Origin of the sequence: Weizmannia acidilactici (genome assembly GCF_008974185.1) — a bacterium.
Lineage (GTDB): Bacteria > Bacillota > Bacilli > Bacillales > Bacillaceae_C > Weizmannia > Weizmannia acidilactici.
This window is the reverse complement of sequence record NZ_BKZP01000017.1, coordinates 1-57,671: the sequence shown is the minus strand read 5'-3', so window position 1 is coordinate 57,671 and position 57,671 is coordinate 1. Positions and strand designations below refer to the sequence as shown.

Below are 57,671 nucleotides of genomic sequence, written 5' to 3'. Positions count from 1 at the left end.
TACGCCGATATTGACTACAACCATCCGGACGTCAAAAGGGAAATGATTGAATGGGGCAAATGGCTTGCCGATACGACCAGCTGCGACGGTTACCGGCTCGATGCCATTAAACATATCAATTTTGATTTTATCCGCGATTTTGCCTCCGAATTAATGGCGCACCGCGGGAAAAATTTTTATTTTGTCGGCGAGTTTTGGAACCCGCAGCTGGAAGCATGCCAAAAATATTTGGACCATGTAGAATTTAAAATCGACCTGTTCGATGTCGCGCTGCATTATAAATTGCGCGATGCTTCCATTAAGGGAAGGGATTTTGACTTAACAACCATTTTCGATGAAACACTCGTCCAAACACACCCGCTGAATGCCGTCACTTTTGTCGACAACCATGATTCGCAGCCGAGCGAATCCCTTGAATCATGGGTGGAAGACTGGTTTAAGCAGAGTGCTTATTCCCTGATTCTTCTCCGGAAAGACGGCTACCCGTGTGTATTTTACGGGGACTTTTACGGAATCGACGGAGACCATCCGATTCCGGGCAAGAAAGATGCTATTGCGCCGCTATTATATGTGCGCCTGGAAAAAGTTTACGGCGAACAGGATGACTATTTTGACCACCCAAATACGATTGGTTGGGTGCGCCGCGGCGTTTCGGAACTGCCGCATTCAGGCTGTGCTGTTGTCATTTCAAACGGTAACGGCGGGGAAAAAAGAATGTTTGTCGGAAAAGAACGCGCCGGGGAAATTTGGGTGGATGTAACAGGTGCAAGGAAGGAGAAAATTACGATCGAAGAAGAAGGCTTTGCCAGGTTCCCGGCCAACGGGGGCAGCGTTTCCGTATGGATCGAGGAAGAAAATAAATAGTCGGCGGCCGGCCAACAAAACATTGGCTGTTTCTTTTACATATTGTGGCCGTCCGCCGCCAGCAAATCATTCATATTGGCGACATCACGCAGAAGCCCGAAACCGTGATCCCCATGCCGAGGGGCACCATATTTTATGCCGTATGTGTAAAATATTTTTCGAGGGAAAAATAGGGATCGATCAGCCTGTATACAAGCACTTCATCGGCAATAGGGAATTTAAGCAAGATTTTTAGGTTGTCATATCTTCACCTGGATAAGGGGCAATTCCAACATCCTATAAAAAGCTGAGGATATATAATGATCGCTAATTTCTGAGACTCCTGCGGGAAAAGCGAGCAAGAAGAGACCCAGTGTGCTTGAGGGACGAGCGAGGAGGCTCGCGACGCTTGCGGAAAGCGAGTAAATTTCGCGATCATCAAAAAGAGGTGCCCATATTCCCGGTTTAAAGGCTTTTTGGATTGCCCTTATCCAGGGAAGCAAGCAAAGTGCGGTAGCCAAAAGCGTACAAAAAGAGTGGCTGGACATCACTGATTTTTAAACGATGTCGAGAAAAACTTGACACATACTGAAAAAATTTCTCCTTGCTATTTTGCCTGCATGCTGATAGGATAGAAGAGTATGATTTGGAAAGCGAATATTCAACGTCAAGAGTCTTTCCAAGCAGATAATTTTGACCAAGGAAGTTAAGGCCATACGGACAGCCGGGTCAAATGCCGAATCGGCAACTTTTGGTTGCCTTATTGATTGAGTTGGAAGCTCAAATTTTATAAGTTGGTTACTTTACAACCGGTGCGTGTGCACATCAACTTGTGAAACGATCAATAAGAGTGGTAAAAGTAATTATTTGCTATATAGACTCTGATCCGATTTGAATATTAAAAAGCTTTCTTCCATAATGTCCCAGGACTTTTATGGCAGATGGATATCCGTTTATCCCGGATATTCGTATGCTTTTTTAATATGATGATTTTTATGAAGCAAGTGTTGTGCGCGGGCCCGCGATCTGCACTTGCTTTTTTGTTTGCCTTTTTCCGGCATGCCACAAGTTTAAAATCTATTTTGAAGGAGATAAGAGAATGGGAAAAGCATTGATTATCGGTTGCGGCGGCGTGGCCTCGGTAGCTGCCTATAAATGTTGCCAAAACAGCGAAGTATTTGAAGAAATCTGCATTGCAAGCCGGACAAAATCGAAATGTGATGCGTTAAAAGTAAAACTGGACGGCGGCAAAACGAAAGTCACCACGGCGCAAGTGGATGCCAATCATGTGGAAGAGCTGATTGCTCTAATTGAAAAAGAAAAACCGGATGTTGTCATGAACTTGGCGTTGCCATACCAGGATTTAACCATCATGGAAGCTTGCCTCGCCACAAAAACAAACTATCTCGATACAGCCAACTACGAACCCGAGGATACGGCAAAGTTTGAATACAAATGGCAGTGGGCTTACCGCGAACGCTTTAAAGAAGCCGGCATTACCGCACTTTTGGGGAGCGGCTTTGACCCGGGCGTGACCGGCGTTTTTTCCGCCTATGCGTTGAAACACCATTTCGATGAAATTGAGTATATTGATATTTTGGACTGCAATGCCGGAGACCATGGCTACCCGTTCGCAACAAACTTCAATCCGGAAATCAACATCCGCGAAGTTTCTGCAAACGGCAGCTACTGGGAAAACGGCAAGTGGGTCGAAACGAAGCCGATGGAAATCAAGCGCGTTTACAACTTCCCTGAAATCGGCGAGCGGGATATGTATTTGTTGCACCATGAAGAAATTGAATCCCTCGCGCTGAACATCCCGGGCATCAAGCGGATCCGTTTCTTCATGACATTCAGCGAGAGCTACCTGACGCACCTGAAATGCCTCGAAAATGTCGGCATGACTTCCATTGAACCGATTGAATTCGAAGGCAAACAAATCGTGCCGCTCCAGTTCTTAAAAGCTGTGCTGCCGGATCCCGCTTCACTCGGCCCGCGCACAAAAGGCAAAACGAATATCGGCTGCATCTTCCGCGGAAAAAAAGATGGCAAAGACAAAACATACTATTTGTACAATGTGTGCGACCACGAAGCCTGCTACAAAGAAGTGGGTTCGCAGGCGGTTTCTTATACGACCGGCGTTCCGGCAATGATCGGCGCAATGATGCTGATGACCGGCACATGGGATTACAAAGGCGTCTACAACATCGAAGAGTTTGATCCGGACCCGTTCATGGAAGCCCTGAACAAATGGGGCCTGCCGTGGAAAGAAAGCTTTGATCCGGAGCTTGTGGACTGATGAAGATCGAACAACTGCCAACCCCGTGCTATGTCATTGATGAAAAGAAACTTGAAAACAACCTGAAAATTTTAAATGGCGTCATGAAACGGACCGGATGCAAAATTGTCTTGGCCCAGAAAGCTTTTTCGATGTATACGCTGTATCCGCTCATTGGGAAGTACTTAAGCGGCACAACGGCAAGTGGCCTGTATGAAGCCCGCCTCGGCTATGAGGAAATGGGTAAAGAAAACCATGTTTTTTCGGCTGCCTACCGTGATGATGAAATCGATGAAATTATCTCGATCTGTGACCATATTATTTTTAATTCCTTCTCGCAGCTCGAGAAATTTAAGGATAAAGTGCTGAAAGCCGGCAAAAAGATCGGCCTGCGCATCAATCCGGAATGTTCCACCCAGGTCGGCCACGCCATTTATGACCCGTGTTCCCCGGGATCCCGCTTCGGCGTGACAAAAGAACATTTCCGTCCCGAATTGCTGGACGGCGTTTCCGGGCTGCATTTCCACACCCTCTGCCAGCAAAACGCGGATGATTTGGAAACAACTTTGAATGCTGTTGAACAAAAGTTCGGCGAGTGGCTCCCGCAAATGGAATGGATCAATTTCGGCGGCGGCCACCATATTACAAGGGAAGATTACGATATCCCTTTGCTGGAAAAATGCATTCAACGGATGCAGGACCAATACGGCTTGGAAGTATATCTCGAACCTGGCGAAGCCGTTGCCTTGAATGCCGGCTATCTCGTCACGACAGTGCTCGATACGGTGAAAAACGGCATGGATATTGCCATTCTCGACACATCCGCTTCCTGCCATATGCCGGATGTGCTCGAAATGCCGTACCGCCCGCCGCTGTTCGGGTCCGGGGAACCAGGGGAAAAACCGTATACGTACCGTCTCGGCGGCCAGACCTGCCTCACCGGCGACACGATCGGGGATTATTCTTTCGACCGGCCGTTAAAAGAAGGCGACCGGCTTGTATTTGGCGACATGGCCATCTATACGATGGTGAAAAACACGACATTTAACGGCATGCCGCTCCCGGCCATCGCCATCCGGGACCGGAACGGGGACTGCAAGGTCGTCCGCGAATTCGGGTACGAAGATTTTAAAATGCGGTTGGCTTAATCCGTTAATAAGAGAATCGGGCTTCGGAATGAGGTCCGGTTCTTTTTTTAAATGAAAAATCACGCAGGCCTGCTCCTTAAGAGCATCTTGCTTCCCAACTTAAGTAATCGTAATTATAATTATATTTGCAAGCTTCCATCATCGTCTCCTGGTTTTGCAGGCCTGCCCATATAATATCACTTTCGAACAGCTATCTTCTTTAGTATTTTTACTATTTGAAGCCATTAGGTGTTCTTTTTTATGTTGCCTGAATTTCAATATATGGAGGGATGGCAATGAAAAAACGGGCAATTGTTTATTGCGAAAATCAATTTGGCACAACAGACGGAAAAACAGCGAACGGGCTGATCCGCGAACCCGGCAATTATATCATTACCGCCGTCATTGACAGCAGCAAACAGGGGCAGGATGCCGGGCGATATCTCGACAACAAGTTTAACAGCATCCCGATTTGCAAAGACCTGGAAGATGCACTTCTCCATTCAGGACAAACACCGGATGATTTCATTTTCGGCATTGCGCCGACAAACGCCTTTTTGAAACCGGAAGAAAGAGAAGTCATTATCGAGGCAATGAAAGCCGGATTAAACATCATCAACCCGCTTCAGGAATTTTTGACGGATGATGAAGAAATGATGGCCTGCGCACGGGAATGCGGGGTAACCATCCGGGACATCCGCAAACCGAGGCCGAAAAAAGAGTGGACCTTGTTTACGGGTGAAATATTAAACATCAATACGCCTGTTGTTGCGGTGCTGGGCACAGACGGCGCCTGCGGCAAGCGGACTACCGCGAAATTCCTTGAAAGGGGATTCAGAGAAAAAGGCTATAAACCGGCCTTTATTGCAACCGGCCAAACCGGCTTGATCCAGGGGGCCCAATACGGCTTCGCCATGGATGCTTTTCCGCTGCAGTTTTTGATTGGCGAGTTGGAGCGTGAAGTCCTAAGAGCCAATAAAAACGAGCATCCGGACATCATCATTGTGGAAGGGCAGGGGGCGCTCAGCCACCCCGCATATGCGAGCTCGGTCGGCATTTTAAAAGGTGCAAGGCCGCAAGCTGTTATTTTGCAGCATGCCCCAAAAAGGAAAATTTTGTCAGATTTCCCGTTTGCTGAAGTGCCGAAAGTAGAAGATGAAATCAGCTTGATTGAACACTTTGGAAAAACAAAAGTCATCGGGATTACTCTGAACCATGAAAGCATGACAGACGGCGAACTGGAAGAGACGATCCGTGAATATGAAGAAACATACCATCTTCCTGTTTCCGATGTGTTAAAAACCGGCACGGATAAAATGATTGATGCCATTATCGATTTCTTCCCTTCCCTGAAGAAGGCAGTGGTTTCCTGATGGTGCTTTTGCCGCGGGTAGAAATCAATCTTGAAAAAATCAAACACAATGCAAAAACATTAAAAAAAATATACGGAAGGAAAGGAATCGATGTTACAGGCGTTGTAAAAGGGGTTGCTGCCGACTTGAAGATTGCCGCTGCTTTGGTGGAATGCGGCATTACGAGCCTGGCAGACTCAAAAATTGCCAATATCATAAAATTGAAAAGAGCCGGCATCAAAGCGGACCTGATCTTATTGCGCTCCCCCGGCATCAGTGAAGTGGAAAAAACCGTTCAATACGCAGACACCAGCATGAATACGGAACTCGATGTCATCCGGGCGTTGTCGGCAGAAGCGGCAAGGCAGAAGAAAAAGCACAAAATCATTTTAATGGTGGAAATGGGGGATTTGAGGGAAGGCATTTTATTAAAAGATGCCCCTGCCATGATCCACGAAGTGCTGAAATATCCCGATATCGAAATAGCAGGGATCGGCACAAACTTCGCCTGCTTTGGAGGCGTGCTGCCGACAGAACAAAAAATGAGGGAGTTTTCCCGCTTTGTGCGTGCCATGCAGGAGCTGTTTTCCCTCAAACTTCCTTATGTTTCCGGAGGCAATTCCGCCAACTACAACTGGGTGATGAAAACGAAAGATGCCGGCGCCGTCAATAACATCCGGCTCGGGGAATCGATTTTACTGGGCCGGGAAACATCAGGTGGGCGTGCCATCCCGTCTTTATACCAGGATGCGTTTTGTTTCGTTGCAGAAGTCATTGAATCCAAAATCAAACCATCCGTGCCATACGGGATGATTGGAAAAAATGCGTTTGGGGAACGGGTTTCCTTCCAAGACAGGGGAAACAGGCGGAGGACGATTGTTGGGGCAGGGCGGCATGATGTGCTCGTGCCGGGCCTTACCCCTGTCCAACCGTTTGAAATCCTCGGATCCAGCAGCGACCATATCATCCTCGATACAAAAGATGCCATCCTTAAACCGGGGGATGAAGTAAGGTTTTACATGAACTACGGGGCAGTGCTGACGGCCATGACTTCCCCGTATGTCCATAAAACTTATGTATATCCAGACGCCAAGACCCGCGAATGGTACAAGCAGCAGTTTATCCTTTCCCGTGTCGCTAAGCAGGAAAAAACGGGCGCATGAATCATACGCCCGTTTTTTCTTATTTTGTGATAATAATATCTTCTGCTGTGATGTCGCTGCCGAAATACGGTTTCAAATTCTCGTTGTAATCCTTTTTAAAGAAGCCATTATGGTTTAATTTCGTAATTTCCTTATTGACCCATTTCAGAAGCGATTGATTTCCTTTCTTCACCGCAGGGGCAATATACTGGTTCGGCCCAAGCGTTTTAATCCCGACCGTATAGTCCGGATGATTTTTCACCCAAGCATACAGATAAGAGTTATCATCCGCCAATGCCGCTGCCCGGCCATTTTTCAGCGCATTGAACTGCTCTGTTTTTGAATCATATTTTTGCAAAGAGATATCTTTATATTTGCTGGTAAAATAGTTTTCCGCCGTTGTCCCTTTGTTTACAATCAAAGATTTGCCTTTCAATTGGTTCACATTGGTAATCGGATTTTTCTTAGGCGAAACAACGCCAATAGAGACTTTCATGTACGGATTGGCGAAGTCCACAACCTGCTTCCGTTCAGGCGTTACGGTGAAATTGGCCAATACAAGATCGACTTTGTTGGATTTCAATGCATCAACGCGGTTGTTGGCATTCACTTGCACAAATTTCACTTTCACGTTTAAATCTTTGGCAATTTGCCGGGCCAGTGCTACATCATAACCGGTCCGGTTCCCGTTTTTATCCACCCATCCGTAAGGCGGAAGATCACCGAAAACGGCAATCTTAATCGTGCCGTTTTTCTTAATGGCGGATACACTGGACGGGTTGCTGCTTGATGAACTGCCTGAACTGTTGCCGCAGCCTGCAAGCGCCAATACCAATATCAGTACAAAAGATGAGATTAAACCTGATACCAATGAACGATGCTTTTTCATAATCTTACCTCCTAGCTGAGATACAAATATTCTAGAAATCCATGCTTTCCAGGAATTTTTTCGCCCGGTCTGTCTGCGGTCTGGCAAAAAATTGGCTGCCCGGTGTTTGCTCGAGAATTTTTCCGTCCTCAAGAAACAGGATTTTATCACCAATTTGCCGGGCAAAATTCATTTCATGCGTGACGACGATCATCGTCATATTTTCTTTGGCTAAACGTAGAATGATTTCGAGAACGCCGCGGACCATCTCCGGGTCAAGCGATGCGGTGACCTCATCAAAGAGCATCAGTCTCGGATTCAGTTCAAGCGCGCGGACAATCGCCACCCGCTGTTTCTGCCCGCCGGACAATTCGCGCGGATAAGCCTCTGCATACTGTTCCATCCCAACTTCTTTCAACAGGCTTAATGCCTGCCGAGCGGCTTCGTCTTTCTTCCGCTTTTGGACCTTCATCGGGCCAAGGAGGATATTTTCCATCACCGTCATATTCGGAAATAAATCATAGCTTTGGAAAACCATCCCGATCTGCTGCCGCAGCCGGCGCCAGTTTTTCTGCGACGACTGAACGGTTTCCCCGTTGAAAACAATCGATCCGGATTGAAATACTTCAAGCCCGTTTAAGCATCGGATCAATGTGCTTTTTCCCGACCCGGACGGACCCAAAAGGACGACGACGCTGCCTTCATCGACTTCAAAACTGATGTCCTCCAGCACGCGTTTATTGCCGTAAGATTTCTGTAAATGTTCTACTTTCAGTAAAGGTTCAGCCATTTGCTCCTACCTTGCCCCTCCTCTCTAATCGCCTTGCCAGACGGGAAAGCGGATAGCATAAAATAAAATATAAAATAAAAATAAAACCGTAAACCCAGAAAGCGCCGTCCTGATAACGGTGGCTGTTGGCTTCAATAATCTGCTGCCCGACATTGATGACATCCACCACGCTGATCAACAGCAGCAGGGAGGTCGTTTTAATAATTCTGGTCATTAGATTAATGGTAGCCGGAATCATCAAGTGGACCGATTGCGGCAGAAGGATGTACCGGTAGAGCTGAAATGGATTTAAACCGATTGCTTTTCCGGCTTCAACTTGGTGCCGGGGAACGGAAATCAACGCACCGCGGACGATATCGCTCATTTCAGCAGCCATCCATAAACTGAATACGAGTGTCCCGACCGTATCTGCCTTGAAATTAATGTTAAAGCTTTGCGGCAGAATATAATAAAACAAAAACAGCAGTACAATGGTCGGCACAATGCGGAAAAATTCCAAATACAGCCGCAGAATCATCCTCAGCAGCGGATTATGCAATGTCCGCAAGACCCCTAAAACAATGCCAAGCACACCGCCAAAGAGAATGGCCAAAAGGGCAATTTTAGCCGAGACATATAATCCGCCCAATAACCGTATAAAGTTGGCTCCTTCAAAGAAGATATTAATTCCCGAATGTCCCATAACGCACCTTCTTTTCTAACCATGTCAGTATGATGGACAGCGGAATTAAAATGACAGCATACGCCAGCACGAGCAATGACAAGTACTCGTTTGTGTGGTAGTACATACCGATTAAGTCAAGTGCCGTATTGGTCAATTCCGGAATGGCAAGGACTGTAAAAATGGAAGTTTCCTTGATTAAAAAAATGACGTTTGCGGCAAACGCAGGGACGCTGAGCATCAATCCCTGGGGAAAAACGATATAGCGTGCCAGCTGAAACTGGTTCAGCCCAATCGCGAGCCCTGACTCAACCTGTGTTTTCGGCACGCCGTTCAGTCCGCCGGAAAACCCTTCAGCCATATAACTGCCCCCCAGAAAAATAAGGCCGATAATCCCGCAGATTTCAGCGGGAAATTTTATCCCGACCTGCGGCAGACCGTAATAAAGGAAAAATAACTGAATCAATAATGGCGTGTTCCGCGACAATTCTACATAAGCCGAAACGATCTGCCGCAATACCGGAACCTTAAAATACTGAACAAAACTGCACAACAAGCCTGCAACGGCCGCACCAAGAATGCCGAAAAACGAAAGCCGCAAAGTCAGCCAGAATCCCTTAATAAATATAGGCATGCTTTGCTGTATAACGGTCCAGTCCATCTCATCCCTCCTTTTGGCAAAATCCCATATAGCAGTTGAACAGCCTGGACTGCAAAATGCAGACACTAGGTGGAATCCGTGCTCATGCACTCAACAAACCAGATATGTAGAGATAAAAATGTTGCTTTGTCGAATATTCCGAATTTCACCTCCCTCCTTTCTTTTCCCATCCAGCAGACACAAAAAAGGCCGTTTCCCGCATAAGAAAACGACTTTACTCTTTTCGAGTATGTTGTTGTTTTCTTATCTTTACAGATGGATATCTGCTGGAATTAACACCATACATTTAAAAATGCTGGTTGTCGGGTTTCATTGGGCCAGTCCCTCCACCACTCTTGATAAGAAATATTCATTATTTTAGCAACATCTTTATTTTACTGAATCTGAATATAAAAATCAATATATTCCAATTGATTTTATCGGATTTGTCTCACACAGGAACAGCCGCCATGGTGATTGCAGCAAGGGTAAAAAAGAAATATGATCCCAATTACGAAAGTAAAAGTGTAATTTAAAATAAAAAAAGGGCCCCATTCTTTGGTATAATTGAGTTTAACCAAAACTAAAAAACCAAGAAAGGGGGCACCTTTTCTGAATGTAATGCCGTTGAAGGCAAATTTGGTGAAGGCAAGCGTAAATACGGGCTGGACCTTATTCGAGCACGCCTTCAGGAGACAAGTGAAACAGTTGTAGCTCTCCAATTTCTCATCATGAACCTGGAGCGAAAGCTCAGAGTTCTTTTTTTGAAGTTTTTACAAAACACTATTTTGTCTTTTGATAACCGAATTTTGGCTTGCATCTGATTCGTTCAGCAAGCCCTATTTACTTTAAACAATTTTACGGAAAAGCCAAAACATTTTTTAATTTATTGAAAAAACAGGCCAAACATACTATCGAAATGATACTTTCGTCAATGTCATTGCTTGGGCTTTGTACACTGACTTAAGAATAAGCTGCAGAGAGTAAATCCATTCGCCATTACATTTATTATATGATTCCGGAAGCCTCTCTAACTGCGAATATTGAAAAAAGAACCTTCAATCCAAAGATTGATCAATGGTTCTATGTTTTATTTTCAATGATGTTCTATTCCAATTCTTTAAGTAGAAACAATTGTCCATTGAAGAAAAATTGTTTAACTTTTTCGTTCAGTCCCTTTGTTCCGCATCCAAAGCATTAATGATAAACCGGTTCTTTTTCGCTCAGGCCAAGCGTCTGTGCTGTCGTAGTACGAATTTCTTGAAGAAGCTCCGGATTTTCCGCCAGTGACACGCCATAAGAAGGAATCATTTCTTTTATTTTCGGTTCCCACGCTTTCATATGTTGCGGGAAACATTTTTCGATTACCTCAAGCATCACGTGAACAGCAGTCGAAGCACCCGGAGAAGCACCAAGCAATGCAGCTACCGATCCATCAGCGGCAGTGACAACTTCCGTACCAAATTGTAGTGTTCCTTTACCGCCAGCCTCAGTATCTTTGATCACTTGTACTCGTTGGCCGGCTACCACGATATCCCAGTCCTCAAGTTTGGCGTTCGGGATAAACTCCCGTAACGTTTCCAGACGCTTTTCATTTGATAACAAAAGCTGCTGGATCAGGTATTTTATCAATGGGACGTTTTTTGCACCTGACGCTAACATCGTGAAAACATTATTCGGTTTTACAGAACCTAATAAATCAAAATTTGAACCTGTTTTTAAGAACTTTGGCGAGAAGCCGGCAAAAGGCCCAAACAGCAACGATTTTTTATGATCAATATATCTTGTATCAAGATGCGGAACCGACATTGGAGGAGCACCGACCTTCGCTTTACCGTATACTTTTGCATGATGCCGCGCTACAACTTCCGGATTTTTGCATACCATAAATAATCCGCTTACCGGGAACCCTCCAATATGTTTTGATTCAGGAATACCGGTTTTTTGCAGTAAAGGCAGACTTCCGCCCCCAGCACCGATAAAGACGAATTTTGCAGTGTGGTATTCGATTTTACCGTTTTTGATATCATGCACTTTCACTTCCCACAAGCCTTCGCGGGTACGCTTAATATCCTTCACGATGTGCTTGTAGTTGACCTCGACGTTTGTATTCTTTAAGTGGTCAAACAACATGCGTGTTAAAGCGCCAAAATTGACATCAGTCCCGAAATCGATTTTTGTTGCCGCTATCGGTTCATTCAATGTACGGCCTTCCATGATAAGCGGAATCCATTCCTTCAGTTTTTCCGGGTCATCTGAAAATTCCATCCCTTTAAACAGGGGATGGCTTGACAGCGCTTTAAAACGTTTTTTTAAAAAAGTAACATTTTTTTCCCCTTGAACTAAACTCATATGAGGAATTGGCCTGATAAAGTCCCGCGGATTACTGATCAGCTTGCTGTTTACAAGATAAGACCAAAACTGTCTTGAAAGCTGAAACTGTTCATTAATTTTTACAGCCTTGCGAATATCTACAGATCCGTCAGATTTCTCGGGTGTATAGTTGAGTTCGCACAGCGCAGAATGGCCCGTACCCGCATTATTCCATTCGTTTGAGCTTTCTTCCCCTGGGTTTGCGAGTTTCTCAAACACTGTGATTTCCCATTCCGGTGCTAACTCCTTCAACAATGTTCCTAAAGTCGCGCTCATGATTCCGGCACCAATTAAGATAGCGTCTGTTTTTTCCTGTCTGTTACTCATGATAACCTTCTCCTTATCCCCTGTATTTGCAATATGATCCAGGCGCTCCTTCCCGTTACACAAATGGCAGGTGCAACCCGGGAAAACGCTTTATGAGTCTTAATATAATAATATCATATTTTATTATAATTCTTTAGAATAATGATAAACAATTTGACAATGGAAATATGAGGAAGAAGTCTTTTGCAAAGACCGAGAAACACAAAAAACCAAAGCCTTAACTCAACTTCTTAAAATGGTTAAGGCTTTGGTTTACGCTACAACCTGCATCGTCCCATTATCGACGTTACTTATGGTACGGTTCATTCCTGATAATCCGGAACGCGCGGTAGATCTGTTCCAGTAAAATCAAGCGCATCAACTGGTGCGGGAAGGTCATTTTGGAAAAGGAGAGGCTTTCGTTGCCCCGCTGCATGACTTCACGGCTTAAGCCAAGGCTGCCGCCGATGACAAAAGTGATTTTGCTTTTGCCGTATGTCGCCAAATGATCAATCATATCCGCCAATTCTTCCGATGTTTTCATTTTACCCTCGATCGCAAGCGTGATCACATAGGTATCCGGGCTGATTTTGGCGAGAATCCTTTCGCCTTCTTTTTGTTTCACAATTTCCATCTCGGCTTCGCTCAACACTTCTGGCGCTTTTTCATCCGGAACTTCGATGATGTCCACTTTTGCATAAGCAGAAAGCCTTTTCAAATACTCTCCAATCCCTTGTTTTAAATATTTTTCTTTCAATTTTCCTACTGAAAGAATCGAGATATTCACAACTTACCCCCACCTTACCCACAAGCTATTGACATAAGTTATCCACATATTCACAAAAACTATCCACATTTTGTGTGGGAATACCCGTTCCATACAAGATATATTCCATCATTTTTCGCTGTTCACAGGCTGTTAATATTCTTTTTTTCGAGCAATTTCAACAAATATTATTATTTCCTTACCATTTTTCTTCAAAAATGGCCCCTTTATCCTGGCCTCATTGCCTTATTTTACTTATCCACACAGGAAACCCACTACATGATCCCAAAAAAGGAAGGAAAAGCATTTCGCCTTTCCTCCCCATTCTATTAGTTGGATCCTGAAGCTGTCGCTAACGTCAATGTAAATGTTTTCGATTGCCCGTTCCGGTACACGGTGACGCTCATCTTATCTCCAGGCTGTTTATGTTCATACAAGTATTTCCTCAATCCAATGATGTTGTCGATCTTATGGCCGTCCAATTTATAGATGACATCAAACTCTTTCAGGCCCGCTTTATCGGCTGGGGAGCCGTTCTGGACTGCTCCAATTACAACACCGGTTGTAACATTGCTCGGCAGTTTTAATGTTTCCTGCTGCTGGTAAGCCGAAATATCAGAGACATTTTCAATTCCAACTCCCAACGCCGGGCGGACAATTTTACCTTTTGTTTCCAATTGGTTGATGACCGTTTTCGCCGAATTGATCGGAATCGCAAAACCGATCCCTTCAACAGACTCATTCGAAATTTTCATTGAGTTGATGCCGACAACCTGGCCGGAAATATTGATTAAAGCACCACCGCTGTTCCCAGGGTTGATCGCGGCATCGGTTTGAATGACTTCTTCCTGCCAATCTTCCGTTCCGTCTTCATCTATATCAACTGGGACAGTGCGGTTAAGCCCGGATACGATTCCTTGCGTCACTGATCCAGCAAATTCTTCACCAAGCGGGTTCCCGATCGCGATGACCGTTTCCCCAAGTTTTAATGCATCCGAATCGCCGAATTGGGCAACCGTTGTCACGTTGCTGCCGTCAATTTCAAGCACAGCCAGGTCGGTCCATTTATCGCCGCCAACTAATTTGGCGGAAAGCTTTTTGCCGTTGTACAATGTTACCTCTAAAGAATTGGCCCCTTCAATGACGTGGTAATTCGTGACCACATATGCCTTATCCCCGGATTTTTTATAAATAATCCCTGAACCGGATCCTGCTTCTTGGGAAGAGGAAGAGGAAGAACTCGAATCCTGGCCGTAAAAATCCTGGTTTGACCAAATACTCTGTTTTTGGATATTCGTTACGCCGACAACAGCTTTTTCCGCGTTTGAGACAGCTTTCGTAATATCCGTTGTGACTTTCAGGGATACCGATTTTGAAGTGGTCGGCGTGGCAGTGCTTGTATTCGCTGCAGAATTTGATTCAACAGATGCGGAATCTGTTTCCGTCCCAGTTTTCCCTAAAATGCTCGGGAAAAGGAGCGCTACAATTAATGCCCCGACAATGACGCCGATTAAACTGGAGAGAAAATAGCCGAATTTGGCTCCGCGTCGCCCTCTCTCATTTGATCTCATTTGACCGTTTTGATCGTCATCATAATATCCCATTGCGCACCATCCTTTCTGTAAAGGTGAGAAAAATCTGAAAGGAAAGGGCAGCGCAAGCGTTTCTGTAAAACCACCCCGCTTTAGCCGCCGACTCTCCAATATTCTTGATTTCATTATAAGTGCCGATTATTAAAAATTACTAAAAAATCATTTGCTTTTTCGTCTAAATAAAAAGAAAACTTCCCTGACACGTATTGTATTTCCAAATCAGGCGATTTTCAAACTCTTTGCTTTTACACAGCAGTTAAATTTGTCGGGATTTTCGGGTCCGTATCGTATAACTCAAATGCTTCGCCGACTGCCAAGCCCTGCTGCTGGAGAGTTTGGGATACAGCCATACGCGCAAGTTCTTTCATGTTGTTATCTTTGCTTAAATGGGCCAGGTATATACGTTTTGTGCGGTCGCCGATTACTTCGCTCATTGCAAGGGCGGCATCCTCATTGGACACATGACCGACATCGCTCAAAATGCGCTGTTTGACGCTCCACGGGTACCGCCCCATCCTGAGCATTTCAACATCGTGGTTGCTTTCGAAAATAAAGACATCCGCATTTGCAATCGTGCCCTTCATGCGATCGCTGACATACCCGGTATCCGTGATAATGACTAATTTTTTTCCGTTTTCATGGAAAATATAAAACATCGGCTGGATGGCATCATGGGAAACGCCGAATGATTCAATCTGCAGGCTCCCGAACGATTGGACAGACTCCATGCCGAAAGAAAACTTCAGGTCGGTTGGAATCTCTCCAATCATGCCTTCCATGGCCGACCATGTTTTATCATTTGCATAAATCGGGAGCTGGTATTTCCGCGCCAGCACCCCGATTCCTTTAATATGGTCGCTGTGTTCGTGCGTGACAAGAATCCCGCTTAAATCCGCAATATTTCGGCCGATTTGCCGGAAAAGCTGCTCCATTTGCTTTCCGCTCAGGCCTGCGTCCACTAAAAAGGCATGCTGTTCTGTTTCTACATATACTGCATTGCCCGTACTTCCGCTTGCGAGTACGCTAAATTGCATTGACATGTTATCCTCCCCAATATTATTGATCATTCTCCAGCTGATTGACTTGTCCTTCAAAGGCATTGACAAACAGGTGCTCGGTTTCATTATCATGCTCTACAGTAAAATGCCATGTCGGCACCAGTACCTGCAGCTCGGGCACCCTTGTATAGTATCCGAGTTCCGCTTTCGTTACTTTGCTGTTCGGCTTCAGCATGCCTTTCTTGTACAGGGCTTCAAGTGCCTTTATCGCCGACAAAGTTTCTTCTTCTTCCCGATATTTTTTTATATTGGTTAAATACGTCTGGTCATAAGACACGATTTCATTCTGATCATCCAAATATACCGTCAATTGTGCGCTTTTATTGTTAAAAATCATTTTGCCGTTATACGTTTCATAAAAGACAGCCTGGTTCAGGTCTTGATCGTAATTCCAAAGTTTATAGCGGCTGCCGTAAAGCATATTTTCCTGCACAACCGCCTCCAATTGGTTCGCCTCCACTTTTTTTCCGAGCTTCACCGGTTTGTCAAAAGCAGCACTGATTTTATTCCGGCTGACAATTTTCGCCTGTTGGTTCTTCAATTTTTTAATGTCTTTCGTAGTAAAAACTTTTTCTTCGGCGCTGATATAAGGCCGCTTTTCTTTTCCTTTCGGCAGATCGACATATGTAATATTGGCAGCTTTCAAGCTTTGTTCACCGGTTGGGTCGATGACTTCCAACTGGTTTTTCACGTGTTTTTGATACAACTGGTAGGAAAGAAATAGATCGAGGATCAGGAAAACAAGGATAAAAATTGTTTTCGTCTTACTCCAATCCATCTTCATCCCCCCCTACCATTCTCCAAGTCCCATTATAGCAATAATACCAGGCAGGTTTTAATGAAACGATCCCTTCATTCCCCTCTTCTTTGATAAGACGGTAGCCGGCAGCAATATCCGTCACTTTATCCATTTGAATGGAAGGGTCTTTCTGTAATTGGGCGATCACATTCCTGGCCGAAGCAAGCTGGACAGCAGCGGATTTAATCGGCAGATTCAGCGATAGGGCGTAATATGGACGGACATATTTATAAATTTCATTTTTTCCCTGATATTCCTGGATCTCCGCCATGCCGTCATTGTTAAAAACGGGATACCCGTCTTTAAAGAGACGGAAAACGACTTTATTTTCCTTCTCGTTCATTTCGAAATATTGATATTGGTCCGTCCATCCGCTGTGCTGGTTGATAAAATCAATTGCCCGCGTTAAAAGATGGTTCGGATCCATACTGTACCCGATATTTTCCCCGGGGTTCACGTATGTTAAGACTTTATTCGATTCATCCGTCCTCAAAAGGCTGATCCCATTCGTATATTCACCCGCCACTCTTTTCACAAAATTCGGGTCCACAAACAGCGCTTTTTTAAATTTATCAATATCTATTTCCGTTGTTGCGTATTTATATTGGTTCATCACCGGGTTTCCGGCAGGCAAATACACTTTTCTCGAACCGGACAGGGAAAATTCTTCATAAGGCTTGTACAAATCATGATTCTCATTTAATTTGGCGATAAAAACTTGGATCGCTTTTTGGTCCGTACTGGCCTCATACACCTTATTCGATACCAGAGAAATAAAGTAAACATGGTTTAAATTTTTTGTTCCCTTGTTCAGTTCCACGACAATATGGTCAAAATTGCCATTCGGTATTTTTTTGTTGGCAAAATTCAACACGTTTTGGTACACGCTGAACGGGACGGGATTCGGAAAATCCAGTTCAATCCTGTTTTTGCCGGACATTAAGCCGTAAAGATCTTTTTTCGGCAGGAGGCGTGAACTGCTCATATCGAAAGTCCAGGTTTTGAGCAGATTCATGACCCGTGAAATCTCGCCGTCATGGACTGTCCCGGTTGTCAGGCTATTTTCATGGTAGAGGATCTTCACGGGGAGGACGACATCGGATACCTTTTTTTCTTTGGCAATCGCGATATTGTCCAAGTCCTTTAAATTCAGCCAATCATAATTCGGCTGATTGTTCCAAATCATCCACGTTAAAAAAACACTGAAGAGCACGAGCAACGTCAATATGAAGGTTTTTGCTTTTTCAAGATTCATAGCCACTCATCCTCTTGCGCAGGTTCATAAGGAAGGGTAAAGTAAATGGTTGTGCCTTTCCCTTCTTTGCTGCTTGCCCAAATGTTTCCCCCGTGCATTTTCACCATTTCTTTGGCGATCGCAAGCCCGAGCCCCGTTCCCCCAAGCTTGCGGCTGCGTGCTTTATCAACACGGTAAAAGCGTTCGAAGATTTTCTTCAAGTTTTCTTTCGGTATGCCTACACCCTGGTCGGAAATGCTGACTTCTATTTTTTCATTCAGCTCTTTTACCTTAAACGTAATTTGGCCGCCTTCAGGTGAATATTTCAATGCATTGGAAATGATGTTATACAAAACCTGCGTCATTTTATCTTCATCGATTTCCACAAAAATTTCCGCTTTCGGCAGTTTGCGTTTAAATGTGACGTTCTGCTGTTTTGCCATTTCAAACCGGTCGATAATATGGTGGAAAAATTCCACAAAATTGACCCATTCTTTATTTAAATGTTCGTCTTTGCTGTCCATTTTTGACAGTTTCAGTAAGTCGTTCACAAGCCGGATCATCCGCTCTGTCTCATTTTGCGTGACACTTAAAAACTGGGGTGCAATTTTTTCATCCTTCCAGGCCCCGTCCGCCAAAGCTTCCAAATAGCTTCTCATCGTCGTCAGCGGCGTCCTTAATTCATGCGAAACATTGGCCACAAATTCGCGTCGTTCCATGTCGATTTTCTCCTGTTCGGTTACATCGTGCAGAACCGTGATCAGACCGCTGACAAAACCGGCTTCATTTTGGATCACCGAAAAGTTTGCGCGCAAAATATACGGCTCTTCATCCGTACTGAAATCGAGAATCAAGGAATCATGCTCCGTTAATAAATCCTCAAACCGGTGTTCTTTTTCTATTTTCAACACGGAAATGAGCGGCTGGGAAAGCACCGTTTCACGTGAAACATCCAGCATCTCAGCAGCCGCCTCATTGATTAAAATGATCCGCCCTCTCCGGTCAGTCGCAATCACGCCGTCCGTCATGTGGGTGAGGATGGAATCAAGTTTTCTTCTTTCACCTTCTGTGCTCGCCTGGGCTTCCTGCAGCTTTTTCGTCATGTGGTTAAACGAATAGGCCAGTTGCCCGATTTCATCATTCCCTTTTACTTTAACTTTCCGGGCAAAATTCCCCCGCGCCATCGCCATTGCCTGCTTGCGGATATCACTAAGCGGCCTTGAAATGGTACGCGCAATAATAATCCCAAGAACTGCTGTAATCAGCATTGCAATTGCAGTCCCCGTCATAAAAATCTGGTTGATCGCCTGTACTTGGCGGTAGACCGTTTCAATTTTGGAGACAAGGTAAATAAACCCAATCACCTCACCGTTTGATTTAATCGGGGAAGCGAGCACCCACATCCTTTCGCCGGTCTGCTTGTCCATATAAATTTGGTCTTCCTGCTGGCCGGTTACACGGGCCCGTTTAACAATGTCCTCCGTTGTTTTTTGGCCGACAATGCTCTGGTTGTTGGAAGAAGTGCCTAAAATCACACCGCTGTGCGCATCAATCAGCCGGATTTCAGAAACATCCGTGCTTTTGAAATCACCCAAAACCTTTCTCACTTCCGAAGTGATGTCCGCGGCCTGGTTTTGCTTTTTCGTCAGCAAATCCTCAATACTGTATTCGAGCACATTGACCTGATCGTATATGGACTTTTTGAAGTTTGTTTCGAGCTGGTTTTCCAGCTTATTGATAAAATAGACACCGATGATCTCCATTGCCACAATAATCAGCAGCATATAAATCAAGACAAACTTAAAGTGGATAGATTGAAAAAATTTGACTTTCCTCATTTACTTACTCCTGTTCAGGGTTACGTAAATAATAGCCTACACCCCGCCTTGTTACAATCCATTCGGGGTGGCTCGGGTTATCCTCCACTTTTTCGCGGAGCCGCCTTACTGTTACGTCCACTGTACGGACATCGCCGTAATAATCATAGCCCCATACCGTTTCAAGTAGATGCTCGCGCGTCATAACCTGCCCGATATGTTTTGCCAAATAGTGGAGCAGTTCAAACTCGCGGTGCGTCAATTCAATGGTTTCCCCGCGCTTTGAGACAACATAAGCATCCGGTTGAATAACGAGCGAACCGACTGTAATTTCATTCGATTCCTCTTCTTCAGCCGGGGACTGCGGGGACTGCTGGTGCCGGCGCAAATTGGCTTTCACGCGTGCAATCAATTCGCGGGTGCTAAAAGGCTTCGTGACATAATCATCCGCGCCGAGCTCCAGGCCGAGCACTTTATCAATTTCCGAGTCTTTCGCCGTTACCATAATAATCGGCATTTCGTATTTCTTCCTGACTTCCCGGCAAACTTCCATACCGTCCCGCTTCGGAAGCATAATATCCAGCACGATTAAATCCGGCTGCACTTCTTCAACCTTTTCCAATGCTTCATCGCCATCATAGGCACAGTAAACCGTATAGCCTTCTTTCGTTAAATTGAACTGTAAAATATCCGCAATCGGCTTTTCATCATCAACGACCAAGATTTTTTTATCCATCGTCCTTACTCCTTTATGAAAATAACGTCGTTTCTCAGTAAGAAAAGAAAATATCTATCTACAATTGTCTATCATCTTTATGTTAAAAAATTACAATATCGTATGGCCACTCTGCCCGCGGCCATGTGAAGCGCGGGCTAACAGGAATGCCTCTAGACTTTCTAGAGGCATCAATGCTCTATATAAAAAATATTCATATCATAAACAGGACGGCTGTTTAAGCCATACTATTACAATTTTAACGTACTTCCACAAAAATTGTCCAATCGTATTGAAACTGCGCTGCATGGAAATCTTTAACAAAAGCGCCTGTAAATGCCCTTTGTCCTTTACTTTTGGATCGGATTGCAGACTTACCGCGCATTTAAAATAAGGAAAGCACCCGATACGGGCCGCATAAAAATGAAATTCATCGCCGCCAAACAGACGCCTATTCATTAAAAAAAGCACTACGAGAGTCTAAAGTCATCGCAGTGCTTTTTAGTAAATGGCTCGGGACGGAATCGAACCGCCGACACAAGGATTTTCAGTCCTTTGCTCTACCGACTGAGCTACCGAGCCGAAAACCGTGATCGATATGTAATGAAAAAATGGCGGTCCCGACGGGAATCGAACCCGCGATCTCCTGCGTGACAGGCAGGCGTGATAACCGCTACACTACGGGACCATTGATGTTTTTTTGTAACAACAAATGTAATATTACCATAACTTTATTTTACATTGCAACATATTTCTACAAATTTTTTAGATAAATGTAATTTAAATGCAACCAAACATTCACACCAATCTGTTCATCACCGATCAAAAAAGTGCTGCCGGTCCTAGCAGCACTTTTTGATTACCCACAATATTTAGTATGTGAAAGCTCCGATCCGCGGAGCTCCAAAAACAACGCCTTTCATTAAACGCGCCAAACACTTTGTACAACAATCGTTTGCAGGCGGTCCGGGCCGACTGAAAATATGGAGAGTGGAACACCAGTCAGCTGGGAAATGCGCTCCAGGTAGTGGCGGGCATTTTCAGGCAGTTCGTCCAGTGAACGGCAGCCGGTGATATCTTCCGTCCAACCTGGCAGTTCTTCGTAAACCGGTTCGCATTCGGACAGCACTTTTAAGCTTGCCGGGAACTCTTCAAGGATTTCCCCTTTATAACGGTAGGCGACACAAATTTTCAATGTTTCAATACCTGTCAGTACGTCGAGCAGGTTCACGGATAAGTCTGTCAGGCCGCTAACCCTTCTCGCATGGCGGACAACGACGCTGTCGAACCAGCCGACCCTGCGTGCTCTTCCGGTTGTGGTGCCGTATTCATGGCCGACCTCCCGGATCCTGTCCCCGGTCGCATCGAGCAGCTCTGTCGGGAATGGACCGTCTCCGACCCGGGTCGTATATGCTTTTGCAATCCCGACAACATGGTTGATTTTAGACGGGCCAACGCCGGAACCGATCGTCACCCCGCCGGCAATCGGATTGGAAGACGTTACAAACGGATAAGTCCCCTGGTCAATGTCGAGCATAACCCCCTGGGCGCCTTCAAAAAGCACACGTTTGCCGTCATCCAGGGCATCATTTAAGACTACGGATGTATCGCAGACATATTGTTTAAAATGCTGCCCATATTCGTAATAAGGCTCCAAAATTTCTTCCAAAGTGAAGCCTTCCGTTTCATAAATTTTTTCAAACAACCGGTTTTTTTCCTCCAGATTGCGGATTAATTTTTCTTTGAATTCATCGTAATCGAGCAAATCGGCAATCCGGATGCCGACCCTTGCCGCTTTATCCATATAAGCCGGACCAATCCCTTTTTTCGTTGTGCCGATTTTATTGCTGCCTTTCCGTTCTTCTTCGAGGCCGTCCAATTTGATATGGTACGGAAGAATCACATGCGCACGGTTGCTGATGCGCAGGTTATCCGTGGAAATCCCCTTCTCATGGAGATAATCAAGCTCTTCTACAAGCGCTTTCGGATCCACCACCACGCCGTTTCCGATTACACAAATTTTATCTTTATAAAAAATCCCGGACGGAATCAAATGTAATTTATACGTTTCGCCATTGAAATGGATCGTATGCCCCGCGTTATTTCCGCCTTGGTAACGGGAAACAACTTCCGCATTTTCGGAGAGAAAGTCGGTAATTTTCCCTTTTCCTTCGTCTCCCCATTGTGTTCCTACCACGACAACTGACGACATTGTGTGCACCTCCGCATTTTTTGCAAATTATGCTTTTCATCCACCATTTTACCAGTTTCATTATACATCAGTCAACGAAAACCCGAACATTTATATATTTTATCGTTATTTTTATTCGTAAAATTATCCTATTCGGCAAATAAAAAGGAGCCCGTCCACGGTTCGGGCTGCCTTGCCTAATAACTATGCCGGGACAGGGGCATCATCATATCTTCTCTCTAAATTTACAAATTTATTATATTCTTTGACGAAAGCGAGCTGGACAGTGCCGACCGGGCCGTTCCGCTGCTTAGCGATAATAATTTCAATGATATTTTTATTCTCGGTATCCTGCTCATAGTAGTCTTCCCGGTAAAGAAAGGCAACAATATCGGCGTCCTGCTCGATGCTCCCCGATTCGCGGATGTCGCTCATCATCGGGCGCTTATCCTGGCGCTGCTCCACGCTCCGGGAAAGCTGGGAAAGCGCAATGACCGGCACTTCAAGTTCCCGTGCCAAAGCTTTCAGCGATCTGGAAATCTCAGAAACTTCCTGCTGCCGGTTTTCACGGGAACGGGCACTGCCCTGGATCAGCTGCAAATAGTCAATGACCACCATGCCAAGCCCGTGCTCCTGTTTCAGCCGCCGGCATTTTGAGCGGATTTCGCTCACCCTCACACCCGGCGTATCGTCAATATAAATGCCGGAATTGGAGAGGCTTCCCATTGCCATCGTCAGTTTCCGCCAGTCTTCATCCGTCAGTGCACCGGTCCGGAGGCGCTGCGCATCGATATTTCCTTCCGCGCAAAGCATCCGCATCACAAGCTGTTCCGCACCCATTTCAAGGCTGAAAATCGCAACATTTTCCCCTGTCTTCGTTCCGACATTTTGCGCAATATTTAGCGCAAATGCCGTTTTCCCGACAGACGGGCGCGCCGCCACGATAATCAGGTCATTCCGCTGGAAACCGGCCGTCATCCGGTCAAGCTCGTAAAATCCAGTCGGGATACCAGTGACATCGCCTTTCCGGTTATGGAGCATTTCAATATTGTCATACGTGCTCACTAGTACATCTTTAATATGTTTAAAATCGCCGGCGTTTTTGTGCTGGGCGACTTCCATAATGCTGCGTTCGGCTTCATCGAGCAGTTCATCGACATTATCTTCCCGCGTATAGCCTTCCTGGGCGATATTCGTTGCCGTCCGGATCAACCGCCGCAGCAAAGATTTCTCGGCAACAATCCGGGCATAATAGGCGATATTGGCTGCGGTCGGGACACTTGTCGCCAGTTCGCTCAAGTACGACAGACCGCCCACATCTTCCAGCTGCTGGGTGGCGGATAATTCTTCCGCGACCGTCACAAGATCGACAGCCTTCCCGGCATCATTCAGCTTCACAAAAACCTGGAATATTTTTTGGTGGGCGTTCCGGTAAAAATCTTCCGCCGTCAAAATTTCCGAAGCCGTAATAAATGCAGAAGGCTCCAAAAATATGGCACCGAGCACCGCTTGTTCTGCCTCTATATTTTGGGGAGGAATGCGATCTGCCAACTCATTCATTTTGAACCCTCCATTTTAACGAATATATATCCGGGCCCCTGCTGTAAATACAAGGGTTCCGGAGAGGCGATGGCAGTTTAGCCGGCTTAACGTCCTGATGAAAAACCCTTTAGGGGAATTGGGTTTTCCCTTCCAAATAGAAAAAATGTGATCGCGACAAAATGACCACATTTTTCTGCACATAAATCTATTGTAACACGCGGACGGACAAAAAGAAGCTGGTAAAATACGTTTCTATTCGGAGACATGGACATTGAGCGTTGCGGTTACGTCATGATGCAGTTTTACCGGAACTTTCGTATAGCCCAATGTGCGGATCGCTTCCGGCAATTCTATTTTCCTTTTGTCAATTTTAATGCCAAAACTCATCTTTAACTGTTCGGCAATTTGTTTGCTTGTAACAGAACCGAACAGGCGCCCGTCCTTGCCCGATTTTGCCTTTAGTTCAACGGTCAGGTTTTCAAGCTTTTCTTTTAGTTTTTTTGCTTCTTCCAGTTCCTGCTGTGCAAGCTTTTCTTCTTTCCGTTTGTGTGCTTCCATATTTTTTAAGTTGGCCGGTGTCGCTTCAATTGCTGCCCCGGTTTTAAACAAATAATTATGGGCGTAACCGTCTGCAACATTTTTGATGTCGCCTTTTTTTCCTTTGCCTTTTACATCTTTCAGGAAAATGACTTTCATGACTGATGGCTCCCTTCCATATACTCTTCGATCACTTGGATCAGTTGTTTTTCCGCCTCGGCGACAGTAATATTTTTTAATTGTGTTGCCGCATTGGAAAGATGTCCGCCGCCGTTCATGGCTTCCATGATCACCTGCACATTGACATTTCCGAGTGACCTTGCGCTGATCCCGACTTCATCCTCGCTGCGCCGGCCAATAACAAAGGACGCATCGACCCCATTCATCGTTAAAATTGTGTCGGCAGCCTGCGCCATCAAAACCGGCGAATAAATGGCATCTTCTTTTCCTTTTGCAATGGCAATGCCGTTCAGCGGAAATCTCACCGTTTCGACAAGCCTTGAACGCTGGATATACGAATGCAGATCCTCTTTTAAAAATCTTTGTACAAGGACAGTGTCGGCGCCTTGTGCGCGCAGGTACGATGCCGCATCAAACGTCCTCGATCCCGTCCGCAGTGTAAAACTTTTAGTATCCACTATTATACCAGCAAGAAGGGCAGTTGCTTCAAGCATATTGATTTTTCCATTTTTCGGCTGGTACTCCATTAATTCCGTTACGAGCTCGGACGTGGAAGAAGCATACGGTTCCATGTAGACAAGCAGCGGATTTTTGATAAAATCTTCCCCGCGGCGATGGTGGTCAATGACAACGACATTTTCAATCCGCCTGACAAGTCTTTCGTCTATGACGAGTGAAGGCTTATGCGTATCCACCACGACAAGCAGCGTATCGTCGGTCGCCATTTCAAGCGCTTCTTCCGGTGTAATGAAACGCGCATACAGCTCCGGGTATTGTTTGATTTCATCGAGAAGCCGCTTGACGCTAGTATCGATTTCATTCAGATTTAAAATGATATAGCCTTCTTTTTGGTTGATTTCAGCGACTTTGCGGATGCCGATCGCTGCGCCAACAGCATCCATATCCGGAAATTTATGGCCCATGATCATTACCTTATCTCTCTCCATCATAAGCTCCCTTAATGCATGGGAAATGACGCGGGCCCTGACCCTTGTCCGTTTTTCGACCGGATTCGTTTTACCGCCGTAAAATTTTACTTTTCCGTTCGCCTGTTTAATGGCAACCTGGTCTCCGCCGCGCCCGAGTGCAATATCAAGACTTGATTGCGCCAATTCCCCAAGTTCTGGCAGGGAAGGGACCCCTGCGCCCACCCCGATGCTCAGCGTCAGCGCAACATTTTGTTTGGAAGTTGCTTCCCGTACTTCATCCAAAATCGCAAATTTATTATTTTCCAGTTCATGCAAAATCCGTTCATTGAAAACAGCGATAAATTTATCGGACGAGATCCGTTTAAAAAACAGACCGAATTCCATCGTCCATTTGTTTAAAATAGAGGTGACAAGGCTGTTCAGGCTGCTGACGGACTGGTCATCCATTCCCTGGGTGACTTCATCGTAGTTGTCCAAATAAATAATCGCAATGACCGTCCGTTCATTTTCATATAATTGTTCCACTTCGGCCTGCTCGGTAATATCAAAAAAGTAAAGCAGGCGCTCTTCCAATTTGAGGACGACACGGTACTTCCTTTCATTTAAGCTGACCGTCTCGGAATGCATTTCCTGCTTAATTAAAGGCACGAGCACTTCCGCGACATCATAAAGGGAACGCCCGACAAGCGTATCTTCATTAAAGCAGGAAGCCATGAACGGGTTCGTCCATTCAATGATGTAATCTTCATTATAAAGCATAATTCCAATCGGCATTTCCATCAGCGCCTCTTCCCCGACACGCTTGACACGGTAGGAGAGGGTAGAGATGTACTGCTCAATTTCCTCATTGGACCTCTGTTCCACGTAGAAGGCATAATAGAATAACGCCCCGAGCACGAGAAGGCCGGCTGCCGTAATCCACCAATAATAAAAGAATATGATGCCGAGCAGAACCAAAGACACCGCAATTAAACCGTATAACGGATAGCGCATTAACCGTTTATTGTAGTAAGAAGGCATATCTTCAGCTCCTATATAGAGAAACTAAGAAAAGGCTTTTTTTTCAATCTATGTATCACCTTTGAATCATCTGCCTGAAATCAAACCCTAAATCCATTATACCGAATATCATGACAAGATAAAGAAGCGGGCTGAACATAAGCGATAAAATCACCGCTAAAGCAAATATGCCTTTTGGCCATTTTTTTGTATAACTGAAAAAGTTCAATAGGGAATATCCCTGCAGCAGGATAAGAATTTGAAATATCAGCATCAAATTAAGGACCGCTTTTGCCAAAAAACTGCTTGTATCCGCGCGCATCAGCAAGTATGCAGCCATGACAATGATGTAATACCATAAAATATTTTTCGGCAGGCGCAATTCGCGAAAAGGGTTCCATTTCGGTGCAGGAACACCAAAGCGTTTGGCAATCGGAAAATTGATTGCCACCAAGATCAAAACCATGATAAAGGCGGACAGCAAAAGAAAGCTCGGCAAGTAAACCGTATAAACCAAACTTACGGAATCGGCCATTTGCGCGAATCTTTCCTTATAAGCAGACTCTTGTCCCAATGCCGATAAAATCGCTTTTGATTGTTCGATAGACTGCTGCATCGTCTTTAAGTTTTCCGCGATAATATTCAAGTGAAAAAATTTTAAAGAAAAGAACATGATGGTAATCATACCGGTCAAAAACATCAGGCTGGATGCAACGTATGTAAAAAATTTGGTCTTTTTCAGTTGGATGCAGTATCCCATTACAAAACCGGTGCTTCCGAATAAAACGGCAACAGGCAGCGAAGCCACAGTTCCCATCAATGCAGAAACGAGCAAACACACGGCAGAAAACACAATAATATATTTCAAAGGGTATTTGGAACAAAAAATGATAAAAGGCAACACAAGAAAAATGATAGCGACGAGCCGGATTAACGGGACATAAAGCGCGATCAGCAGGCATACCCCAAAAACCGCTGCAAGCATCGCCCCTTCAGTCAGCATTTTTGTTTTTTTCACATGCATGCTCCCTTCAAAATAACCTGTCATTTCCCCTCATTTTACCATAACCGGCACATGAAACAAAAAGATTATGGAATGAAAAAAGACAACCTTTACAGGATGTCTTTTTTCAACACAAAAGGAAAGAATCCAATTGTTTTATTCATATTATTTGTCATCTGCGACATACGGGAGCAACGCCATTTGGCGCGCACGTTTGATCGCAGTGGTCAATTTGCGCTGGTATTTTGCGCTTGTTCCTGTTACACGGCGAGGTAAAATTTTGCCGCGCTCAGAAATAAACTTTTTCAGCAAATCCACATCTTTATAGTCAATGTGGGTAATATGGTTTGCCGTAAAGTAGCATACTTTACGACGTTTACGTCCGCCTCTGCGTCCACCTGCCATTTTCATGTCCCTCCTTTAATTTGATTTCAGCGGGGGCATAATCCCCTGTTAAAATGGAAGATCATCATCCGAGATGTCAATCGGTTGTCCATCATTTGAAAATGGATCTTCGTCAAACTTTGAATAATTTTGGTTACGTTGATTCTGATTTTGGTTGTAACCGGAAAATGGATTCCCCTGATTATTCCCGTAATCCTGGCTGCTGCTGCGTTCCTGACTAACGCTTCTCGGTTCAAGGAACTGGACGCTGTCTGCCACCACCTCAGTCACATACACGCGCCGGCCATCCTGGGCTTCATAATTGCGTGTCTGGAGGCGGCCGTCAACGCCTGCTAAACTTCCTTTTTTCAAGTAGTTAGCCACATTTTCAGCCTGTTTTCTCCAAACGACACAATTGATAAAATCGGCTTCCCTTTCCCCCTGCTGATTCGTAAACGTCCGGTTCACAGCGAGAGTAAAAGTGGCAACCGCTACTCCGCTCGGCGTATAGCGCAAGTCTGGATCTCTTGTCAGCCTGCCTACGAGGACAACACGGTTCAACATCAGAATCAACCCCTCTCATTATTCAAAGTCCGTTTCACGTGAAACGTGTGTATATTCAAATCTTATTCTTCTTCTCTTACAACAATGTGGCGGATAATATCGCCGTTGATTTTTGCAAGGCGGTCGAATTCCTGGACCGCAGCCGGTTCAGCATTCACGTTGATGATATGGTAGTAACCATCACGGAAGTCCTTAATCTCGTATGCAAAGCGGCGTTTACCCCACTCTTTTGATTCGATGATTTCCGCACCTTGGGATGTTAAAACATTATCAAAACGCTCAACAAGCACTTTTTTCGCCTCATCCTCAATGTTCGGGCGGATAATGTACATAATTTCGTACTTTCTCATCTGTTTGTCACCTCCTTATGGACTATGCGGCCCTTTTTGGAAAAGGGCAAGGAGCAATGGTTCATGCGTTCATTACTCACAAGTCGTAAGTATACCATAATACGCAGGCAAAATCAATGTATGTTTTAAGGCCTGTCCGGCTCTCCGATTGCGCTGACAATTATATTTTAACAAACATATGTTCTTATTCCAAGTAATTTTTTTATTTTTTGGAGATGCTACATTTTATTGTTGACGGCCGCAAAATTCATTCGGCCTGCCCGGGGGCCACGCCCGTCCCTCTTTGCGGCCATCAACATGATGCGCATTTTTTTACGACTCCAACTCCCGGATCACGTTTGCCATTTCAATTGCGCTCACTGCAGCATCCCAGCCTTTGTTCCCTGCTTTCGTGCCGGCCCGCTCAATGGCCTGCTCAATGGTATCGGTCGTCAAGATCCCGAAAATGACAGGGGTTTCAGTGTCCATGCTTGCCCGGGCTACGCCTTTTGCCACCTCCGCGCTCACATATTCAAAATGGGGGGTCGATCCCCGGATCACCGTTCCAAGTGCCAAAACGGCGTTGTATTTTTTCGCCGCCGCCATTTTTTTGGCGATGAGCGGGATTTCAAATGCGCCCGGCACCCAGGCAACATCGATGTCTTCTTCGTCCACGCCGTGCCGGTGCAAAGCATCTTTTGCGCCGCTTAACAACCTGCCTGTAATCAATTCATTGAAACGTGAAATAGCGATCCCGATTTTTAAACCTGTGCCAACAAGATTTCCCTCATAAACTTTTCCCATCTTCATTTCCTCCTATATGTGCAGCAAATGCCCCATTTTTTCCGCTTTCGTCCGCAAATAGGCTTCATTTTCTTTTACAGGTGCCGTTTCGGCCGGTACCCTTTCAACAATTTGAATGCCGTAACGCTTAAGGCAGTCGATTTTATCGGGATTGTTCGTTAAAAGGCGGACCTTTGATATGCCGATATCTCTTAAAATTTGGGCGCTTATGCTGTAGTCGCGCATATCTGCCGGAAACCCGAGCCGATGGTTGGCTTCTACCGTATCAAGACCCTGTTCCTGCAGCTTGTAGGCTTTTAATTTATTGATCAGGCCGATCCCCCGGCCTTCCTGTCTCATATAAACAAGGACACCGCGGCCTTCTTTTTCAATCCGGGATAAGCTTTGGGCAAGCTGCGGGCCGCAATCGCAGCGGTATGACCCGAAACAATCGCCGGTTAAACATTCGGAATGGACTCTTGCCAAAACCGGCTTTTCACCGCTGACTTCCCCTTTAACGAGCGCCACATGTTCTTTTCCTGTCAACAAATCTTTGTAGCCGATCGCCCGAAACGTCCCGAAACGCGTCGGAAGCGTAATTTCCACTTCTTTTCGGATCAGCTTCTCATGTTTTTTCCTGTATTCTATTAACGATTCGATCGTAATCAGTTTTACATCCAGTTTTTTTGCAACTTCCATCAGCTGCGGGAGCCGGGCCATCGTTCCATCTTCATTCATAATTTCGCAAATGACACCAACCGGTTTCATGCCTGCCAGTTTCGCCAGGTCGACTGCCGCTTCTGTATGCCCGGCCCGTTCCAGCACCCCGCCTTTTTTGGCCACCAAAGGGAAAATATGGCCCGGCCGGTGAAAATCTTCTGCCATTGCCCCATCTTTCACCAATTCCCTGATCGTTTTGGCACGTTCAAAAGCGCTGATGCCGGTGCGGGTGGAAGCATGGTCTATGCTGACGGTAAATGCAGTTCTATGGGCATCGGTATTTTCCGCCGTCATCGGTTTCAAACCGAGCTGCCGCGCTTTTTCCGCTGTAATCGGCACACAAATTAACCCGCGGCCCGCTTTTGCCATCAAATTGATCATCTCCGGGGTTGCTTTCTCAGCAAGACCGATAAAATCCCCTTCGTTTTCCCTGTTTTCATCATCAACTGTAATCACGAGTTTCCCGGACTTTAAATCTTCCACTGCTTCTTCAATCGTATGAAACAAATTTTATCACCCCTTTGAATGATTAAATAAACCCATTCTCCTTGAGCAGCGCTGCCATATCTTTCTTTTTTTCCGGATGTTCCCATTTCCGGTACAGTTCCGCCATATATTTGGCTAAAATATCACACTCGATATTCACAGCATCACCTATGTTTTTTTCCATTAAAATCGTATGCTGCTGCGTATGCGGCACTAAAGAAACCGTCATTTCCCCGTCCTCTATCCGAAAAACAGTGAGGGACGTGCCATCGACTGCAACAGAGCCTTTCGGGACAAGATACGCCAAAAGGGAGGGGGATACAGAAATGCTGATATAGACGGCATTTTCCTCTCTTTTCTTCGAACAGATGGCGCCCGTTCCATCCACATGCCCCGTTACAAAATGGCCGCCGAATCTTCCGTTTGCCCCCATTGCCCTTTCAAGATTGACTTTGCTTCCGGTCTTCAGCATGGACAGCGTCGTGCTGTGAAAAGTTTCAGGCATGACATCGGCCGTAAATTCATTTTGCGTATAGGACGTAACCGTTAAACAGACGCCGTTTACCGCAATGCTGTCTCCTGCCCGCACGTCCCGTAAAACGTCCGAAGCTTGGACCGTGAGCTGAAGGGAATGCGGCCCTTTGCGCATATTTTTAAGGAAGCCGATTTCCTCAATGATCCCCGTAAACATTTCCCGGCCCTTCCTTTCTAAATGCAGCCGTAATTTTCAGATCAGGCCCGATCTGTTCTACTTTTTCAAAAACAAGCGGAAAAGTCTCATCCATCTTTTCGATTCCGCGCCCGCCAAAAGGAGAGGGGGCCATATTTCCGCCAATCACTTTTGGGGCGATATAAAGGACGAGCTGCTGGACGGCTTTTTCCCGTAAAAACGAACCATTGACTTCGGCGCCGCCCTCAACAAGCAAAGTCAGAATGCCCTTTTTCCCCAATTCCAGCAAAACCTCCCGGATAGAGAGGGTATCATGGGGCTGCCGGATGACTTCAACGCCCATTTGTTTAAGCGACATTTCTTTGTCAATTGGCGCTTCTTTTCCGCAAAAAATGACGGATGGAGCATCCTTGTTAATCACCGCTGCTTCCGGCAGTATGCGTAAATGGGTGTCTAATACAATGCGAATAGGATTTTTCCCTGATTGGGGCAAACGTGAGGTAAGAAGGGGGTTGTCATGAAGAACGGTTTGAACGCCGACGAGAATGGCATCATGCCTGCTTCTTAACTGGTGAACATCCATTCTTGCCTGTTCACTTGTAATCCATTTGCTGTCATGGGTTTCGGTTGCAATTTTTCCGTCTGCCGACATGGCGGTTTTGATGGTGACAAACGGCATTTTCGTTTCAATAAAGTGGTAAAACGGCCTGTATAATGTTTCGGCCTGCTCCCGGCAGATCCCGGTTTCAACTTCGATTCCCGCCTGTTTCAGCTTTTCAATTCCTTTTCCTGCCACAAGCGGGTTCGGATCCCGGGCAGCCACATAGACTTTTTTGATTCCTTTTTCAATTAAAAAGTCGGCGCATGGGGGCGTCTTCCCGTAATGGGAACAAGGCTCCAATGTCACATATACTTCCGCGCCTTGTGCAAGTACACCGGCCTGTTCCACAGCCAGTCTTTCAGCATGCTTTTCCCCGGCTTTCAAATGGGCGGCCATGCCGGCAATTCTGCCGTTTTTCACCACGACACTGCCCACCGGTGGATTCGGGGAAGTCTGGCCAGAGACGCTTTCAGCCAAACGAAGCGCCAGTTGCATATATTCTTCTTTTCGCAATCCACATTTCCTCCTGTTTAAAATTCCGCCAAAGAACCGAACCATAAAAGCAAAAAACCCGCACGGAGGTTGTGCGGGGCAAAACGGCATGATGAAATACACGTTCCATTCAAATTGTTAACGCGTCATCCTTCTCCCATCCAGACTGTCACTGTCGGCTTTGGAATTTCACCAAATCCACCATATTCCGGGAATATGGGTCACGGGCTTTGAGGGAACCCTCATCACCGCCGGTCGGGAATTGCACCCTGCCCCGAAGGAAAAATTATTCGACTGTTAACAATTTTAACATATTGTTTGGATTTTTTCAGTTCATGATTGAAATTTAGTTCATAAGTCCTATTATACATTGAACCTGAAGTGCATAATATCGCCGTCCTGAACAACGTAATCTTTTCCTTCCAGGCGTACTTTTCCGGCTTCTCTGGCTGCGGCAATGCTGCCATACTGGATCAAATCCTCATACGACACCGTTTCCGCACGGATAAAGCCTTTTTCAAAATCGGAATGGATGATGCCGGCGCATTGCGGAGCTTTCATGCCTTTTTTGAATGTCCAAGCCCGTACTTCCGGTTCGCCGGCCGTAAAATAAGTGGCAAGCCCGAGCAGACTGTAGGCGGCTTTGATCAGCTGGTCCAGCCCCGATTCCTTGATGCCGAGTTCGGCTAAAAACATCTTTTTCTCGTCATCTTCCAGTTCGGCAATTTCTTCTTCAATCCGTGCACAAACCACGATGACTTCCGCGCCTTCATTTTTTGCATAATCGTGTACCTGCTGGACATACGGGTTGCCGGAAGGATCCTGGATATCCCCTTCACCGACATTGGCGACATAAAGGACAGGTTTGCTCGTTAAAAGCTGGAACCCTTTTAAGATTTTTTGCTGGTCTTCTGTCAGTTCGACAGATCTAGCCGGTTTTTCCGCTTCAAACGCTTCTTTTAATTTGGCGAGCACTTCGTATTCCGCAACGGCATCTTTATCTTTTTGTCTGGCAATTTTTTCGACGCGGCCGATCCGTTTGTCCACCGTTTCGAGATCGGCAAGGATGAGTTCGAGGTTGATCGTTTCGATATCACTGATCGGATCAACTTTTCCGGCTACATGCGTAATGTTTTCGTCTTCAAAACAGCGCACAACGTGGCAGATCGCATCCACCTGCCGGATATGGGACAGGAATTTGTTCCCGAGGCCTTCGCCTTTGCTTGCGCCTTTTACTATCCCGGCAATATCAGTAAATTCAAAAGTTGTCGGGATGGTTTTTTTCGGATGGTACAGTTCCGTTAGTTTATCGAGCCGTTCATCCGGCACTTCGACCATGCCGACATTCGGGTCAATCGTGCAAAACGGATAGTTTGCGGATTCGGCTCCGGCTTTTGTAATTGCATTAAACAAAGTGGATTTCCCGACATTCGGCAATCCGACAATTCCGGCTGTTAACGCCATATATGGTCAACTCCTTAAAAACTTGTTCAATTCCCATCAAACCGCAGCGGCACAATGGTTGCCGACTTTTCCAACCCATTATAGGAATTTATCCAAAAAAAGGTTAGGATTCTTCGTGCTTGACAAGGACTTTTTTCATCTTGCGGGTGAATTCTCTTCTCGGGAGGAGCACGCTGTGGCCGCATCCTTCGCATTTAATACGAATATCGGCCCCCATCCGGACGATCTTCCAGCGATTTGTGCCGCATGGATGCTGCTTTTTCATTTCGACAATATCATATAGCCCGAAATTTTTATCTTCCATGTTCATCCCCCTTTAGAAATTGGCTGTTTAACGCCTGTTCTTCCTCAGTGCGGGAATAGGTGATCATTTTCGGATAGGGCGCATGGATATGGTTTTCATCCAATGCCTTTTTTATTTCTTTCTTTAAAACCCTCGCAATATACCAGTGCTCCATCGGGATGGTCTCCGCCACAACCCTTAGTGTCACATCCGTTGTGCCAAGCTGCTGGACGCCCAAAAGTTCCGGTTCGGAAACGATCTCTTCATACTGCCCGGCAAATGACGAAAGCAGCTCCTGTATGACCGCTTCCGCCTTGTCAATATTCTCTTCGTAAGGGATATGGACATCAACAACGGCAACGCTGTTATGGATGGAGTAGTTGGTCACTTCGGAAATATTTCCGTTCGGAATAATGTATAATTCACCGGTCCAGTTTTTGATTTTTGTTGTCCTGAGCCCGATTTCTTCCACTACCCCTTGGAATTTTCCGATTTGCACCGTATCCCCAACCGAAAACTGGTCTTCGAAAATAATAAAGAAACCGGAAATAATATCTTTTACAAGGCTCTGCGCCCCGAAACCGACAGCCAAACCGACAATTCCGGCGCCGGCCAGGAGCCCTTGGACGTTGATGCCCAACAACGACAAAACCGTTACAATCGCAATGAACCCGACGAGGTATGTCAAGGTATTTTCCATCAGCCTTAATAATGTTGCTTCTCGCCGTTCCGTAAAACGGAGAGGAGCTTTTGCACGGACTTCAAAAACTTTGCGGATCGCTTTTTTCCCGAATTTTATAATCAGCGATGCAACAAGAAGCACCAGCACAATTTTTAAGGCCGTTTCCCCGATCTTCACCCATGTATCTTCATTCAACCATTTGGCTTCGAGATGTTTGAGATAAGCCTCAAAATGACGCATAGTACACCAACCTTCATTTTCTTTCATCGTTATTGTAACAAAAAATCAACCTATACTCGAGAACCGGCTCCGCTTTTTCAAAAATTACCTTCTTATTAGCGGCCCGAATCAAGTGTAAAACTGCGGGTTGCGGATATCAAGAAAGATATATGTATAGATTTTTTGTTTTTTCCGTATACTGATACTATTACAATGAGGGAGTGGCTGATATGAATCGTAAAATTAGGCAGTTTGAATTAAGCGGCAACAGCGTGAAGGTTTTTCACGATGACATAATGGCAAAAGAAATCATTTCCAATCAGATTTTATCAGCGCTTCCGAAAAGCACCGGCCGTGATTTCGTGATCGTATGTATCGGCACCGACCGTTCCACGGGAGATTCGCTCGGTCCTTTGACGGGCACTTTTCTGAAAGAAAAAGTGATGAAATGTTTTAAAGTATATGGGACGCTGGACAACCCGATCCATGCTTTAAACCTTGAAGAAAAAATTGAAATGATTTACGAAAAACATCGCTACCCCTTTGTGATTGCGGTGGATGCCTGCCTCGGAAAAATGAAGAGCGTCGGCATGATCCAAATCAGCGACGGCCCCGTTAAACCGGGGGCGGGGGTAAAAAAAGACTTGCCTCCGGTCGGCGACATCCATATTACCGGCATTGTGAACATCAGCGGTTTTATGGAATTTACCGTCCTGCAAAACACCCGTTTAAACCTGGTGTTGAAAATGGCGAAACTTATCGCTGCAGGGATCAGCCGCGCAAATCTTCACCTTCAATACCAAAATTCCATGATTTCTTTGAAACACAGCCAACCGAAGAAAAAGCTGATTTAAATGTTTCACGCCGCAATCGTATGGTAAATATGAAGCAAAGCAATGAAAACGGCGACAACGAAAATGCCCGGCAGAAAATTGGCTACTCTGAATTTGGCGAGCCCCGCGATATTTAAACCGATGGCAAAAATCATAATCCCGCCGGTTGCCGTCATTTCGGTAATAAATGCATTTAACACCGATGAGGGGATCAGGTGGTTGATCTGCTTCGCAAATAAAGCAATGGCCCCTTCATACAATACAACAGGCACGGCGGAAAAAATAACGCCGAAACCGAGGGTAGATGACAGGATCAGCGCTGTAAAGCCGTCCAATACGGATTTTGTATATAACACGGTATTGTCGCCCCTGATCCCGCTGTCGAGCGCGCCGAGGATTGCCATGGCGCCAATGACAAATACGAGCGTTGCCGTGATGAAAGCTTCGGCAACACTGCCTTGGCCATTTCCTCCAAACTTTCTTTCCAGCCAGGCACCGAGGGCGTTCAAGTACTCTTCCAGTCGTAGCAATTCCCCAATCACTGCGCCAAACACGAGGCTCAGGATGACAATAATATATTGTTCACTTTTTAACCCCATCTCGAGCCCCAACACCATCACAGCAAGCCCGATCGCATGCATGACGGTTCCTTTGATGCGGTCCGGAATACGGTTCAGTAGCCTCCCGATAAATGAGCCTGCGATAATGCTGAGCCCGTTGATAATCGTTCCAAGCAGTACCATTTCTTCACCCGTTTTGCTATTGGATGCCTTACGATTCGTGGTCAAAACTGGCATCCAGTATTTGTAAAATTCTTTCTAAATCCTCATTGGACATAAATTCAATTTCAATTTTTCCTTTTTTCTTCGTCCGTTTTATATGGACAGTTGTACCGAATTTTTCGCGGAGGATTGTTTCATGTTCCTGGATAAAAATATCTTTCACCGATTTTTCTTTTTTTGTTCCACGTGAAACATTTTGATTGAGCTGCTGGACGAGCTTTTCCAACTGGCGGACGCTCAACCCTTCCTCAATGACTTTTTCCGCAAGTTCTTCCATTTTTTCTTTTTTGCTCAGACCGAGCAACGTACGGCCGTGCCCCATCGAAAGTTTCCCGCTCGACATCGCTTCCTGGATGCTTACCGGCAGGGACAAAATCCGGAGGTGGTTGGCAATATAAGGCCGGCTTTTTCCGAGCCGCTTTGCCAGTTCTTCCTGTGTCACATTTAATTTTTCCAATAAAAACTGGTAAGCATTTGCTTCTTCAATCGGCGTTAAGTCTTCCCGCTGCAAGTTTTCCAAAACGGCAAACTCCATCATCTGCTGATCGGATAAATCGCGGACCACAACCGGCACAGTGGCCAGTTTCGCTTCTTTTGCCGCCCTGTACCTCCGCTCGCCGACGATGATTTCATAACCTTTGATGCTTTTTCGGACAATGAGCGGCTGCAAAATTCCGTGCTGGAGAATGGACTCTTTTAATTCATTGAGCGCTTCCGGTTCGAAAATTTTACGCGGCTGATAAGGATTCGGGCGCAGCTCTTTGATTTTGACTTCCTGCACGGCATCCTCTTTATCGACGTCCATATTGGCAAACAACGCATTAATGCCTTTTCCAAGTCCTTTAGCCATTTGCCGCCACTTCCTTTGCTAAGTCTAAATATACTTCCGCGCCGCGGGATTTCGGATCATAAAGAATGATCGGCTGCCCGTGGCTCGGTGCTTCGCTTAATCGTACATTGCGGGGGATGATCGTCCGGTACACTTTATCCCTGAAATATTTTTTCACCTCTTCAATCACCTGGAGCCCCAAATTCGTGCGCGCATCCAGCATAGTCAACAAAACCCCGTCAATCATCAAATCGTGGTTTAAATGTTTTTGCACGAGCCGGACAGTGCTTAATAACTGGCTTAAACCTTCCAAAGCGTAATACTCGCATTGGACCGGGATAATCACCGCATCGGAAGCGGTCAGGGCATTTAAAGTCAAAATGCCGAGCGAAGGGGGGCAGTCAATAATGATATAATCATAGTCATCTTTAATAGATGCAATGGCCCGCTTCAAGCGGACTTCCCTTGAAATGGTCGGGACAAGCTCGATTTCCGCTCCCGCCAATTGAATCGTGGCAGGGACGGAATACAGCCCTTCCACTGTTGTCGCCCGGATGACTTCCTTTATGTCCACATCGTCCACTAACACGTCATAAATACACTGCTGGACCTCGCCTTTATCAATCCCGGTCCCACTGGTTGCATTCCCCTGGGGGTCGGTATCGACAAGCAAAACCTTTTTCCCGATATATGCTAAGCAGGCACCCAAGTTGACAGAGGTGGTTGTTTTTCCAACACCTCCCTTTTGATTAGCGATAGAAATCACTTTTCCCACGGTTGCCACCTACCTTTTTTCCTCACGCTAAAATAAATGGACAAAAAACCATGCGCCGGTTTCCATTGCAATATATAAACATACACCGCGCTATGGCAGACACATAATCTTATTGTATCAAAGTTTGCAAGATTCGTTTACAGAAAGTCGAAAAAAAAGAAACCTGTAACCCAAGTTTCTTTCATTATGATTTTGCCTTTTTCGGGATCCGGATCGTGATTTGGTAGTAATCTTCAAATTCTTCTTCCTTTGAATCCAGTTTGATCCCGGAATCAGTGACCATTGATACGGATTGTCGGATCGTATTGACGGCAATCCGCATGTCTTTGCTGAAAACCTGCCTGCGCGGCCTTGCTTTTTTTTCCGGTTTATTCATTAAACGGGCCACATAATCTTCCGTTTGTTTCACATTTAAATTTTTGGCAAGTATTTCGTTGAGGACACGGACCTGCTTTTCAGGTTCTTTTAAAGGAATTAAAGCACGTGCATGGCGTTCCGTGATCTGTTTTTGCAGCAGGGCATCCTGCACTTCCCGGGGCAGTTTCAGAAGGCGCAGTTTATTTGCAACCGTAGATTGTCCTTTTCCGAGGCGCTGTGCCAATGCTTCCTGGGTCAAATGGTGAAGTTCGAGCAGCTTTCCGTAAGCCATCGCCTCTTCAATCGGCGTCAGCTCTTCCCGCTGCAGGTTTTCAATTAAGGCGACAGAGGCCGTTTCCGTGTCACTCAAATTTTTTATGATGGCAGGCACCGTATCCCAACCTAATTTCTGGACAGCCCTGAATCGTCTTTCCCCAGCGATGATCTCGTACTCGCCCGCCTCGTATTCACGGACAACGATTGGCTGGATAATGCCGTGGGTTTGGATCGTCCTAGCCAATTCGTCGATTTTCTCCTCATTAAAAATGGTTCTTGGCTGAAACCGGTTTGGAATGATATGGGAAACGGAAATATTCTTTATCTCTTCATTTTCGTTCTCTGCTTCCAATTCCTCCCCGATTTCTTCCTCCACCCCAAAAAAACGAGAGAAAGGATGCTTCATTCACTGTACACCACCTTATAGATTCTCCCTAACTATTTATTCTCTATTATAAGACAAGTTCCTGCTAAACTCCCTGCGATTTTTCGAACAACCTCTTAAGTATATAAGAAGAATCCGCCCGTTTTGTGGCGGGGCATGGAAACTTCCGGCGAAAGTACTGCCCGGTTATTCAAGCGGTATTTTCGCCGGTGTGCCCGGTTTACGCGGATATTTTTTAGGCGTTGCTTTGATTTTTTTCACGACAATGATATTTCTTTCGCTTTCCTCGACCGGCAAAATAAAGGAGTAAATATTTTCCGTTTTCCCGCCCAATATTTGAATTGCTTTTTCCGCTTTTTCCAATTCCTCTCTAGCATGCAGGGCTTTCATGGCAATGAACCGACCGCCGTTCTTAACAAGCGGCAGGCAGAGTTCTGAAAGGACGGACATTCTTGCCACTGCCCTCGCCGTAACAATATCATATTTTTCACGGTGTTCCGGCTTTTTCGCAAATGTTTCAGCCCGGTCGTGGAACAGAAAAACATTTTTCAGGCCAAGCGCTTCCGTCAAATGTTCCAAAAAAGTAATCCGTTTTTGGAGGGAATCCACGATCGTGACGGAAAGTTCCGGAAAACAGATTTTTAACGGAATGCTCGGAAACCCTGCCCCCGCGCCGACATCGCACACTTGAAACGGGCCGTTCCAATCAGTAAAGAAGGCGACCGTTACCGAATCAAAAAAGTGCTTTAAATACACTTCCCCTTTTTCTGTAATGGCCGTTAAATTCATTTTGTTGTTCCAGTCAACGAGCCATTCATAATATGTTTCAAACTGCTTCAGCTGTTCACTGCCGAGCACGATGCCTTTTTCAGCCAATAGATCAACGAATTGTCCGGTATCCATTTTTCCATCCTTCCGTTTGAATATGTAAAAAGCAAGGAGCCGGATCGGATTCCGGCTTCATGCCCGTTAATGCGTTTTTGCAATTTTGCCCTGCTCAATATACACGAGCAAAATGGAAATATCAGCCGGATTGACGCCGGAAATGCGCGACGCCTGGGCAATCGAAATCGGGCGGACTTTCTTTAATTTTTGACGCGCTTCCGTTGCCAGGCCGTTAATGGCGTCATAATCAATATCGGCAGGGATTTTCTTGTCTTCCAGCTTTTTCATCCTTTCCACTTGCTGCAGCGATTTATCTATATAGCCTTCATATTTGATCTGGATTTCCACCTGTTCTTCAACTTCAGGGGGAAGTTCCATTTCAGGCGGAACAAGCATTTTGATATGTTCATATTTCATTTCTGGGCGTTTCAAAAGGTCAGCAGCACGAATTCCATCTTTCAATTCACTGCCGCCCACTTCCCGGATGAGCGCCTGCGTTTCTTCATTCGGCTTGATGATCACCGATTTCAGCCGCTTCATTTCTGTTTCAATCGCCTGTTTTTTCGCCAAAAATTTCCGGTAGCGTTCTTCGGAAATCAAACCGATCCGGTAGCCGAGTTCGGTCAGGCGGAGATCCGCGTTGTCATGGCGCAAAAGCAGGCGGTATTCGGCACGGGATGTCAACAGCCGGTAAGGTTCCCTCGTCCCTTTTGTGACCAAATCGTCGATCAACACGCCGATATAAGCATCCGACCGTTTCAAAACAATTTCTTCTTTGCCTAAAGCTTTGCGAGCTGCGTTAATTCCCGCAATGATACCCTGCCCGGCAGCCTCTTCATAACCGGAAGTCCCGTTAATCTGGCCTGCAGTGTAAAGGTTTTTCACTTTTTTCGTTTCCAATGTCGGCCACAGTTGAGTCGGCGTGATGGCATCATATTCAATGGCATAGCCTGGGCGCATCATTTTCGCATGTTCAAGCCCTTCAATGGATGCTAAAATTTCCCTCTGCACTTCTTCCGGCATACTGGTGGAAAGCCCCTGTACATATACTTCTTCCGTATGGCGGCCTTCCGGTTCAAGGAAAAGCTGGTGGCGCGGCTTGTCATGGAAACGCACCACTTTATCTTCAATGGACGGGCAGTAGCGCGGCCCTGTGCCTTTGATCATGCCGGAAAACATCGGCGCGCGGCCGAGGTTGGCGTCGATGATGGCATGGGTGCGTTCGTTCGTATATGTCAGCCAGCAAGGGCGCTGGTCGGTAATGTATTTTGTCGTTTCATAGCTGAATGCACGCGGTTCCAGATCACCGGGCTGGATTTCCGTTTTGCTGTAATCGATCGTATTGCCGTTCACGCGCGGCGGTGTCCCGGTTTTAAACCGTACAAGGTCAAAGCCAAGATCTTCGAGATTTTCCGCAAGATTAATGGAAGGCTGCTGGTTGTTCGGGCCGCTTGAATATTTTAGTTCGCCAATAATGATTTCCCCGCGCAGGAAAGTCCCGGTTGTCAGCACAACGGTTTTGGCTGTAAACTTTGCCCCGGTTTTTGTGACAACCCCTTTGCAGACGCCGTCTTCAATGACCAATTTTTCCACCATGCCCTGCAACAATGTCAAATTTTCCTGGTTTTCGATCGTTTTTTTCATTTCGCGCTGGTATTCGACCTTATCCGCCTGTGCCCGCAGCGCCTGCACAGCCGGCCCCTTTCCGGTATTCAGCATCCTCATTTGGATATAGGTTTTATCGATATTTCTGCCCATTTCACCGCCGAGCGCATCAATTTCCCGGACAACGATCCCTTTCGCCGGCCCGCCGATGGACGGATTGCACGGCATAAAGGCGATCATATCGAGGTTAATCGTAATCATTAATGTTTTGGCGCCGATCCTTGCCGCGGCCAGCCCCGCTTCACAACCGGCATGTCCCGCTCCGACGACAATGACATCATAATCTCCTGCATCGTATTGCCGCATTCTTTCAATCGCTCCTTTGTTCAGTAAAAATGAAACCGGGCATACGCCCCCATCTCTATGTTACAGCTGCTCATCCTTATAGATTGCTTCATTCTTTGTCTTCTCCTGACAGGTATCCCTGTTGAACAGCGAAATCCGTACGCCGCTGGGCAAGGCGCTTCCGCTTTTCTTATTTTCCTAAGCAAAATTGTGAGAAAAGTTGGTTCAGCAGGCTTTCCTGTACGGTATCCCCGACGATTTCCCCGAGCAGGTCCCATGTCCGAGTTAAGTCAATTTGAACGATGTCAATCGGGGTTCCGGATTCAATACCGTTCAAAACATCTTCAATTGCCTGCAGTGCCTGGTTCAAAAGCGCAATATGACGGCTGTTCGATACATATGTCATATCCCCGCCTTCCAGCTGCCCTTCAAAGTACATGGCCGCGATCGCGTTTTCCAATTCGTCCACACCTTCCTCTTTTAAAAGGGAAGTCGTGACAATCTCAGCACCTTTGGCCAGTTCGCGGACCCTTTCCGTATCTACTTTTTGCGGCAGGTCCTGTTTATTTAAAATGACGATCACATCCATGCCTTCCACTGCTTCAAACAATGCCTCATCTTCCGGGCTTAAAGGCTCCGCGGAATTGATGACAAGCAAGATCAAATCCGCCTCTTTCAGCACTTTCCGTGAACGCTCGACACCAATCCGTTCAACAACATCTTCCGTTTCGCGAATTCCTGCCGTGTCCACCAGCCGGAGCGGCACACCGCGCACATTAACATATTCCTCGATCACATCGCGGGTCGTGCCCGGAATATCCGTGACAATCGCTTTATTTTCCTGGACAAGGCTGTTCAATAAAGACGATTTCCCGACGTTCGGGCGCCCGATAATGGCGGTCGACAATCCTTCCCGCAAAATTTTCCCCTGATGGGCTGTCTTGAGCAGTTTTTCAATCTCGTTTTTGATATACTGCGCCTTTTCTTTCAGCATGCGGTGCGTCATTTCTTCCACATCGTCGTATTCCGGATAATCAATATTGACTTCAATATGGGCAACGACTTCCAATATTTCCTGGCGCAGTTTCTTGATCAGTTTCGACAATTTGCCTTCCATCTGCCCGATCGCCACATTCATCGCTTTATCCGTTTTGGCACGGATTAAATCCATCACCGCTTCTGCCTGAGACAAATCAATGCGTCCGTTTAAAAACGCTCGCTTTGTAAACTCGCCCGGCTCGGCGAGGCGCGCGCCGTTTGTTAACACAAGCTGCAGCACCCTGTTTACGGAAACAAGCCCGCCATGGCAATTAATTTCCACGACATCTTCCCTTGTAAAAGTCTTTGGTGCTTTCATCACGCTGACCATGGCTTCTTCTACCGTTTCGGACGTTTTCGGATCGACAATTTTACCGTAATGAATCGTATGAGATGGAACATCAATCAGCTTTTTGCCGCCGACACCTTTGAAAAGTTTATTTGCAATTTCAATGGCTTCGTTTCCGCTTATCCGAACAATTGAAATTGCGCCTTCCCCCATCGGCGTGGATATTGCCGCAATGGTATCCATTTCCATTTTTTCTCACCCCATTTCCTATCATTTTCATTTATATAAAAAGCTAAAATCGTCCGTATTGGCTTTTTCACCCTAACGTAAAAGCATATCAAATATTTTCCCGAATACAAGCTATATGATTTATCTTTTCCACAACCCCCAAAAAGAAGCCGATAATTCCATTTTAACTTATCCACATGTGAATAACAACGCCATCGAAGCAGATTCATCCGTCCCTGTGGATATTTTTATTTTCCCTATTCTCACTGGCAGCTTTAAAAAAGCAAAAAAATACACCTCCCCACGACAGCCATTCCATAGACGCGGAACTGAACTGAAAAAAGCGGGTAGGTGAACAAAGCAGACTTCGCTTTATACTTCCAATAAAAAACGCCGCTTTCAAATGGAAGTTGGAAGCGGCGGTGTTTTTAATGTTTTGCCAGATCAACGACAACGTAACGGTTTGGCTCTGTTCCTTCCGAATAAGTGGTGACGTTTTTGTTTTTGGTCAAGGCGCTGTGGATGATTTTCCTTTCAAAAGACGGCATCGGTTCCAGCTTTACTTTCCTTTTTGTCCGAATGACTTGCGCAGCCAGCCTTTCCGCAAGCTGCACCAAAGATGCTTCCCGTTTTTCCCGGTAATCTCCGACATCCAGCATCACTTTCGCATAGTGGGGAACACGATGATTTGCGGCAAGCTGCGCGAGAAATTGCAATGCATTTAGCGTTTGACCCCTTTTTCCGATCAGCATCGGCAAATTATCACCTATAATATTTATTTTCATGATGCGATCATTTTCAGACAATTGTAGTTTAGGAGTCACCCCCATTTTTTCCATGATATTGCGCAAGTACGCCATGACCTGCTCTGCGGGATCTTCCTTCACCCGCACGCGGACAACAGCCGGTTTTGCCCCAAACAGGCCGAATACTCCTTTTTTCCCTTCGTCAATGATTTCAACTTCCACATTTTCTTTTTCGGCACCTAGCGTAAGGAGCGCTTGATTGACGGCATCTTCTACACTTTGCCCTGTTGTGGTCACTTCATTCATTTTTTCGTCCCCCTGGCTTTTGCGTTTTGCGCGGGCATCGCAGTTTCCGGGTTATTAATGAAATATGACTGGATGATCATAAAGATATTCCCGACAATCCAGTATAATGGCAGCGCGGATGGAAGCCCAATGCCGATCACAATGATCATAATCGGCATAAACCAAAGCATCATGTTCATTTGTATTTTCATCTGCGGGTTCGCATCATAATTTCCACCCGCCATCATGACTTTTTGCTGAAGGAAAGTGGTGATTCCAGCAATGGCGGCCAGCACATAGTCCGCTGATCCGAGGTCGAACCACAGGAAAGAGGAATCACGGATGGCAGGCGTCCTGTTAATGGCATGGTAAAATCCGATCAAAATCGGCATTTGGATCAAAATCGGCAGACAACCCGCAGCCGGATTGACGTTGTATTTTTGGAAAAGCTTCATCGTTTCCTGCTGGAGTTTTTGCTGTGTCACTGCATCTTTGGAAGCATACTTTTCCCTTAGTTTTGCAAGTTCCGGCTGGATGACCTGCATAGCTTTTGCACTTTTCAGCTGCGAAATATTGAGCGGCAAAATCAACAGGCGGATTAAGATCGTAATCACAATGATGGACAGCCCGTAACTGTTGCCGAGAATCTGGGCCGTTTTTGTAATCAACCAGGACAGCGGATATACGATAAACTGGTTCCAAACCCCTTTGCTTTCCGGCGTGATATCCTGGTTAAATTCCGTGCATCCCGCCATGACAGCTGCGAAAGCCATCACCATTCCAATTAGAAAAAAACTTTTTCTCAATCGTTTCTTCCTCCCACATATCGTTGAATTTGATAAAAAACGCTTACCTCTATAAATTTATGGTAAGGCAGCCAAACACCGCTGCCCAATAATTCAATAGTCTACTTTCATTTTAGCTTTTTTTCAGTACATTGGCTATTTTCAGGACATGGATTAAACTCTTTTTTACTTGATGGAAATTCATTTCGGCCGCTGGTTTCCTAGCGATAATAATATAATCGTTTCCTGGGCTAATTTCTTCTTTCAGCTCTAAAAACACCTGCCGTATATAGCGTTTGATTTCATTCCTTTTCACGGCCTTGCCGAGCTTTTTGCTGACGGACAGCCCGATTCTGAAATGTTTTTGATTTTCTTTTTTCAGGACATATACGACAAACTGGCGGTTCGCATAAGACTTGCCGTTCCGGAAAATTTCCTGAAATTCTTCATTTTTTTTGACACGGTACGATTTTTTCATGTAATGTAAACACCTTCACTTTGCAAAAACGGCGGTTTTCAAACGTGCGGCTGCCCTGGAATCCCGGGCCTGTCCTCCCCGTTATGTTAAAAAAACCACTGAGTGATTTCAGTGGTTATGCGGATAATACTTTTCTCCCTTTGCGGCGCCGTCTTGCCAAAACTTTCCGGCCGTTTTTTGTACTCATGCGCGCACGGAAGCCGTGTACTTTGCTTCTTTTCCTTTTATTTGGCTGATAAGTTCTTTTCATGTATGACACCTCCTCGAGGATGCTTTCGATCTAATCGGAAACGACAGTCTATATTATTATAAAGATGATCTTTCCGTATTGTCAAGATACATCCGAACTTCCACTTCTTTCTAAAACACGCCAGAAAAGCAGAAACAGTTATCCACAGATCATGCACGAAAAGCTTGTTGTGGATATTTTTCACGTTAGTTTTGACTATCCACAACAATTATTGACAAGTTTCACACAAATCCAACGCTTGTGCATAATTTTTTCCACTTCTTTTTCAAATTGTGGATAATTTATAAAGATCATTGCAACACCAAAGATTATTTGTTATGATTATTGTGTTTTAACCCTGAATAAACCGTTGTGAATAACTCATTCATCCACAGTTTGTGGATAACTTGTGGACAGTTTATTCAGAAGTGTAGAATAAAGTTGTCCACAATTGGTGGTTTGTGTCGAAATTCCGTCTTTATTCCTTATTATATGCTTTTCCACTATACATTCACATGTATGTTTATAAATGACCGGTTACTTCACCGAAACATTGTTACGTGCTTGTAAAAATTTAGGATTTTTTCTTTCGATAAAAAGGAGGGATTGGCGTTGGAGAATATCGCTGATCTTTGGGAGAAAGCATTGTCGGTGATAGAGAAAAAGATCAGTAAACCCAGCTTCGAAACCTGGCTCAAATCCACAAAAGCCCACTCACTCAAAAACGATACGTTTGTCATTTCGGTGCCGAACGAGTTTGCCAGGGATTGGCTGGAAGGCCATTACATTCCGCTCATCACGACTGTCTTGTATGACATTACGGGGGAAGAGCTCGAAATAAAATTTATTATTCCACAACAGCAGGACAACGGTGATGCAGACTTTTTCCTGCCTCCAAAAAAGCCGGCGGAGAAATTGGAAGATTCCCCCGATTACCGGAGCATGCTGATACCAAAATATACGTTTGATACTTTTGTCATCGGATCCGGAAACCGGTTTGCGCATGCTGCATCCCTTGCAGTGGCTGAAGCGCCGGCAAAAGCCTACAACCCTTTATTTATTTATGGCGGCGTCGGACTTGGAAAAACGCATTTGATGCACGCCATCGGCCATTATGTACTGGAACACAACCCAAAAGCAAAAGTGGTATATTTGTCATCGGAAAAATTTACAAACGAATTTATTAATTCCATTCGGGACAATAAAGGCGGCGAATTCCGCAACAAGTACCGGAATGTCGACATTCTTTTAATAGATGATATTCAGTTTCTCGCCGGAAAAGAATCCACGCAAGAAGAATTTTTCCATACATTTAACGCGCTGCATGAAGAAAGCAAGCAGATTGTGATTTCAAGCGACCGGCCCCCGAAAGAAATTCCGACGCTGGAAGAAAGGCTGCGGTCGAGATTCGAATGGGGGTTAATCACCGACATCACGCCGCCGGATCTTGAAACGCGCATTGCCATTTTGCGTAAAAAGGCAAAAGCGGACGGGTTGGATATTCCAAACGAAGTCATGCTTTACATCGCCAACCAAATAGACACCAATATACGCGAGCTGGAAGGCGCCTTGATCCGCGTTGTCGCCTATTCATCACTGATCAATAAGGATATCAATGCGGATCTTGCCGCAGAAGCATTAAAAGATATCATTCCAAGTTCCAAGCCGAAAACCATTACGATACAGGACATCCAAAAGGTTGTAGGAGAAGAATACAATGTAAAACTGGAAGATTTTAAAGCGAAAAAGCGCACGAAATCCGTCGCGTTCCCGCGCCAGATTGCCATGTATTTATCAAGAGAACTGACGGACTTTTCACTTCCGAAAATCGGGGAAGAATTCGGAGGCAGGGACCATACGACCGTCATTCATGCGCATGAAAAAATTTCAAACCTTATTCAAACAGACGCGCAATTCCAAAAGAAAATTGAAGAACTGCAAAACATCCTCAAAAACGGATAATATAGTTTTCAACGGGCTGCTGCGCATATTGTGAATAACACCGGAACGTTTATAAACAGTCTGTCCACATGTGGATAGACTGTATTTCGTTGCTTGTGATAGGTTATCCACATGTTCACAACTTCTATTACTAGTACTACTTATTTTTATAAAATATTATTAAGTATATGCTTCACTGGATGGAGGAATAACCATGAAATTTTCCATTTTGCGGGACCGGCTGGTTGAAAGTGTCCAAGATGTATCAAAGGCCATTACATCCAGAACAACGATCCCAATTTTAACTGGTATTAAAATCGTTGCTTCAGAAGATGGAATTACCTTTACAGGAAGCGATTCGGATATTTCAATCGAATCATTCGTACCGAAAGAAGAAGACGGGGATGAAATTGCGGCAATTCAGGAAACCGGCGGAATTGTGCTGCAAGCGAGGTTTTTTGGGGAACTTGTCAAAAAATTGCCTATGGATATTGTCGAAATTGAAGTCGTAAACCAATTCCAGACGATGATCCGTTCTGGAAAATCGGAGTTTAATTTGATAGGCCTGGATCCCGAAGAATACCCGCACCTGCCGCAAATAACGGAAGATAAAGTTATACGGATTCCGGCCGATATTTTAAAAAATTTAATCCGTCAGACGGTATTTGCCGTTTCCACTGCCGAAACCCGGCCGATCTTGACAGGTGTAAACTGGAGCATTCAAAACAACCGGTTAAACTGTATTGCAACAGACAGCCATCGCTTGGCGCAAAGAACGGCGGAAATCGAAACGGCGGCCGATGCGGAATACAATATTGTCATACCGGGGAAGAGTTTAAACGAACTGAATAAAATCTTGCCTGATACAAATGAATTAGTTGAAATCGTCATTACCGACAACCAGGTTTTGTTTAAGGCAAAGCATTTATTGTTTTTCTCACGTCTGCTGGAAGGAAATTATCCGGATACGTCCAGATTAATTCCTACCGATGCGAAAACGGAACTGATCGTAAATGCCAAAGAATTTTTGCAGGCAATTGACAGGGCTTCTTTGTTGGCAAAAGAAGGCCAAAACGCAAATGTTGTGAAATTGTCTTCTTTGGCTAATATTCCGGGCGCAATTGAAATTACATCGAATTCGCCGGAAATCGGAAAAGTGGTCGACCGTGTGCAATGCAAATCAATTGAAGGGGAAGCGTTGAAAATTTCATTCAGCTCAAAATATATGATAGATGCATTAAAAGTATTGGAAGGCATGGAAATCAGCATTCGTTTTACCGGCGCTATGAGGCCGTTTGTCATCCGTCCGGTCAATGACGAAACGATTTTGCAGCTGATTTTGCCGGTCCGGACATACTGATGGGGAGGAAAAGCCTGTTTCTGACGGACAGGCTTTTTTCTGTGCCGATGGTGGAGGAAAACAGGCGGTTTCAGCCGGAAATCCTTGTTATTCTTTGTATTTCTGCCGATTTTTTAGTAAAATTATATATTAGCGACGACACGAAAAGAGTGAAGATATGGTAAAATATGTAAATATTTCGACAAATACTATTACACTTGGCCAATTTTTGAAATTAGCCGATATCATCCAAAGCGGGGGAATGGCGAAATGGTTTTTAAGCGAACATAAAGTGTTCATCAATGGAGAACTGGAACAAAGAAGAGGACGGAAATTGAAAGAGAATGACCGGGTTGAAATTGATGGAATTGGTATGTTTCAAATTACCCGCGGTTGATTCAGGTGTTTTCAGCAAAAAGGATGTTGCAATATGTACTTACAAGAATTGGAACTGACAAATTACCGCAATTACGAAACGTTAACCATTCCATTTGAAAATAAAGTGAATGTCATTCTCGGGGAAAATGCCCAGGGGAAGACCAATTTGATGGAATCCATTTATGTTTTGGCGATGGCAAAATCCCACCGCACTGCGAATGATAAAGAACTCATCCGCTGGGACGCGGATTATGCTAAAATAAAAGGTAGGATCCACAAAACACATGATTCTTTCCCCCTTGAATTGACAATCTCCAAAAAAGGCAAAAAAGCAAAATATAATCATATTGAGCAAAAAAAATTAAGCCAGTATATCGGAAATATGAACGTTGTAATGTTTGCGCCAGAAGACTTAAATCTCGTGAAAGGAAGCCCTCAGGTCAGGCGGCGCTTTATTGATATGGAAATTGGCCAGATTTCCCCCGTTTACTTGTACGATGTGAGCCAGTTCCAAAAAATATTACAACAGCGGAACCACTATTTAAAGCAGCTGCAAATGAAAAAGCAGACGGACCGGACGATGCTTGATGTTTTGACTGAACAGTTTATTGAAAATGCCGTCAAAATTGTCAAGCGCAGGTTTGAATTTATCCGCCTGCTGGAAGAATGGGCCGGACCGATCCATCACATGATTTCCCGCGGCCTTGAGACGCTTGAGATTTTATATAAACCTTCCCTTGATGTATCAGAAGAACTGAATTGGTCAAAAATGATAAAAATGTATGAAAATAAATTTGCGGAAATCTGGGAACGGGAAATCGACAGGGGTGTCACCATGATCGGCCCGCACCGCGATGATTTGGCTTTTATTGTAAATGGCCGTGATGTCCATACGTTCGGATCCCAGGGACAGCAGCGGACAGCCGCCTTATCGGTTAAATTGGCCGAAATTGAACTGATTTATTCAGAAATAAAGGAATACCCAATTTTATTATTAGATGATGTGCTGTCTGAACTGGATGATTTCCGCCAGTCCCATTTGCTCAATGCAATACAGGGCAGGGTGCAGACATTTGTGACGACGACGAGCGTAGACGGGATTGACCATCAAACATTACGGGAAGCTTCAATGTATACCGTGAAATCCGGAAAAATTGTTGGGTGAGGTGTGCCTATGTATCTTCATATCGGGGAAGATGTGATAGTCCGGGGTGATGAGATTATTGCCATTCTGGACCAAAGATCACTCAATGGTTCTGATATAAACGATGATTATTTGCAGGCTTTTCGGCAAGACACCATCAATTTGGCAAAAGGCGGCTTTAAATCCGTTATTATCACCCAACACCGTATTTACTTATCGCCCCTTTCCCCCGGCGCATTAATCAAACGTACAAACGGCAAAACAAAAAGACTTTATCCAATCCGGCCGGGTTTTTACACAAATTAACCGGTGGTCGGTTTAACCATAAACGGAACAATCTGTTTTATTTTTTGAGAGAGTGCAGGTGGTATCATTGGAACAAGAACAATTACAAGAGCAGTCTTATGATGCTGAGCAGATACAGGTTCTTGAAGGGCTCGAAGCTGTGCGCAAACGGCCCGGGATGTACATTGGCTCTACAAGTTCAAGAGGGCTTCACCATCTCGTCTGGGAAATTGTCGATAACAGCATTGATGAAGCATTGGCCGGCTATTGCGATGAAATTAACGTGTTTATTGAAAAAGACAACAGCATTACCGTAAAAGACAACGGGCGCGGCATTCCGGTCGGGATCCACGAAAAAATGGGCAGGCCTGCTGTTGAAGTGATCATGACGGTGCTGCATGCAGGCGGTAAATTCGGCGGTGGAGGTTATAAAGTTTCCGGCGGCCTCCATGGTGTCGGCGCATCTGTTGTGAACGCGCTGTCTACGGAACTTGATGTATACGTCCATCGCGACGGACATATTTACTACCAGAAATACCATCGCGGCAAACCTGCTTTTGACTTAAAAATCATTGGCGACACCGACCGCACTGGCACAACGACACACTTCAAGCCGGATCCGGAAATTTTTACGGAAACGACCGAGTTTGATTATGATGTTCTCACGACCCGCCTCCGTGAACTCGCTTTTTTAAACAAAGGCATCAAAATTACGATTGAGGATAAAAGGGAAAATCCGCGCAAAAATGAGTACCATTTCGAAGGCGGCATTAAATCTTATGTCGAACATTTGAACCGTTCAAAAGAAGTACTTCATGAGGAACCGATCTATGTGGAAGGCGAGAAGGACGGCATTTATGTGGAAATCTCCCTGCAGTATAACGAAGGGTATACAAGTAATATTTATTCATTCGCAAATAATATTCACACCTACGAAGGCGGCACCCATGAATCAGGCTTTAAAACGGCTTTGACCCGCGTGATCAATGACTATGGGCGGAAAAACAATTTCATCAAAGAAAATGAGCAGAACTTAACAGGGGAAGATGTCCGCGAAGGCCTGACCGCTATTGTTTCCATCAAACACCCTAACCCACAGTTTGAAGGGCAGACGAAAACAAAACTCGGGAATTCCGAAGCAAGAACGATTACGGATACGATATTTTCTGAGACTTTCGAGAAGTTTATGATGGAAAACCCTTCTGTCGCCAGAAAAATTGTAGAAAAAGGGTTGATGGCAGCACGGGCAAGGATGGCGGCGAAAAAGGCGAGGGAGTTGACCCGCAGAAAGAGCGCGCTCGAATCGACAAGCCTGCCGGGCAAACTGGCGGACTGTACATCGCGTGATCCGTCCATCAGTGAATTGTACATTGTGGAAGGCGACTCGGCGGGCGGATCCGCCAAGCAGGGGAGGGACCGCATGTTCCAGGCGATTCTCCCTTTGCGCGGAAAAATTTTAAACGTCGAAAAAGCACGTTTGGATAAAATTTTGTCAAACGCCGAAATCCGCACGATCATTACGGCGCTCGGGACAGGTGTCGGGGAAGATTTTGATATTTCCAAGGCACGCTACCATAAAGTTGTGATCATGACGGATGCCGATGTCGACGGCGCCCATATCAGAACGTTATTATTGACATTCTTTTACCGTTATATGCGGCCTTTAATCGATGCCGGATATATTTATATTGCCCAGCCGCCGCTGTTTAAAGTGCAGCAAGGGAAAAGAGTGGAGTATGTATACAGCGACCGCGGCCTCGAAGAACTGCTCAAACAGCTTCCGGAACAGCCGAAACCTTCGATCCAGCGCTATAAAGGCTTAGGGGAAATGAACCCGGAACAGCTGTGGGAAACGACGATGGAACCGAAAAACCGGACGATGCTGCAAGTGAGCCTTGACGATGCGATTGAAGCGGACAGCACCTTTGAAATGCTGATGGGTGATAAAGTGGAACCGCGGCGGAATTTTATTGAAGAAAATGCCATTTACGTAAAAAACCTGGACATTTAAAGAAAAGGAGGTTGCTTAAATGGCTGAAACACCGGAATCGAATATTGTTGAAGTGAATTTAACCCAGGAAATGCGCACATCTTTTCTCGATTATGCGATGAGCGTCATTGTTTCCCGGGCCATCCCCGATGTGCGGGACGGATTAAAGCCTGTGCACCGCCGGATTTTGTATGCAATGAATGACCTCGGCATGACCCCGGATAAAGCTTATAAAAAATCGGCGCGTATTGTCGGTGAAGTGATCGGGAAATACCATCCGCACGGTGACGCTGCCGTATACGAAACGATGGTGCGTATGGCGCAGGATTTCAGCTACCGCTATATGCTTGTCGACGGGCACGGCAATTTCGGCTCAGTCGACGGCGATCCGGCTGCCGCCATGCGTTACACGGAAGCGCGGATGTCAAAGATTTCTCTTGAGCTTTTGCGCGATATTAACAAAGATACAATTGATTTCCAGGACAACTACGATGGTTCGGAAAAAGAACCGTCCGTCCTGCCTGCCCGTTTCCCGAACCTTTTGGTGAACGGGTCTTCAGGCATCGCGGTCGGCATGGCTACGAACATTCCGCCGCACCAGCTCGGCGAAGTGATCGATGGGATCCTTGCTTTAATCAAAAATCCGGATATTACGATTCAAGAATTAATGGAGTACATCCCCGGCCCGGATTTCCCAACGGCCGGTTTAATTGTTGGCAGGAGCGGAATCCGTCGCGCTTACGAAACCGGAAGAGGCTCGATTACGTTAAGGGCGCGCGTTGAAATTGAACAGAAGCAGAACGGCAAAGAATCGATCGTTGTGACAGAAATCCCTTACCAGGTCAATAAAGCCAAACTGATTGAACGGATTGCCGAACTCGTCCATGAAAAAAGGATTGACGGTATTACCGACCTGCGCGATGAATCTGACCGCAGCGGCATGCGGATTGTGATCGAAGTCCGGCGCGATGCCAATGCGAATGTCATCCTGAACAATTTGTACAAGCATACCGCGATGCAAACGACATTCGGTATTAACCTGCTTGCGCTTGTGGGCGGACAGCCGAAAGTATTGAATTTAAAGCAGGCGCTCCGCCATTATCTGGACCATCAGGAAGAAGTCATCCGGCGCAGAACGGCATTTGATTTGAAAAAAGCGGAAGCCCGCGCCCATATTTTGGAAGGCTTGCGCATTGCACTCGACCATATCGATGCGATTATCCAATTAATCCGATCTTCCCAGACGACGGAAATTGCCCGCAACGGCTTGATGGAGCAATTCTCCTTATCCGAAAAGCAGGCCCAGGCGATCCTGGATATGCGCCTGCAGCGTCTGACCGGTTTGGAACGCGAAAAAATTGAGGAAGAGTACCAGGGTTTAATCAAATTGATTGCTGAATTGAAAGCCATTTTGGCGGACGAAGAAAAAGTGCTTGAAATCATCCGCGAAGAACTGCTTGAAATCAAAGCGCGGTATAATGACGAACGCCGCACTGAAATCGTCGCTGGCAATGTAGACCAGATCGAGGACGAAGATTTGATCCCGCAAGAAAACATCGCCATTACACTGACGCATAACGGTTATGTCAAACGCCTGCCGATTTCGACTTACCGCAGCCAAAAACGCGGCGGCCGCGGCGTGCAGGGCATGGGCACGAACGAAGATGATTTTGTCGAACACCTTTTAACGACATCCACCCATGACACGATTCTTTTCTTTACGAATAAAGGAAAAGTTTATAAAAAGAAAGGGTACGAAATTCCGGAATACGGAAGGACGGCGAAGGGCATTCCGATCGTGAACCTGCTTGAAATCGATAAAGATGAATCGATCAATACGATGATCCGCGTCGAAGAGTTTGGCGAAGACTGGTTTTTATTCTTTACCACAAAAAACGGCATTTCAAAACGCACACCTGTCTCCGATTTTGCAAACATCCGGACGAACGGTTTAATTGCGATCCATTTGAAAGAAGAGGATGAACTGATTTCCGTAAAACTGACGGACGGCCATAAAGACATCATTATTGGCACGAAAAACGGCATGCTGATCCGCTTCCCGGAAACGGACGTCCGGCCGATGGGAAGGTCGGCAACCGGTGTAAAAGGGATCACATTAACCGGCGGTGATGAAGTGGTCGGAATGGAAATCTTGGAGGAAAATGACGACGTCTTGATCGTTACACGCAACGGTTACGGCAAACGGACAAAAGGGAGCGGATACCGCATCCAAAGCCGCGGGGGAAAAGGCTTGAAAACATGCAATATTACAAGCAAAAACGGGCCGCTTGTCGCAGTGAAAACCGTAACGGGGGACGAAGACTTGATGCTGATCACAGGCGGTGGCGTCCTGATCCGCATGGCTGTCGACGATATTTCTGTGCTAGGCAGGAACACAATGGGCGTTAAACTGATCCGCCTTGGCGATGATGAATATGTCGCAACCGTCGCGAAAGTAGAAAAAGATGAAGAAGAAAAGCATTCCGATCCGGTTGAAGAAACCGAGCAGGAATAACAGGTTTTTGAAGGAGCATTTACACAATGCTCCTTTTTTTTGGTAAAATATTGTCAACATCATGCGCGTGATTTTTATGGGGGGAGAAAGTTTGAAAATAAAAGTTTTTGATTTAATCCCGGGATATGTTTTATCGGAAGATGTAATGGGAAAAACAGCTCACCCTATTATGCCGAAAGGGACGCTTTTGACAAGGCGGATGATCAATGTCCTGAAAGAGTTTGATATAGAAGAAGTATCAGTGGGGCAATTTCAAAATGCCGGACAGGGTTGCGGGGCGGAAGAAAAACAAATGAACCCTGTCATGGAAAAACTGCCTTCCGGTTTTCAGGAATTGTATAACGCTGCCGTAAACAGCTACAAGAAAAATTTCCAAAGCTGGCAGGCCGGCTCGAAAGTAAACGTCGGGGAAGTCCGGGATTACTTTATTCCGCTTTTCCAATACATTGAAAAGGATCCGTCCAATATCAGGTTGATCCACCGCTATTCCACGAAAGAAGAATATATGTACCACCATGCCGTTTCTGTAGGGCTGTTAAGCGGCGCTATCGCCCAAAAATTAAACTTGGAAAAAGGCGCCTGCTACCAGGCTGCTTTAGCCGGATGCCTGGCTGATGCCGGAATGGCAAAAGTCCCGCAGCATCTGCTGAAAAAAACAGACCCTTTGACGGAAACGGAATTTGAAGAAATCAAAAGCCATCCTGTGTACGGGCTGCAAATGGTCCAACACACATCCCTGCTCAAATCGGAAACGAAGCTGGCTATTTTGCAGCATCATGAACGCCTGGACCGGAGCGGCTATCCTTTTAGGGAAAATCCGGGCAGAATTCCGATCCTCTCAAGAATTGTTGCTGTTTCAGACGTGTATCATGCAATTGTTTGCGACCATATATACAAAAAAAAGAAAATCCCGTTTCAGGCAATTGAAGAATTGTTGGAGGACCATTTCGGGGAATTCGATATTTCTGTCGTAAACGCTTTAATACGCCTTGTTGCTCATTTGTCGATCGGAACGAAAGTCATTTTATCGAATAATGAAGTAGCGGAAGTCATTTATACGAAACCATCCGCCCCGATCAAACCGCTCGTAAAAATTTTAAGCAGCGATGAAATGGTCGATTTGGAAACCCGGCGCGATTTGTTTATAAAAGAAATGATCAAGTAATGCGTTTTTGGCGCTGAACCGGTTCGGGTGCTGCTTTAATGTTACCGCGGGATGTTGTTGACTGCCGCGGCATAGCTTTGCCCAAGCTTCACATGCAGTTTTGTAATTTGCAAAATTTAACTTTAAAAAACTATTGCTATTCATCGTAAAACGAGTATAATAGAAATTGTTCTTTTTAAGCAGGAGCTTAATTGTCGCTTCTGTGATAAAAAAAGAGGTTGACGCGTCCTGCTGAATATGTTACTATATAAAAGTCGTTACAACGAAATGATTGGTCTTTGAAAACTGAACAAAACGAAACGTCTAACGAGCTTTTATCAAACATCTTTTATCGAGAGTTTGATC

At 45.5% G+C, this 57,671-nt stretch carries 51 protein-coding genes, 2 tRNA genes, 2 pseudogenes and 2 riboswitches (1 of these 57 running past the window's edge); of the genes and pseudogenes, 15 read left to right on the top strand and 40 right to left on the bottom strand.

Annotated features, from left to right (window positions below):
• The 5 genes and pseudogenes from BpJC4_RS09055 to BpJC4_RS09035 form a co-directional block, all read left to right on the top strand.
• Positions 1–864, top strand: a pseudogene (locus BpJC4_RS09055) (alpha-amylase) (it extends 597 nt beyond the left edge of the window).
• A 1,078-nt stretch (positions 865–1,942) separates the two neighbouring features.
• Positions 1,943–3,142, top strand: a complete 1,200-nt coding sequence (locus tag BpJC4_RS09050; protein WP_151681214.1) for a saccharopine dehydrogenase family protein — start codon at positions 1,943–1,945, stop codon at positions 3,140–3,142.
• Positions 3,142–4,269 carry a carboxynorspermidine decarboxylase gene (gene nspC, locus BpJC4_RS09045; RefSeq protein WP_151681215.1) on the top strand — a complete coding sequence of 376 codons (1,128 nt, stop codon included), beginning with the start codon at positions 3,142–3,144 and terminating at the stop codon, positions 4,267–4,269. Before BpJC4_RS09050 ends, nspC begins: the two co-directional genes overlap by 1 nt.
• 275 nt (positions 4,270–4,544) lie before the next feature.
• Positions 4,545–5,621, top strand: a complete 1,077-nt coding sequence (locus tag BpJC4_RS09040) for an N-acetyltransferase DgcN family protein (protein ID WP_151681216.1) — start codon at positions 4,545–4,547, stop codon at positions 5,619–5,621.
• Entirely contained in the window at positions 5,621–6,763 is a 1,143-nt protein-coding gene (locus BpJC4_RS09035; protein ID WP_151681217.1) for an alanine/ornithine racemase family PLP-dependent enzyme, read from the top strand. Before BpJC4_RS09040 ends, BpJC4_RS09035 begins: the two co-directional genes overlap by 1 nt.
• A 19-nt stretch (positions 6,764–6,782) precedes the next feature.
• Here BpJC4_RS09035 and BpJC4_RS09030 read toward each other — a convergent pair whose 3' ends face one another.
• From BpJC4_RS09030 to BpJC4_RS09015, 4 genes are read right to left on the bottom strand one after another with little or no spacing between them, the layout of a single operon-like run.
• A complete protein-coding gene (locus BpJC4_RS09030; protein ID WP_151681218.1) occupies positions 6,783–7,631 on the bottom strand; it encodes a cysteine ABC transporter substrate-binding protein in 849 nt (282 codons plus the stop codon).
• 31 nt (positions 7,632–7,662) lie between these two features.
• Positions 7,663–8,400, bottom strand: a complete 738-nt coding sequence (locus BpJC4_RS09025; protein WP_151681219.1) for an amino acid ABC transporter ATP-binding protein — start codon at positions 8,398–8,400, stop codon at positions 7,663–7,665.
• A complete protein-coding gene (locus tag BpJC4_RS09020; protein ID WP_151681220.1) occupies positions 8,393–9,082 on the bottom strand; it encodes an amino acid ABC transporter permease in 690 nt (229 codons plus the stop codon). Before BpJC4_RS09020 ends, BpJC4_RS09025 begins: the two co-directional genes overlap by 8 nt.
• Positions 9,063–9,722, bottom strand: a complete 660-nt coding sequence (locus BpJC4_RS09015) for an amino acid ABC transporter permease (protein WP_151681221.1) — start codon at positions 9,720–9,722, stop codon at positions 9,063–9,065. The genes BpJC4_RS09020 and BpJC4_RS09015 overlap by 20 nt, the downstream gene beginning before the upstream one ends.
• Positions 9,723–9,962: 240 nt before the next feature.
• Positions 9,963–10,067: riboswitch (SAM riboswitch) on the bottom strand.
• A gap of 248 nt (positions 10,068–10,315) precedes the next feature.
• Here BpJC4_RS09015 and BpJC4_RS09010 point away from each other — a divergent pair.
• A pseudogene (locus tag BpJC4_RS09010) lies at positions 10,316–10,525 on the top strand (transposase); the annotation flags it as partial.
• Positions 10,526–10,898: 373 nt separating this feature from the next.
• Here BpJC4_RS09010 and BpJC4_RS09005 read toward each other — a convergent pair.
• From BpJC4_RS09005 to BpJC4_RS08885, 25 genes are all read right to left on the bottom strand, one after another.
• Positions 10,899–12,401 carry a malate:quinone oxidoreductase gene (locus BpJC4_RS09005; protein WP_151681222.1) on the bottom strand — a complete coding sequence of 501 codons (1,503 nt, stop codon included), beginning with the start codon at positions 12,399–12,401 and terminating at the stop codon, positions 10,899–10,901.
• A 286-nt stretch (positions 12,402–12,687) separates the two neighbouring features.
• Complete coding sequence (gene rlmH, locus BpJC4_RS09000; RefSeq protein ID WP_151681223.1) at positions 12,688–13,167, bottom strand: 23S rRNA (pseudouridine(1915)-N(3))-methyltransferase RlmH; 480 nt, start codon at positions 13,165–13,167, stop codon at positions 12,688–12,690.
• Positions 13,168–13,475: 308 nt separating this feature from the next.
• Positions 13,476–14,750 (bottom strand): S1C family serine protease, encoded by a 1,275-nt coding sequence (locus BpJC4_RS08995; protein ID WP_151681224.1) that lies wholly within the window; start codon positions 14,748–14,750, stop codon positions 13,476–13,478.
• 233 nt (positions 14,751–14,983) lie between these two features.
• Complete coding sequence (gene yycJ, locus BpJC4_RS08990) at positions 14,984–15,778, bottom strand: exodeoxyribonuclease YycJ (protein ID WP_151681225.1); 795 nt, start codon at positions 15,776–15,778, stop codon at positions 14,984–14,986.
• A 16-nt stretch (positions 15,779–15,794) separates the two neighbouring features.
• Positions 15,795–16,574: a two-component system regulatory protein YycI gene (locus BpJC4_RS08985; protein ID WP_151697794.1), complete on the bottom strand. Its 780-nt coding sequence runs from the start codon at positions 16,572–16,574 to the stop codon at positions 15,795–15,797.
• Positions 16,561–17,850 (bottom strand): YycH family regulatory protein, encoded by a 1,290-nt coding sequence (locus tag BpJC4_RS08980; RefSeq protein WP_151681227.1) that lies wholly within the window; start codon positions 17,848–17,850, stop codon positions 16,561–16,563. The genes BpJC4_RS08985 and BpJC4_RS08980 overlap by 14 nt, the downstream gene beginning before the upstream one ends.
• Complete coding sequence (walK, locus tag BpJC4_RS08975; protein WP_151697793.1) at positions 17,847–19,667, bottom strand: cell wall metabolism sensor histidine kinase WalK; 1,821 nt, start codon at positions 19,665–19,667, stop codon at positions 17,847–17,849. The genes BpJC4_RS08980 and walK overlap by 4 nt, the downstream gene beginning before the upstream one ends.
• Positions 19,668–19,671: 4 nt before the next feature.
• The gene (gene yycF, locus BpJC4_RS08970; RefSeq protein ID WP_151681229.1) at positions 19,672–20,382 is read right to left on the bottom strand and encodes a response regulator YycF; all 711 of its coding nucleotides are present in this window, start codon (positions 20,380–20,382) and stop codon (positions 19,672–19,674) included.
• A 488-nt stretch (positions 20,383–20,870) separates the two neighbouring features.
• Positions 20,871–20,943, bottom strand: a tRNA-Phe gene (locus BpJC4_RS08965).
• Between the two features lie 30 nt (positions 20,944–20,973).
• A tRNA-Asp gene (locus tag BpJC4_RS08960) sits at positions 20,974–21,049 on the bottom strand.
• A 234-nt stretch (positions 21,050–21,283) separates the two neighbouring features.
• A complete protein-coding gene (locus BpJC4_RS08955; protein WP_151681230.1) occupies positions 21,284–22,573 on the bottom strand; it encodes an adenylosuccinate synthase in 1,290 nt (429 codons plus the stop codon).
• A 183-nt stretch (positions 22,574–22,756) separates the two neighbouring features.
• Positions 22,757–24,112, bottom strand: coding sequence for a replicative DNA helicase (gene dnaB, locus BpJC4_RS08950; RefSeq protein WP_151681231.1), 1,356 nt, complete (start codon positions 24,110–24,112; stop codon positions 22,757–22,759).
• A 234-nt stretch (positions 24,113–24,346) separates the two neighbouring features.
• Complete coding sequence (rplI, locus tag BpJC4_RS08945; RefSeq protein WP_151681232.1) at positions 24,347–24,790, bottom strand: 50S ribosomal protein L9; 444 nt, start codon at positions 24,788–24,790, stop codon at positions 24,347–24,349.
• Positions 24,787–26,760 (bottom strand): DHH family phosphoesterase, encoded by a 1,974-nt coding sequence (locus BpJC4_RS08940; RefSeq protein WP_151697792.1) that lies wholly within the window; start codon positions 26,758–26,760, stop codon positions 24,787–24,789. Before BpJC4_RS08940 ends, rplI begins: the two co-directional genes overlap by 4 nt.
• A 55-nt stretch (positions 26,761–26,815) precedes the next feature.
• A complete protein-coding gene (locus BpJC4_RS08935; RefSeq protein WP_253718611.1) occupies positions 26,816–27,763 on the bottom strand; it encodes a YybS family protein in 948 nt (315 codons plus the stop codon).
• 144 nt (positions 27,764–27,907) lie between these two features.
• The gene (rpsR, locus tag BpJC4_RS08930) at positions 27,908–28,147 is read right to left on the bottom strand and encodes a 30S ribosomal protein S18 (RefSeq protein WP_151681235.1); all 240 of its coding nucleotides are present in this window, start codon (positions 28,145–28,147) and stop codon (positions 27,908–27,910) included.
• 48 nt (positions 28,148–28,195) lie between these two features.
• Positions 28,196–28,690, bottom strand: coding sequence for a single-stranded DNA-binding protein (gene ssb / locus BpJC4_RS08925; RefSeq protein WP_151681236.1), 495 nt, complete (start codon positions 28,688–28,690; stop codon positions 28,196–28,198).
• 62 nt (positions 28,691–28,752) lie between these two features.
• Positions 28,753–29,040: a 30S ribosomal protein S6 gene (gene rpsF, locus BpJC4_RS08920; RefSeq protein ID WP_151681237.1), complete on the bottom strand. Its 288-nt coding sequence runs from the start codon at positions 29,038–29,040 to the stop codon at positions 28,753–28,755.
• Positions 29,041–29,352: 312 nt separating this feature from the next.
• On the bottom strand, positions 29,353–29,823 hold the full coding sequence (gene ribH / locus BpJC4_RS08915; protein WP_151681500.1) for a 6,7-dimethyl-8-ribityllumazine synthase: 471 nt from the start codon (positions 29,821–29,823) through the stop codon (positions 29,353–29,355).
• Between the two features lie 12 nt (positions 29,824–29,835).
• Positions 29,836–31,029, bottom strand: coding sequence for a bifunctional 3,4-dihydroxy-2-butanone-4-phosphate synthase/GTP cyclohydrolase II (locus tag BpJC4_RS08910; RefSeq protein ID WP_151681501.1), 1,194 nt, complete (start codon positions 31,027–31,029; stop codon positions 29,836–29,838).
• Between the two features lie 22 nt (positions 31,030–31,051).
• Entirely contained in the window at positions 31,052–31,699 is a 648-nt protein-coding gene (gene ribE / locus BpJC4_RS08905) for a riboflavin synthase (RefSeq protein ID WP_151681502.1), read from the bottom strand.
• Entirely contained in the window at positions 31,680–32,792 is a 1,113-nt protein-coding gene (ribD, locus tag BpJC4_RS08900; protein WP_151697790.1) for a bifunctional diaminohydroxyphosphoribosylaminopyrimidine deaminase/5-amino-6-(5-phosphoribosylamino)uracil reductase RibD, read from the bottom strand. Before ribD ends, ribE begins: the two co-directional genes overlap by 20 nt.
• A 124-nt stretch (positions 32,793–32,916) precedes the next feature.
• A riboswitch (FMN riboswitch) is annotated at positions 32,917–33,057 on the bottom strand.
• Positions 33,058–33,134: 77 nt separating this feature from the next.
• Positions 33,135–34,235, bottom strand: coding sequence for a redox-regulated ATPase YchF (ychF, locus tag BpJC4_RS08895; protein ID WP_151681504.1), 1,101 nt, complete (start codon positions 34,233–34,235; stop codon positions 33,135–33,137).
• 103 nt (positions 34,236–34,338) lie between these two features.
• Positions 34,339–34,539, bottom strand: a complete 201-nt coding sequence (locus tag BpJC4_RS08890) for a DUF951 domain-containing protein (protein WP_151681505.1) — start codon at positions 34,537–34,539, stop codon at positions 34,339–34,341.
• Positions 34,529–35,440, bottom strand: coding sequence for a mechanosensitive ion channel family protein (locus BpJC4_RS08885; RefSeq protein ID WP_151681506.1), 912 nt, complete (start codon positions 35,438–35,440; stop codon positions 34,529–34,531). Before BpJC4_RS08885 ends, BpJC4_RS08890 begins: the two co-directional genes overlap by 11 nt.
• A gap of 209 nt (positions 35,441–35,649) precedes the next feature.
• Between BpJC4_RS08885 and yyaC the strand changes: the two genes are divergently transcribed.
• The gene (yyaC, locus tag BpJC4_RS08880) at positions 35,650–36,273 is read left to right on the top strand and encodes a spore protease YyaC (protein ID WP_151681507.1); all 624 of its coding nucleotides are present in this window, start codon (positions 35,650–35,652) and stop codon (positions 36,271–36,273) included.
• A gap of 5 nt (positions 36,274–36,278) precedes the next feature.
• Here yyaC and BpJC4_RS08875 read toward each other — a convergent pair whose 3' ends face one another.
• The 11 genes from BpJC4_RS08875 to rpmH all read right to left on the bottom strand — a co-directional run bounded on the left by BpJC4_RS08875 (position 36,279) and on the right by rpmH (position 46,590).
• Complete coding sequence (locus tag BpJC4_RS08875; RefSeq protein ID WP_151681525.1) at positions 36,279–36,995, bottom strand: DUF554 domain-containing protein; 717 nt, start codon at positions 36,993–36,995, stop codon at positions 36,279–36,281.
• A gap of 28 nt (positions 36,996–37,023) precedes the next feature.
• Positions 37,024–37,884 (bottom strand): ParB/RepB/Spo0J family partition protein, encoded by an 861-nt coding sequence (locus tag BpJC4_RS08870; protein WP_151681508.1) that lies wholly within the window; start codon positions 37,882–37,884, stop codon positions 37,024–37,026.
• Complete coding sequence (locus BpJC4_RS08865) at positions 37,877–38,638, bottom strand: ParA family protein (protein ID WP_151681509.1); 762 nt, start codon at positions 38,636–38,638, stop codon at positions 37,877–37,879. Before BpJC4_RS08865 ends, BpJC4_RS08870 begins: the two co-directional genes overlap by 8 nt.
• Positions 38,639–38,822: 184 nt before the next feature.
• Positions 38,823–39,677, bottom strand: a complete 855-nt coding sequence (gene noc, locus BpJC4_RS08860) for a nucleoid occlusion protein (RefSeq protein WP_151681510.1) — start codon at positions 39,675–39,677, stop codon at positions 38,823–38,825.
• A gap of 165 nt (positions 39,678–39,842) precedes the next feature.
• Positions 39,843–40,559: a 16S rRNA (guanine(527)-N(7))-methyltransferase RsmG gene (gene rsmG, locus BpJC4_RS08855; protein WP_151681511.1), complete on the bottom strand. Its 717-nt coding sequence runs from the start codon at positions 40,557–40,559 to the stop codon at positions 39,843–39,845.
• 66 nt (positions 40,560–40,625) lie between these two features.
• Positions 40,626–42,512 (bottom strand): tRNA uridine-5-carboxymethylaminomethyl(34) synthesis enzyme MnmG, encoded by a 1,887-nt coding sequence (gene mnmG, locus BpJC4_RS08850; protein ID WP_151697789.1) that lies wholly within the window; start codon positions 42,510–42,512, stop codon positions 40,626–40,628.
• Between the two features lie 169 nt (positions 42,513–42,681).
• Positions 42,682–44,067 carry a tRNA uridine-5-carboxymethylaminomethyl(34) synthesis GTPase MnmE gene (mnmE, locus tag BpJC4_RS08845; RefSeq protein ID WP_151697788.1) on the bottom strand — a complete coding sequence of 462 codons (1,386 nt, stop codon included), beginning with the start codon at positions 44,065–44,067 and terminating at the stop codon, positions 42,682–42,684.
• A 407-nt stretch (positions 44,068–44,474) separates the two neighbouring features.
• A complete protein-coding gene (jag, locus tag BpJC4_RS08840; RefSeq protein WP_151681514.1) occupies positions 44,475–45,098 on the bottom strand; it encodes an RNA-binding cell elongation regulator Jag/EloR in 624 nt (207 codons plus the stop codon).
• Positions 45,095–45,883 carry a membrane protein insertase YidC gene (yidC, locus tag BpJC4_RS08835; RefSeq protein WP_151681515.1) on the bottom strand — a complete coding sequence of 263 codons (789 nt, stop codon included), beginning with the start codon at positions 45,881–45,883 and terminating at the stop codon, positions 45,095–45,097. Before yidC ends, jag begins: the two co-directional genes overlap by 4 nt.
• A 112-nt stretch (positions 45,884–45,995) precedes the next feature.
• Positions 45,996–46,340 (bottom strand): ribonuclease P protein component, encoded by a 345-nt coding sequence (gene rnpA / locus BpJC4_RS08830; protein ID WP_151681516.1) that lies wholly within the window; start codon positions 46,338–46,340, stop codon positions 45,996–45,998.
• A gap of 115 nt (positions 46,341–46,455) precedes the next feature.
• The gene (gene rpmH, locus BpJC4_RS08825; RefSeq protein ID WP_003397591.1) at positions 46,456–46,590 is read right to left on the bottom strand and encodes a 50S ribosomal protein L34; all 135 of its coding nucleotides are present in this window, start codon (positions 46,588–46,590) and stop codon (positions 46,456–46,458) included.
• A gap of 591 nt (positions 46,591–47,181) precedes the next feature.
• Between rpmH and dnaA the strand changes: the two genes are divergently transcribed.
• From dnaA to BpJC4_RS08785, 8 genes are all read left to right on the top strand, one after another.
• Entirely contained in the window at positions 47,182–48,531 is a 1,350-nt protein-coding gene (gene dnaA / locus BpJC4_RS08820) for a chromosomal replication initiator protein DnaA (protein ID WP_151681517.1), read from the top strand.
• A gap of 193 nt (positions 48,532–48,724) precedes the next feature.
• Complete coding sequence (gene dnaN / locus BpJC4_RS08815) at positions 48,725–49,870, top strand: DNA polymerase III subunit beta (protein ID WP_151681518.1); 1,146 nt, start codon at positions 48,725–48,727, stop codon at positions 49,868–49,870.
• 157 nt (positions 49,871–50,027) lie between these two features.
• Positions 50,028–50,246 (top strand): S4 domain-containing protein YaaA, encoded by a 219-nt coding sequence (gene yaaA / locus BpJC4_RS08810; RefSeq protein ID WP_151697787.1) that lies wholly within the window; start codon positions 50,028–50,030, stop codon positions 50,244–50,246.
• A 33-nt stretch (positions 50,247–50,279) separates the two neighbouring features.
• Positions 50,280–51,392: a DNA replication/repair protein RecF gene (recF, locus tag BpJC4_RS08805; protein WP_151681520.1), complete on the top strand. Its 1,113-nt coding sequence runs from the start codon at positions 50,280–50,282 to the stop codon at positions 51,390–51,392.
• A 9-nt stretch (positions 51,393–51,401) separates the two neighbouring features.
• Positions 51,402–51,677, top strand: a complete 276-nt coding sequence (remB, locus tag BpJC4_RS08800; protein ID WP_151697786.1) for an extracellular matrix regulator RemB — start codon at positions 51,402–51,404, stop codon at positions 51,675–51,677.
• Positions 51,678–51,744: 67 nt separating this feature from the next.
• Positions 51,745–53,667: a DNA topoisomerase (ATP-hydrolyzing) subunit B gene (gene gyrB / locus BpJC4_RS08795; RefSeq protein ID WP_151681522.1), complete on the top strand. Its 1,923-nt coding sequence runs from the start codon at positions 51,745–51,747 to the stop codon at positions 53,665–53,667.
• A gap of 19 nt (positions 53,668–53,686) precedes the next feature.
• Entirely contained in the window at positions 53,687–56,161 is a 2,475-nt protein-coding gene (gyrA, locus tag BpJC4_RS08790) for a DNA gyrase subunit A (protein WP_151681523.1), read from the top strand.
• 91 nt (positions 56,162–56,252) lie between these two features.
• The gene (locus BpJC4_RS08785; RefSeq protein WP_151681524.1) at positions 56,253–57,326 is read left to right on the top strand and encodes an HD-GYP domain-containing protein; all 1,074 of its coding nucleotides are present in this window, start codon (positions 56,253–56,255) and stop codon (positions 57,324–57,326) included.
• The last annotated feature ends 345 nt before the right edge of the window (positions 57,327–57,671 follow it).

Bases quoted from the DNA above. Each gene is read 5' to 3' on its own strand.
- BpJC4_RS08955 (WP_151681230.1), bottom strand. From the start codon at position 22,573: ATGTCGTCAGTTGTCGTGGTAGGAACACAATGGGGAGACGAAGGAAAA.
- walK (WP_151697793.1), bottom strand. From the start codon at position 19,667: ATGAGGAAAGTCAAATTTTTTCAATCTATCCACTTTAAGTTTGTCTTG.
- rpsF (WP_151681237.1), bottom strand. From the start codon at position 29,040: ATGAGAAAGTACGAAATTATGTACATTATCCGCCCGAACATTGAGGAT.
- rsmG (WP_151681511.1), bottom strand. From the start codon at position 40,559: ATGGATACCGGACAATTCGTTGATCTATTGGCTGAAAAAGGCATCGTG.
- mnmE (WP_151697788.1), bottom strand. From the start codon at position 44,067: ATGGAAATGGATACCATTGCGGCAATATCCACGCCGATGGGGGAAGGC.
- rplI (WP_151681232.1), bottom strand. From the start codon at position 24,790: ATGAAAGTCATTTTCCTGAAAGATGTAAAAGGCAAAGGAAAAAAAGGC.
- yycJ (WP_151681225.1), bottom strand. From the start codon at position 15,778: ATGTCAATGCAATTTAGCGTACTCGCAAGCGGAAGTACGGGCAATGCA.
- ychF (WP_151681504.1), bottom strand. From the start codon at position 34,235: ATGGCGTTAACAGCCGGAATTGTCGGATTGCCGAATGTCGGGAAATCC.
- ribE (WP_151681502.1), bottom strand. From the start codon at position 31,699: ATGTTTACGGGGATCATTGAGGAAATCGGCTTCCTTAAAAATATGCGC.
- BpJC4_RS09040 (WP_151681216.1), top strand. From the start codon at position 4,545: ATGAAAAAACGGGCAATTGTTTATTGCGAAAATCAATTTGGCACAACA.
- BpJC4_RS09020 (WP_151681220.1), bottom strand. From the start codon at position 9,082: ATGGGACATTCGGGAATTAATATCTTCTTTGAAGGAGCCAACTTTATA.
- mnmG (WP_151697789.1), bottom strand. From the start codon at position 42,512: ATGCGGCAATACGATGCAGGAGATTATGATGTCATTGTCGTCGGAGCG.
- BpJC4_RS08890 (WP_151681505.1), bottom strand. From the start codon at position 34,539: ATGGAAGATAAAAATTTCGGGCTATATGATATTGTCGAAATGAAAAAG.
- ribH (WP_151681500.1), bottom strand. From the start codon at position 29,823: ATGGGAAAAGTTTATGAGGGAAATCTTGTTGGCACAGGTTTAAAAATC.
- rpmH (WP_003397591.1), bottom strand. From the start codon at position 46,590: ATGAAAAGAACTTATCAGCCAAATAAAAGGAAAAGAAGCAAAGTACAC.
- remB (WP_151697786.1), top strand. From the start codon at position 51,402: ATGTATCTTCATATCGGGGAAGATGTGATAGTCCGGGGTGATGAGATT.
- recF (WP_151681520.1), top strand. From the start codon at position 50,280: ATGTACTTACAAGAATTGGAACTGACAAATTACCGCAATTACGAAACG.
- rnpA (WP_151681516.1), bottom strand. From the start codon at position 46,340: ATGAAAAAATCGTACCGTGTCAAAAAAAATGAAGAATTTCAGGAAATT.
- BpJC4_RS08940 (WP_151697792.1), bottom strand. From the start codon at position 26,760: ATGCCTTCTTACTACAATAAACGGTTAATGCGCTATCCGTTATACGGT.
- BpJC4_RS09015 (WP_151681221.1), bottom strand. From the start codon at position 9,722: ATGGACTGGACCGTTATACAGCAAAGCATGCCTATATTTATTAAGGGA.
- ssb (WP_151681236.1), bottom strand. From the start codon at position 28,690: ATGTTGAACCGTGTTGTCCTCGTAGGCAGGCTGACAAGAGATCCAGAC.
- BpJC4_RS08980 (WP_151681227.1), bottom strand. From the start codon at position 17,850: ATGAATCTTGAAAAAGCAAAAACCTTCATATTGACGTTGCTCGTGCTC.
- BpJC4_RS08995 (WP_151681224.1), bottom strand. From the start codon at position 14,750: ATGGGATATTATGATGACGATCAAAACGGTCAAATGAGATCAAATGAG.
- BpJC4_RS08935 (WP_253718611.1), bottom strand. From the start codon at position 27,763: ATGCATGTGAAAAAAACAAAAATGCTGACTGAAGGGGCGATGCTTGCA.
- yycF (WP_151681229.1), bottom strand. From the start codon at position 20,382: ATGGATAAAAAAATCTTGGTCGTTGATGATGAAAAGCCGATTGCGGAT.
- BpJC4_RS09035 (WP_151681217.1), top strand. From the start codon at position 5,621: ATGGTGCTTTTGCCGCGGGTAGAAATCAATCTTGAAAAAATCAAACAC.
- dnaN (WP_151681518.1), top strand. From the start codon at position 48,725: ATGAAATTTTCCATTTTGCGGGACCGGCTGGTTGAAAGTGTCCAAGAT.
- noc (WP_151681510.1), bottom strand. From the start codon at position 39,677: ATGAAGCATCCTTTCTCTCGTTTTTTTGGGGTGGAGGAAGAAATCGGG.
- nspC (WP_151681215.1), top strand. From the start codon at position 3,142: ATGAAGATCGAACAACTGCCAACCCCGTGCTATGTCATTGATGAAAAG.
- BpJC4_RS08985 (WP_151697794.1), bottom strand. From the start codon at position 16,574: ATGGATTGGAGTAAGACGAAAACAATTTTTATCCTTGTTTTCCTGATC.
- BpJC4_RS09005 (WP_151681222.1), bottom strand. From the start codon at position 12,401: ATGAGTAACAGACAGGAAAAAACAGACGCTATCTTAATTGGTGCCGGA.
- rpsR (WP_151681235.1), bottom strand. From the start codon at position 28,147: ATGGCAGGTGGACGCAGAGGCGGACGTAAACGTCGTAAAGTATGCTAC.
- BpJC4_RS08885 (WP_151681506.1), bottom strand. From the start codon at position 35,440: ATGCGTCATTTTGAGGCTTATCTCAAACATCTCGAAGCCAAATGGTTG.
- dnaB (WP_151681231.1), bottom strand. From the start codon at position 24,112: ATGAATGAGTTGGCAGATCGCATTCCTCCCCAAAATATAGAGGCAGAA.
- jag (WP_151681514.1), bottom strand. From the start codon at position 45,098: ATGAATGAAGTGACCACAACAGGGCAAAGTGTAGAAGATGCCGTCAAT.
- BpJC4_RS09050 (WP_151681214.1), top strand. From the start codon at position 1,943: ATGGGAAAAGCATTGATTATCGGTTGCGGCGGCGTGGCCTCGGTAGCT.
- yyaC (WP_151681507.1), top strand. From the start codon at position 35,650: ATGAATCGTAAAATTAGGCAGTTTGAATTAAGCGGCAACAGCGTGAAG.
- BpJC4_RS08870 (WP_151681508.1), bottom strand. From the start codon at position 37,884: ATGGCTAAAGGACTTGGAAAAGGCATTAATGCGTTGTTTGCCAATATG.
- BpJC4_RS08875 (WP_151681525.1), bottom strand. From the start codon at position 36,995: ATGGTACTGCTTGGAACGATTATCAACGGGCTCAGCATTATCGCAGGC.
- BpJC4_RS09030 (WP_151681218.1), bottom strand. From the start codon at position 7,631: ATGAAAAAGCATCGTTCATTGGTATCAGGTTTAATCTCATCTTTTGTA.
- gyrA (WP_151681523.1), top strand. From the start codon at position 53,687: ATGGCTGAAACACCGGAATCGAATATTGTTGAAGTGAATTTAACCCAG.
- yaaA (WP_151697787.1), top strand. From the start codon at position 50,028: ATGGTAAAATATGTAAATATTTCGACAAATACTATTACACTTGGCCAA.
- BpJC4_RS09025 (WP_151681219.1), bottom strand. From the start codon at position 8,400: ATGGCTGAACCTTTACTGAAAGTAGAACATTTACAGAAATCTTACGGC.